This is a genomic window from Lacibacter sp. H375 (assembly GCF_037892425.1).
Lineage (GTDB): Bacteria > Bacteroidota > Bacteroidia > Chitinophagales > Chitinophagaceae > Lacibacter.
Window position 1 is genome coordinate 2825907 of record NZ_JBBKTT010000001.1, and the last position, 57125, is coordinate 2883031.

62 protein-coding genes and 1 tRNA gene (2 of these 63 cut by a window edge) are annotated in these 57125 nt (G+C 40.0%); 28 read left to right on the plus strand and 35 right to left on the minus strand.

The features are described 5' to 3' along the window. A protein-coding gene (locus tag WG954_RS12335) for a deoxynucleoside kinase (RefSeq protein ID WP_340436879.1) crosses the window boundary here: on the minus strand, nt 1-43 show its beginning. The gene continues 590 nt to the left of window position 1, outside the view; the window shows 43 of its 633 coding nt (coding positions 1-43); it begins with the start codon at nt 41-43; its stop codon lies beyond the left edge, outside the window. Nucleotides 44-108: 65 nt separating this feature from the next. Next, a complete protein-coding gene (gene folK, locus WG954_RS12340) occupies nt 109-597 on the minus strand; it encodes a 2-amino-4-hydroxy-6-hydroxymethyldihydropteridine diphosphokinase (protein WP_340436881.1) in 489 nt (162 codons plus the stop codon). A gap of 62 nt (nt 598-659) precedes the next feature. Between folK and WG954_RS12345 the strand changes: the two genes are divergently transcribed. Then, the gene (locus WG954_RS12345; protein ID WP_340436883.1) at nt 660-1766 is read left to right on the plus strand and encodes an ABC transporter permease; all 1107 of its coding nucleotides are present in this window, start codon (nt 660-662) and stop codon (nt 1764-1766) included. 83 nt (nt 1767-1849) lie between these two features. Further along, nucleotides 1850-2425 carry an SRPBCC family protein gene (locus WG954_RS12350; RefSeq protein WP_340436884.1) on the plus strand — a complete coding sequence of 192 codons (576 nt, stop codon included), beginning with the start codon at nt 1850-1852 and terminating at the stop codon, nt 2423-2425. Here WG954_RS12350 and WG954_RS12355 read toward each other — a convergent pair. Continuing rightward, nucleotides 2409-3611, minus strand: a complete 1203-nt coding sequence (locus WG954_RS12355) for an anhydro-N-acetylmuramic acid kinase (RefSeq protein ID WP_340436886.1) — start codon at nt 3609-3611, stop codon at nt 2409-2411. The two genes, WG954_RS12350 and WG954_RS12355, sit on opposite strands and share 17 nt — an antisense overlap. Before the next feature lie 156 nt (nt 3612-3767). Here WG954_RS12355 and WG954_RS12360 point away from each other — a divergent pair, with 156 nt between their 5' ends. From WG954_RS12360 to WG954_RS12390, 7 genes are all read left to right on the plus strand, one after another. Further along, nucleotides 3768-4514, plus strand: a complete 747-nt coding sequence (locus tag WG954_RS12360; protein ID WP_340436889.1) for a DeoR/GlpR family DNA-binding transcription regulator — start codon at nt 3768-3770, stop codon at nt 4512-4514. 114 nt (nt 4515-4628) lie between these two features. After that, nucleotides 4629-7583 carry a SusC/RagA family TonB-linked outer membrane protein gene (locus WG954_RS12365; protein WP_340436891.1) on the plus strand — a complete coding sequence of 985 codons (2955 nt, stop codon included), beginning with the start codon at nt 4629-4631 and terminating at the stop codon, nt 7581-7583. Between the two features lie 19 nt (nt 7584-7602). Next, the gene (locus WG954_RS12370) at nt 7603-8928 is read left to right on the plus strand and encodes a RagB/SusD family nutrient uptake outer membrane protein (RefSeq protein WP_340436892.1); all 1326 of its coding nucleotides are present in this window, start codon (nt 7603-7605) and stop codon (nt 8926-8928) included. 129 nt (nt 8929-9057) lie between these two features. Beyond that, on the plus strand, nt 9058-9627 hold the full coding sequence (locus tag WG954_RS12375; protein WP_324228772.1) for an RNA polymerase sigma factor: 570 nt from the start codon (nt 9058-9060) through the stop codon (nt 9625-9627). Further along, nucleotides 9608-11062, plus strand: coding sequence for an outer membrane beta-barrel protein (locus WG954_RS12380; RefSeq protein WP_340436896.1), 1455 nt, complete (start codon nt 9608-9610; stop codon nt 11060-11062). The genes WG954_RS12375 and WG954_RS12380 overlap by 20 nt, the downstream gene beginning before the upstream one ends. A gap of 68 nt (nt 11063-11130) precedes the next feature. Then, nucleotides 11131-12393, plus strand: a complete 1263-nt coding sequence (locus tag WG954_RS12385) for an LVIVD repeat-containing protein (protein ID WP_340436897.1) — start codon at nt 11131-11133, stop codon at nt 12391-12393. A gap of 4 nt (nt 12394-12397) precedes the next feature. Next, on the plus strand, nt 12398-12970 hold the full coding sequence (locus WG954_RS12390; RefSeq protein WP_340436898.1) for a hypothetical protein: 573 nt from the start codon (nt 12398-12400) through the stop codon (nt 12968-12970). A 72-nt stretch (nt 12971-13042) separates the two neighbouring features. Here the strand turns inward: WG954_RS12390 and queG are convergent, their stop codons facing one another. The 10 genes from queG to WG954_RS12440 form a co-directional block, all read right to left on the minus strand. Further along, nucleotides 13043-13975, minus strand: a complete 933-nt coding sequence (gene queG / locus WG954_RS12395; protein ID WP_340438916.1) for a tRNA epoxyqueuosine(34) reductase QueG — start codon at nt 13973-13975, stop codon at nt 13043-13045. Between the two features lie 53 nt (nt 13976-14028). Next, on the minus strand, nt 14029-14370 hold the full coding sequence (locus WG954_RS12400; RefSeq protein ID WP_340436899.1) for a hypothetical protein: 342 nt from the start codon (nt 14368-14370) through the stop codon (nt 14029-14031). Between the two features lie 39 nt (nt 14371-14409). Further along, a complete protein-coding gene (locus tag WG954_RS12405; protein WP_340436900.1) occupies nt 14410-15423 on the minus strand; it encodes a serine hydrolase domain-containing protein in 1014 nt (337 codons plus the stop codon). Between the two features lie 77 nt (nt 15424-15500). Continuing rightward, nucleotides 15501-15917, minus strand: a complete 417-nt coding sequence (locus WG954_RS12410; RefSeq protein ID WP_340436901.1) for a VOC family protein — start codon at nt 15915-15917, stop codon at nt 15501-15503. Between the two features lie 27 nt (nt 15918-15944). Next, entirely contained in the window at nt 15945-16355 is a 411-nt protein-coding gene (locus WG954_RS12415; RefSeq protein ID WP_340436902.1) for a VOC family protein, read from the minus strand. A gap of 3 nt (nt 16356-16358) precedes the next feature. Continuing rightward, nucleotides 16359-16802, minus strand: a complete 444-nt coding sequence (locus tag WG954_RS12420; RefSeq protein WP_340436903.1) for an SRPBCC family protein — start codon at nt 16800-16802, stop codon at nt 16359-16361. A gap of 17 nt (nt 16803-16819) precedes the next feature. Continuing rightward, on the minus strand, nt 16820-17197 hold the full coding sequence (locus WG954_RS12425) for a DUF1801 domain-containing protein (protein ID WP_340436904.1): 378 nt from the start codon (nt 17195-17197) through the stop codon (nt 16820-16822). An 8-nt stretch (nt 17198-17205) separates the two neighbouring features. After that, the gene (locus tag WG954_RS12430; protein WP_340436905.1) at nt 17206-17739 is read right to left on the minus strand and encodes an SRPBCC family protein; all 534 of its coding nucleotides are present in this window, start codon (nt 17737-17739) and stop codon (nt 17206-17208) included. Nucleotides 17740-17782: 43 nt separating this feature from the next. Continuing rightward, entirely contained in the window at nt 17783-17992 is a 210-nt protein-coding gene (locus WG954_RS12435) for a hypothetical protein (RefSeq protein ID WP_340436906.1), read from the minus strand. Between the two features lie 12 nt (nt 17993-18004). Continuing rightward, nucleotides 18005-18520, minus strand: coding sequence for a DinB family protein (locus tag WG954_RS12440; protein WP_340436907.1), 516 nt, complete (start codon nt 18518-18520; stop codon nt 18005-18007). 140 nt (nt 18521-18660) lie between these two features. Between WG954_RS12440 and WG954_RS12445 the strand changes: the two genes are divergently transcribed. The 4 genes from WG954_RS12445 (at nt 18661) to WG954_RS12460 (ending at nt 21509) form a co-directional block, all read left to right on the plus strand. Continuing rightward, nucleotides 18661-19644 (plus strand): GlxA family transcriptional regulator, encoded by a 984-nt coding sequence (locus WG954_RS12445; RefSeq protein WP_340436908.1) that lies wholly within the window; start codon nt 18661-18663, stop codon nt 19642-19644. Nucleotides 19645-19674: 30 nt separating this feature from the next. Further along, nucleotides 19675-20046, plus strand: a complete 372-nt coding sequence (locus WG954_RS12450) for an iron chaperone (protein ID WP_340436909.1) — start codon at nt 19675-19677, stop codon at nt 20044-20046. A 160-nt stretch (nt 20047-20206) separates the two neighbouring features. Then, nucleotides 20207-20893 carry a hypothetical protein gene (locus tag WG954_RS12455; protein WP_340436910.1) on the plus strand — a complete coding sequence of 229 codons (687 nt, stop codon included), beginning with the start codon at nt 20207-20209 and terminating at the stop codon, nt 20891-20893. Between the two features lie 82 nt (nt 20894-20975). After that, complete coding sequence (locus WG954_RS12460) at nt 20976-21509, plus strand: class I SAM-dependent methyltransferase (RefSeq protein WP_340436911.1); 534 nt, start codon at nt 20976-20978, stop codon at nt 21507-21509. A gap of 10 nt (nt 21510-21519) precedes the next feature. Here WG954_RS12460 and WG954_RS12465 read toward each other — a convergent pair whose 3' ends face one another. The 10 genes from WG954_RS12465 to WG954_RS12510 all read right to left on the minus strand — a co-directional run bounded on the left by WG954_RS12465 (nt 21520) and on the right by WG954_RS12510 (nt 32618). After that, the gene (locus WG954_RS12465) at nt 21520-23130 is read right to left on the minus strand and encodes an OmpA family protein (protein WP_340436912.1); all 1611 of its coding nucleotides are present in this window, start codon (nt 23128-23130) and stop codon (nt 21520-21522) included. A gap of 283 nt (nt 23131-23413) precedes the next feature. Further along, nucleotides 23414-23779 carry a hypothetical protein gene (locus WG954_RS12470; RefSeq protein WP_340436913.1) on the minus strand — a complete coding sequence of 122 codons (366 nt, stop codon included), beginning with the start codon at nt 23777-23779 and terminating at the stop codon, nt 23414-23416. A gap of 303 nt (nt 23780-24082) precedes the next feature. Then, nucleotides 24083-24499: a hypothetical protein gene (locus WG954_RS12475; protein ID WP_340436914.1), complete on the minus strand. Its 417-nt coding sequence runs from the start codon at nt 24497-24499 to the stop codon at nt 24083-24085. Between the two features lie 11 nt (nt 24500-24510). Beyond that, complete coding sequence (locus WG954_RS12480) at nt 24511-24864, minus strand: YciI family protein (protein ID WP_340436915.1); 354 nt, start codon at nt 24862-24864, stop codon at nt 24511-24513. 80 nt (nt 24865-24944) lie between these two features. After that, on the minus strand, nt 24945-25514 hold the full coding sequence (locus tag WG954_RS12485; RefSeq protein ID WP_340436917.1) for a Crp/Fnr family transcriptional regulator: 570 nt from the start codon (nt 25512-25514) through the stop codon (nt 24945-24947). Between the two features lie 234 nt (nt 25515-25748). Continuing rightward, the gene (locus WG954_RS12490) at nt 25749-27410 is read right to left on the minus strand and encodes an FAD-dependent oxidoreductase (RefSeq protein ID WP_340436918.1); all 1662 of its coding nucleotides are present in this window, start codon (nt 27408-27410) and stop codon (nt 25749-25751) included. A 112-nt stretch (nt 27411-27522) separates the two neighbouring features. Next, nucleotides 27523-28953 (minus strand): ATP-binding protein, encoded by a 1431-nt coding sequence (locus tag WG954_RS12495; protein WP_340436919.1) that lies wholly within the window; start codon nt 28951-28953, stop codon nt 27523-27525. 153 nt (nt 28954-29106) lie between these two features. Continuing rightward, entirely contained in the window at nt 29107-30369 is a 1263-nt protein-coding gene (locus WG954_RS12500; protein ID WP_340436920.1) for a glycoside hydrolase family 88/105 protein, read from the minus strand. A gap of 147 nt (nt 30370-30516) precedes the next feature. After that, nucleotides 30517-31920, minus strand: coding sequence for a hypothetical protein (locus WG954_RS12505; protein ID WP_340436921.1), 1404 nt, complete (start codon nt 31918-31920; stop codon nt 30517-30519). A gap of 191 nt (nt 31921-32111) precedes the next feature. Further along, nucleotides 32112-32618 carry a hypothetical protein gene (locus WG954_RS12510; protein WP_340436922.1) on the minus strand — a complete coding sequence of 169 codons (507 nt, stop codon included), beginning with the start codon at nt 32616-32618 and terminating at the stop codon, nt 32112-32114. Between the two features lie 306 nt (nt 32619-32924). Between WG954_RS12510 and WG954_RS12515 the strand changes: the two genes are divergently transcribed. Together WG954_RS12515 and WG954_RS12520 are read left to right on the plus strand one after the other, a co-directional pair. Next, nucleotides 32925-33938 carry an SMP-30/gluconolactonase/LRE family protein gene (locus WG954_RS12515; RefSeq protein ID WP_340436923.1) on the plus strand — a complete coding sequence of 338 codons (1014 nt, stop codon included), beginning with the start codon at nt 32925-32927 and terminating at the stop codon, nt 33936-33938. Between the two features lie 33 nt (nt 33939-33971). After that, entirely contained in the window at nt 33972-34307 is a 336-nt protein-coding gene (locus tag WG954_RS12520; RefSeq protein WP_340436924.1) for a hypothetical protein, read from the plus strand. Between the two features lie 109 nt (nt 34308-34416). On the opposite strand, the gene WG954_RS12525 is transcribed toward WG954_RS12520, so the two are convergent. Both WG954_RS12525 and WG954_RS12530 read right to left on the minus strand, forming a co-directional pair. Further along, nucleotides 34417-35142 carry a superoxide dismutase gene (locus tag WG954_RS12525; protein WP_340436925.1) on the minus strand — a complete coding sequence of 242 codons (726 nt, stop codon included), beginning with the start codon at nt 35140-35142 and terminating at the stop codon, nt 34417-34419. A 133-nt stretch (nt 35143-35275) separates the two neighbouring features. Continuing rightward, nucleotides 35276-36421: a serine hydrolase domain-containing protein gene (locus WG954_RS12530; RefSeq protein WP_340436927.1), complete on the minus strand. Its 1146-nt coding sequence runs from the start codon at nt 36419-36421 to the stop codon at nt 35276-35278. Between the two features lie 59 nt (nt 36422-36480). Here WG954_RS12530 and clpB point away from each other — a divergent pair, with 59 nt between their 5' ends. From clpB to WG954_RS12545, 3 genes are all read left to right on the plus strand, one after another. Further along, nucleotides 36481-39123: an ATP-dependent chaperone ClpB gene (clpB, locus tag WG954_RS12535; RefSeq protein WP_340436929.1), complete on the plus strand. Its 2643-nt coding sequence runs from the start codon at nt 36481-36483 to the stop codon at nt 39121-39123. Between the two features lie 49 nt (nt 39124-39172). Beyond that, nucleotides 39173-39754, plus strand: a complete 582-nt coding sequence (locus tag WG954_RS12540) for a DsbA family protein (RefSeq protein WP_340436930.1) — start codon at nt 39173-39175, stop codon at nt 39752-39754. A gap of 124 nt (nt 39755-39878) precedes the next feature. Next, nucleotides 39879-41102 carry a TCR/Tet family MFS transporter gene (locus tag WG954_RS12545; protein ID WP_340436931.1) on the plus strand — a complete coding sequence of 408 codons (1224 nt, stop codon included), beginning with the start codon at nt 39879-39881 and terminating at the stop codon, nt 41100-41102. Between the two features lie 51 nt (nt 41103-41153). Here WG954_RS12545 and WG954_RS12550 read toward each other — a convergent pair whose 3' ends face one another. Then, on the minus strand, nt 41154-41585 hold the full coding sequence (locus WG954_RS12550; RefSeq protein ID WP_340436932.1) for a DoxX family protein: 432 nt from the start codon (nt 41583-41585) through the stop codon (nt 41154-41156). Between the two features lie 209 nt (nt 41586-41794). Here WG954_RS12550 and pdhA point away from each other — a divergent pair, with 209 nt between their 5' ends. The 7 genes from pdhA to WG954_RS12585 all read left to right on the plus strand — a co-directional run bounded on the left by pdhA (nt 41795) and on the right by WG954_RS12585 (nt 47371). Then, nucleotides 41795-42787, plus strand: a complete 993-nt coding sequence (gene pdhA, locus WG954_RS12555; protein ID WP_340436933.1) for a pyruvate dehydrogenase (acetyl-transferring) E1 component subunit alpha — start codon at nt 41795-41797, stop codon at nt 42785-42787. A gap of 50 nt (nt 42788-42837) precedes the next feature. After that, entirely contained in the window at nt 42838-43527 is a 690-nt protein-coding gene (locus WG954_RS12560; RefSeq protein ID WP_340436934.1) for a tetratricopeptide repeat protein, read from the plus strand. Between the two features lie 20 nt (nt 43528-43547). Next, nucleotides 43548-44054, plus strand: coding sequence for a 6,7-dimethyl-8-ribityllumazine synthase (ribH, locus tag WG954_RS12565; protein WP_340436935.1), 507 nt, complete (start codon nt 43548-43550; stop codon nt 44052-44054). A 22-nt stretch (nt 44055-44076) separates the two neighbouring features. After that, entirely contained in the window at nt 44077-44796 is a 720-nt protein-coding gene (locus WG954_RS12570; protein WP_340436936.1) for a (Fe-S)-binding protein, read from the plus strand. Nucleotides 44797-44909: 113 nt separating this feature from the next. Further along, nucleotides 44910-45317: an EVE domain-containing protein gene (locus WG954_RS12575; protein ID WP_340436938.1), complete on the plus strand. Its 408-nt coding sequence runs from the start codon at nt 44910-44912 to the stop codon at nt 45315-45317. A 629-nt stretch (nt 45318-45946) separates the two neighbouring features. Beyond that, nucleotides 45947-46381, plus strand: coding sequence for a hypothetical protein (locus WG954_RS12580; RefSeq protein ID WP_340436939.1), 435 nt, complete (start codon nt 45947-45949; stop codon nt 46379-46381). An 81-nt stretch (nt 46382-46462) separates the two neighbouring features. After that, nucleotides 46463-47371, plus strand: a complete 909-nt coding sequence (locus WG954_RS12585; protein ID WP_340436940.1) for a DUF4349 domain-containing protein — start codon at nt 46463-46465, stop codon at nt 47369-47371. Between the two features lie 30 nt (nt 47372-47401). Here the strand turns inward: WG954_RS12585 and aat are convergent, their stop codons facing one another. Together aat and WG954_RS12595 are read right to left on the minus strand one after the other, a co-directional pair. After that, nucleotides 47402-48046: a leucyl/phenylalanyl-tRNA--protein transferase gene (gene aat / locus WG954_RS12590; protein ID WP_340436942.1), complete on the minus strand. Its 645-nt coding sequence runs from the start codon at nt 48044-48046 to the stop codon at nt 47402-47404. A 35-nt stretch (nt 48047-48081) separates the two neighbouring features. Continuing rightward, the gene (locus WG954_RS12595; RefSeq protein WP_182805768.1) at nt 48082-48375 is read right to left on the minus strand and encodes an ATP-dependent Clp protease adaptor ClpS; all 294 of its coding nucleotides are present in this window, start codon (nt 48373-48375) and stop codon (nt 48082-48084) included. A 108-nt stretch (nt 48376-48483) separates the two neighbouring features. Between WG954_RS12595 and WG954_RS12600 the strand changes: the two genes are divergently transcribed. Continuing rightward, the gene (locus tag WG954_RS12600; RefSeq protein ID WP_340436945.1) at nt 48484-50490 is read left to right on the plus strand and encodes a transporter-like protein; all 2007 of its coding nucleotides are present in this window, start codon (nt 48484-48486) and stop codon (nt 50488-50490) included. 67 nt (nt 50491-50557) lie between these two features. Next, nucleotides 50558-50632 (plus strand) — tRNA-Val (locus WG954_RS12605). A 71-nt stretch (nt 50633-50703) separates the two neighbouring features. Here WG954_RS12605 and WG954_RS12610 read toward each other — a convergent pair. The 3 genes from WG954_RS12610 to WG954_RS12620 all read right to left on the minus strand — a co-directional run bounded on the left by WG954_RS12610 (nt 50704) and on the right by WG954_RS12620 (nt 53016). Further along, entirely contained in the window at nt 50704-51813 is a 1110-nt protein-coding gene (locus WG954_RS12610) for a DUF2911 domain-containing protein (protein ID WP_340436946.1), read from the minus strand. Between the two features lie 189 nt (nt 51814-52002). Beyond that, on the minus strand, nt 52003-52236 hold the full coding sequence (locus tag WG954_RS12615) for a hypothetical protein (RefSeq protein ID WP_340436947.1): 234 nt from the start codon (nt 52234-52236) through the stop codon (nt 52003-52005). Nucleotides 52237-52263: 27 nt separating this feature from the next. Next, nucleotides 52264-53016, minus strand: coding sequence for an MBL fold metallo-hydrolase (locus WG954_RS12620; RefSeq protein WP_340436948.1), 753 nt, complete (start codon nt 53014-53016; stop codon nt 52264-52266). 248 nt (nt 53017-53264) lie between these two features. Here WG954_RS12620 and WG954_RS12625 point away from each other — a divergent pair, with 248 nt between their 5' ends. Next, nucleotides 53265-54302 carry a PAS domain-containing sensor histidine kinase gene (locus WG954_RS12625; RefSeq protein WP_340436949.1) on the plus strand — a complete coding sequence of 346 codons (1038 nt, stop codon included), beginning with the start codon at nt 53265-53267 and terminating at the stop codon, nt 54300-54302. On the opposite strand, the gene WG954_RS12630 is transcribed toward WG954_RS12625, so the two are convergent. From WG954_RS12630 to WG954_RS12645, 4 genes are all read right to left on the minus strand, one after another. Beyond that, the gene (locus tag WG954_RS12630) at nt 54299-55111 is read right to left on the minus strand and encodes a 3-keto-disaccharide hydrolase (protein WP_340436950.1); all 813 of its coding nucleotides are present in this window, start codon (nt 55109-55111) and stop codon (nt 54299-54301) included. The genes WG954_RS12625 and WG954_RS12630 overlap by 4 nt on opposite strands. A gap of 82 nt (nt 55112-55193) precedes the next feature. Next, nucleotides 55194-55784, minus strand: a complete 591-nt coding sequence (locus WG954_RS12635; RefSeq protein WP_340436951.1) for a hypothetical protein — start codon at nt 55782-55784, stop codon at nt 55194-55196. Nucleotides 55785-55801: 17 nt separating this feature from the next. After that, the gene (locus WG954_RS12640) at nt 55802-56692 is read right to left on the minus strand and encodes a 3-hydroxyacyl-CoA dehydrogenase family protein (RefSeq protein ID WP_340436952.1); all 891 of its coding nucleotides are present in this window, start codon (nt 56690-56692) and stop codon (nt 55802-55804) included. Between the two features lie 247 nt (nt 56693-56939). Then, nucleotides 56940-57125, minus strand: partial view of a carboxypeptidase-like regulatory domain-containing protein gene (locus tag WG954_RS12645; protein WP_324228730.1) — the end only. The gene runs 456 nt beyond the window's last position; only the last 186 of its 642 coding nucleotides appear in the window; the start codon falls outside the window, past its right edge; it ends in the stop codon at nt 56940-56942.

Consider the following 57125-nt stretch of genomic DNA (forward strand, 5'->3'; position numbering starts at 1 on the left):
CGGCACCAATATTCCCTTCTATTGTTACAAAATGATATTTCATCCGTCGGCAAATTAAAGCATGCGGGCAAATCGTGGAATGAACTTATACAGTTTGTGGAAAAGTACTTAACCAAGCTTCTTCACAGCCAGTTGATCGGCACATTCTTTCAGCAGAGTAGAAATAGTCCTTTTGTAAACGGGATGCACTTTACGGGGTGAAAGCTCAGCAAGTGGTATCAACACGAATCGTCTGTCCTGAATAGCAGGGTGGGGAAGGGTAACAATAGCCGAATGATAAATGAGATCATCATAAAACAAGATATCCAGATCGATAGTGCGTGGCCCATATTTTTCAGTACGGATACGCCCGAGTTCCTGCTCGATTTGCAACAGGGTTTTCATGAGTTCATCGGCAGATAGACTTGTTTGTAATACGATGACTTTGTTTAAGAAAGCTGCCTGTTTGGTTTGTCCCCATGCCGCTGTTTCGTAGATCGATGATTCTTTGCTGATGCTGCCGCAGCGCTCCTGCATCAATCTGATCGCTTTTTGCAAGTATTGTTTTCGTTGCCCCTGGTTGCTGCCCAATAAAATGTAAACCTTGTGTAGCGACATGCTGTAAAAATAGGGATGAAAAAGTTTTTCGGGCAACAGCATAAACAAATAGCTTTGCGCCCATGAGTCAACCTTACAGCCAGTGGAAAGCGATGCTGGCTATTTCCAGGGCAAGTTTCCGGGCTATTTTCCGCAGTCCATCGGCTGTGATCTTCAGTTTTGCTTTTCCGCTCATTTTTATATTGGTGTTTGGTTTTATTGGTGGTGGAAGTCCAACCGTTCGTATCGGTTTTACAAAAGGCACAGATACTTCGCAGAACAATGCAGTCTATCAACAACTGTTGAAATACAAAACCATTCGGGTGATGGAGAAAAACGAAGAAGAATTAAAAAGTGATCTGTCGAAAGGGCGCATTACTGCTATTCTCGATATGAAGCCAAACGGCACTGATACGTTCCCGTTATACAACATCAGTATTCAAACCTCCACTGCAAGTGTTGATCGTTTGGCGATTCTTCAATCAACCTTAAAAGATATTATTGTAGACCTTGATCGAAGAAAAGCGCCTAATGCACCAACTTATGCAAGCATTGATCTGCCCCCGCCAATGCCTGGACGCATTTATAAAACCATCGATTTTATTTTGCCCGGCCAACTAGGTTTTTCATTGTTGAGTGCCGGTGTGTTCGGTGTAGCATTTTTGTTTTTCAATCTGCGTCAGCAATTGGTATTGAAACGTTTTTTTGCTACACCCATTAAGCGTGGTTATATTTTATTTGGTGAAGGGATCAGCCGGGTTGCATTTCAATTGATCACTGCAATTGTGATTTTATTGATCGGGCGTTTTGTATTTGGTTTCACTTTAGTTCATGGTTGGGTAACATTTATTGAATTATTGTTGCTGAGTTTGGTTGGATTAATTGTGTTCATGGGCTTTGGTTTTATTGTAAGTGGGTTGGCAAAAAATGAAAGTACCATTCCTCCATTCGCCAACATGTTCACCTTGCCACAGTTTTTATTGGCAGGAACTTTTTTCTCAATCGATACATTTCCAAAATGGCTGCAACCAATTTGTAAGGTTTTGCCTTTAACCCACTTGAATGATGCAATGCGCAACATTGCTTTTGAAGGAAGTCATTTGGTTGATTGCGGAAAGCAACTTGGCATACTTGGTTTGTGGGGAGTAGGATTGTATGCAATCGCAATTAAAGTTTTTAAATGGGAATAAAACAGGATGTCTGATTTGTGATGTCGGATTTATGATAGGTTCAGTTACGATGAACTGTCAACTATTAACTATCAACTTTTCTTATGCGTTTAATAAAAATGTTTTTGTTTGTGCTGCTTGGATTGTTTGCTGTCATTACAATCATCGGGTTGTTTATTCCGTCGAGTGTAAAAATTTCACGTGGCATTATTGTAACTGCCGACAGCAGCAAAGTGTTCAAAGAATTAAGTGATGTAAAGAACTGGAACAAATGGTTGCCATGGATCACAGCCGATAGTGGAGCGATTGTTCAACTCTCAGCAGTTACTGATCAACCGGGTTCTTACTTCCGTTGGAAAGGTGTGAAAGTCAACAGTGCAGGAACTATGACCATTCAGTCAATCAAACAAAACGAAATTTTAGTATTGCATGAACTAAAGGATATGAACAAAGCCGAAGGCGGTTTTCGCATCCGCAGCACAGGTGCAAACAATAAGGTAACCGAAGTGCTCTGGTATATGGAATACAAATTGAAATGGTATCCCTGGGAGCGCTTCTTTGGCATCTTTACCGACCAGATCATTGGCTCAGCTTTCGATAAAGGATTGGAACAATTCAAAAATTATATTGAACTCACTGATGAAAATAATACATCAGCTTCCATCACCATGGGAAACTGATCTTCCCCATTGTTACAGATGGAATTCCTTTTAACTCATTGCTGAATTGCACATTGCCACCTGCAATACATTCGTTGGCGAGTATGGCAAACAACACCGCTTCTTTTGCATCAGGATTTATGCCCAGCTCACTTGTTAAATGAATAGGAACATTAGGTAGTAATCGTTTTATCTGCTCCATCAATAATGGATTGTGCATACCGCCACCACTTGCGTATAAATGAAAAGTATTATTCTGCGGCATTGTTTTGATGATAGCTTCAGCGATAGTTTGAGCCGAAAATGCATTCAATGTTGCCATTGTATCATACACGTTCAAATCAGTTGTGCCCGATTTTTCTTTTGCAGTTTGTAAATAATGCAGATTAAACAATTCAGGTCCCGTTGTTTTAGGAAATGATTGTTGAAAGAACGAATGATCTTTTAATGCGTTTAGTAATGATGCATTGATCGTTCCTTTTTTTGCAACTGCTGCATCTTCATCAAAATATTTACCCGGGAAATATTGCTGCATCAATGCATCCATTAATGTATTGCCCGTTCCGGTATCGGTACTGAAAATTTTATTAGCATCCATTGAACCGGGAAGAAAAGTAAAGTTGGCAATGCCACCCATGTTAAGCATAATGCGGTCTTCGCCTTTCTTCGAAAAAATAAAATAATCACCGTACACAGCAAGTGGTGCACCTTCGCCACCGGCAGCAATATGCTTCTGACGAAAATCACTGATAGTAATGATGCCTGTTTCAACAGCCATATGATCGCCATCGCCTATTTGCAAAGTAGCATTGCTGAATTTTTCCTGTTGATGCAAAGCCTTTGGTGCATGATACACCGTTTGTCCATGGCTTGCAATCAAATCAACTTCTTCTTTGTTGATATTGTTCTTTTGCAGAAAAGAATTGATCATCGCTGCCTGCTGTTGTGCAACCCAGGGATTAAGTAAGCATAATTTTTCAAAGTCAACCTCTTTTTTAGAAAAGACAGATTTGATCTCTGCTTTAAAATCAGGATCATAAGCAATGGTCTCAAACGCAGTCAATTCAATTTTGGTATCATGCCCTTCGCCTGAAATTGTGCAATAGGCAATATCCAAACCGTCAACTGAGGTGCCGCTCATTAAGCCAATAATGCGGCGTTGCTTTTTCTGCGCAATGGCAGTTAATTGTTGCATATTCCTGTTCATGGAATAAATATAAGAAATGCCCGAATTTGCACCCGGTTTGATTTTTTATGCTGTTTTGTGCCGTTCATGTAGAAAGAGCTTGCATTTTTTTGCGGGTTTTAAAAACTTTTGTACTTTTCCTTTCTCTTATTTCTAACGATTAACAGCCAAACCAACATGCTAAAGCAGGAAAGACAAGCTTTTATTGTACACCAGGTGAACCTGCACAACCGTGTGTTGTCATCTGACCTTAGTACGCAGATCAGTGTATCAGAAGATACCATCCGCCGTGATCTGCAGGAACTAGCTGACAAAGGCAAGATCATTAAAGTGCATGGCGGTGCGTTATCAAAATCATTCAGCAGCTCTATCAATTCCTCAAGTGTCTATAGTATTGATGCTAAAAAGACGATCGCTCAAAAAGCTGCATCACTTATTAAGGATGGGATGTTTGTGATGAGTACCGGTGGTACTACCATCATCGAAATGGCCAAAGCATTGCCGGAGAATTTGCGTGCAACATTTATAACGGGTAGCCTGCCCGCAGCATTGGAATACATTCATCACCCAAACATTGAAGTGATCTTTATTGGTGATAAATTATCGAAGAGTTCACAGATCTCCATTGGTGCAGAAGCCATTCTTAAGATCAGGCAATTTAAAGTGGATCTGTGTTTTCTCGGCATCAATGCACTTGATCTTGAACATGGTTTAACTGATAATGATTACGATGTAGTGCAAGTAAAGAAAGCCATGCGTGAATCAGCATCAAAAGTAGTTGCGTTATCCATCTCTGAAAAAATAAATACCGTTCAAAATATCCAGGTGTGCAAAGCAAATGAACTGGATATGTTAGTAACCGAATTATCACCTGACAGCAACATCTTCGACCCTTACAAAGAAGCCGGCATCAGCATTCTTTAATGCTCCACATTGATTATTCAAACTAAAAACTGCAAAATGAAACGAAACTTAAAAAAGCAAAAAAGCAGATGGGTTCAAGTGCCCTTATTTCTGCTCTTGTTAATGCTCTGTTCAATGGTACAGGCACAAGTAACAATTTCCGGTAAGGTAACCGCTTCGGGTAATGCAGCAGCATCCAACGTCTCGGTAGTGGTGCGTAATACAAATTTTGGTACATCAACCGATGCAACCGGAGCGTATAGTTTTTCTGCTACTCTGAAACCGGGTAAGTATGTATTGGAGTTCTCAGGTGTTGGATATAAAACAGCAACAAAAAATATATCCATTGAAAGTGGCACAAACAGTTACACAAGCGATATTGAGTTAGAGGATGACGTATTAGGTCTTGATGAAGTTGTTGTAACAGGTACAGGTGTTGCCACTAAGAAAAAACAATTGGGTAATGCTATTGCAACAGTATCGGGCAGAGAGTTAACAAGAGGTGGCGCAACATCTATTGATATGGGTTTGCAGGGAAAAGTTGCAGGTGCACAGGTTACACAAAACAGTGGAAACCCTGCCGGTGGTATTACTGTTCGTTTACGTGGACCAAGTACCATTGTTGGTTCTTCTGATCCTTTATATATTGTTGATGGAGTCATTGTCAATAACGATTCCCGGCAGTTGATCGATCTTGGTGGTTATGCACAAAACAGGTTGGTTGATATTAACCCTGCTGATATCGATCGTATTGAAATTATTAAAGGTGCAGCTGCAGCAGCTATCTATGGTTCAAGAGCTAATAACGGTGTAGTACAGATATTTACAAAGAAAGGTCGTGAAGGCAAACCCCAATTCAGTTTCTCTACACAGTTGCGCAGCAGTTCACTCCGTAAAAAAATGGAGTATAATCAGGTGCCATTCCGTTTTACAAATTTTGTAGCAAGCGATCTTACTACCGTTCCTGTACAGCGTTATGATTTCCAGGATAAAATTTTTCAAAATGCTATTGGCACAGAGAATGTGTTGTCAGTTTCGGGAGGCACTGTTAATACAAAATATTATGCGTCGGTTTCAAACCTTTATAACGAAGGCATTGTACGCAATACCAATTTTATGCGGAATGGTTTTCGTTTAAACCTTCAGCAAAAGCTGAATAAAACAATGACGCTTAATTTCAATACTGCTTATACATACAGCACCAGTAAGGAAATTCCCAATGGTGGTATCAATGAAGCATATGGTGCTTTGACCGGTTTTATTTTTGGCAATAACTATGTTAATCCGGATAAAGATCCTGCAACGGGTATTTATCCATCTGTAAATGCAACAGCTATTGTTGCACGTACAAACCCATTGGAAGCAATTGAGCGTTTCGATTTCCGCCAAAAGACAAGCCGTATTGTATCAAGTGCACAGTTAACCATTAAGCCGGTTACAGGATTGAATATTGAGTTTACTTCAGGGATCGATAACTACACGCAAACAGCAACTGCCTATATTCCTCCACGTAATACAACGCCTTCTTATAACGGTGGTTTTATACGTCGTGCAGATGCGACTGTTATGCAGTTGAATAATGATCTTACAGCTACCTATCAAAAAGAAATTGCAAATGAACTGCAGTCAACAACATCATTGGGTGGAACACTACAATACGATCGTACGTTGACTTTTTCTGCAAATGCAACACAGTTGGGTGCATTTGGTCAAACCATTAACAACGGAACCATTGCTGCTGGTGAGTTTAGAGGCGAGCGTGTAATTATGGGTGCTTTCCTGCAACAAACATTTGGATTTAAAAACAGATACTTTGTTACAGGCGCAGCACGTGTTGATGCATCGTCTGTGTATGGCATTGATAACCGTTGGCAGTTCTTCCCCAAAGTGAGCGGAACATATATTGTATCAAATGAAAAATTCTGGACTGATGGTCTGGCAAAAGCAGTAAGCAGTTTAAAACTGCGTGCAGCATATGGACAGAGTGGTAACTTAACTGCCATTGGTCAATACGACCGTTTTACAAATTTCTCACCAGTAGTTTATGGCGGGCAGGCTGGCTATATTGCCCCATCTACATTGGGTAATTTCACAGTGAAACCAGAACGCCAAACGGAAGTTGAAGTTGGTTTCGACCTTGGCTTGTTAAATGATGCCATCAGTGTTGAATTCAGCTATTTCAATAAAGATGTAAAAGATCTTATTCTCAACCGCACACTTGCTCCAACAACTGGTTATAACAATCGCTTTGTAAACATTGGTACCATGACCAACAAAGGATTTGAATTCCTTGTTCGTGCAGTTATTCTTAATAAGAATAAGTTGCGCTGGGTATCAAGCTTGTCTTATCTCAATAATAAGAATGTAGTAAATGGTGTGGAAGGTAACGGCGTATTGCCGTTTGCCGGTGGCTTTGGACAGGTTGCCGCAGTGAATGGTTATCCGTTAGGTGCATATTACAGTACCTTCTTTGCACGAAATCCTGATGGAACTTTGCTGCGTGATTTGAATGGATTGCCACAACGTGAAAGAGGAATACAATTGGCTAATGGTAACTACACAGTTCAACGTGGTGCAAATGGTCAACCAACCGGTACATTGCTGAGTAAGGTAATTGGTCAGCCAAATCCTAAACATGTCATTTCTAAAATTGACGAACTCGATTTCGGCAAATTTAATTTCCGTATGCAGTGGGATGCAATGTTGGGTTATGATGTATTCAACTTTACCAAGCGTGTAGGTGATCGTGATTTTTATGGCGGATTGAAAGGATACGAACCTGAGTTGCGTGGAGAAGTACCTAAAGGTACAAGCGCTGCTCTCTTCAGCATTTTTGAAAACTGGATCGAAGATGGATCGTTTGTAAAGCTTCGTGAAGTATCAGTAGCTTATAATATGAAGCCGAAGTTTTTAAAAGGCAACAGTATGCGTTTGAGTGTAATTGGACGTAACCTGCTTTCATTTGATAAATACAGCGGATGGGATCCGGAAGTAAATGCTGCAGGACAGGATAATGCGGTGCGTGGTTTCGATTTTGTGGAAGTACCGATCCCAAGAATGATCATGTTTGCAGTAAACATTAATTTCTAATTGAAAAAAATTTAATGATATGAAAAAGATATTCGTCTGTTCTGTATCCCTCATTGCATTTGCATTCAGCAGTTGCAAGATGGATATTGTAAATCCGAATGGTCCTACTGATGCGCAGGTTGTCTCTACACGTGAGGGATTGATCACTTACAGTATTGGTATGAAACAAAACTATGCTGCTTCTGCTTTTGAATCGCTGGCAATAACAACCGGTGGCACAACACGTGAAGTAAAAGGTATAGCCACATTTACGAACGTACTTGAAATTGAAGCAGGCGGTTCTGCATTGCCAACATTTAATGGAAATGTATTGGGTGTTTGGTTGCGTATGAATCGTGTAATGGGTATGGCGGATGATATTATTGAAAATGCGCCAACTGTTCTTGCAACAGATAACGCCATGCGTTCAGGTGTGGTAGCACATGCACATTTATTTAAAGCCATGGCGATTGGGGGATTGGCAACAGCGTTTGAACAAGTACCTGTTGCAACCAATAAAGCAGGTGGCGTAACATTTGTTACCCGTCAGAATGGTTTATTAAAAGCAATTGAGTTGCTCGAACAGGCTGCAGCATTAATTGCTGCAACTGCACCATCAGCCGAATTTAATACAAGAGTAGCGGGTGCAAATTTTAACCTGTTGAATTGTATCAATGCATACCTGGCAAGATATAACCTGATGGCAGGCCGTCATGCACAGGCAATTGCTGCTGCTAATCTTGTTCCATTAAATTCAGCTTCACAGTTTGCATATGATGGTGCACAAACTGTAAACCCTATTTTTAATCAATTACGTGTGGTAAACAGTTTTTCTCCACGTGATAATTTTGGTCTACCGGCAGGTATGTTCGATCCTGCTGATGGGCGCATTGCTTTTTATTTCCAGGGAGCACAAGTAACTAGCGGTCCTGATGTGTTGCGCACTATTCGTGGTTTTGCACAAACAAACAGCAGCCCTATTCCCGTTTATTTACCCGATGAAATGCGTTTGATCAAAGCTGAAGCTATTCTGCGTTCCGGCGGTACAGTAGCAGACGCAATTACAGAGATCAATGCCGTGCGTCAACAATCAACCGGTGATGTTTTTGGCGTGCATGCTAACCTACCGGCATATTCAGGTTCAACTACAGTAAATGATCTGCTAATCGAAGTTTACCGGCAGCGTTGTGCTGAGTTGTATTTAAGCGGACTGCGCTTAGAAGACAGTCGTCGCTTTGGCCGTACAGCTCCTCCTGCAAATGTAAATCCCGTTCCTGTAACATTTGAACGCAACAGGAATTTCTATCCTTATCCTGACCAGGAACGATTAAATAATCCAAATACACCCGCCGATCCGGCGATATAAATATTTTATCAGTAGTTATGTTTTAAGTGTAACAGCCCCGTTTTCTAACGGGGCTTCTTTTTGTAAAAAATTTTTAACAGAGGAGCAACGAATGGTGAAATAGCTTTGTCAACCCTTTACAAAACCTGAATGATCGATCAGCGGCAACTAATAAAAGACTGTTTGCGTGGCAATGCCATGGCTCAAAAGCAACTCTATGATGCTTTTGCTGAAACCATGCTTGGTATTTGTTACCGTTATACCAAATCCCTGGCCGATGCGGAAGATGTATTGCAGGAAGGTTTTGTAAAAGTGTTTCGTAACCTTCATACTTACCGAAGTGAAGGAGAATTGGGAGGCTGGATACGCACCATTATGGTGAACACTGCTTTGAACTATTTAAAAAAGAAAAAGGAATACCAATACGATATGTCGTTCCTGAGTGAGCCGTTACATCCTGTAAGTAATGATAACCCTGAAGTGTTACTACGAACCAAACAACTGGCTGAATTGATAAGACAACTCCCCACCGGTTATCAAACGATCTTTAACCTGCATGCAGTGGAAGGCTTCACACATGTAGAGATCGGAAAGATGCTCGGCATCAGCGAAGGCACCAGCCGCAGCCAGTATATGCGAGCAAGAAACCTGTTGATCACCTGGATTGAAAAATATAATTCCGAACCCCAAAAGCAAGTGTATGGCGGATCATCAATTTGAACAAAAGGTAAGCCAGCAGCTGTCCGACTTCAAACTGAAGCCATCGGCAGAAGTGTGGCAACAAGTGGAGATACAATTGGAAGAAGATAGAAAACGCAGGAGATGGTTTTTCTATTTACCCATTGCAGCACTTTTAATTGGAGGGTTGCTCTATGCTGTATGGCCTGCGGAAGAACCTGCGAAAGCTGATGTAGCTGTGCAGACAAACTCAGATAAATCAAATACAACATTAACCAGAGAAAATAATTCAATTGAATCGCCATTAACCAAAACCGAATCATCGACAACTGTAAACGAAACAACAGCTTCTAAAAAAGAGACTGAAGAAAAAATCTTAGGTCTGAAAAAGGAAACATCAACACCGGTTAAACAGAATACAATTGTAAAACCAGTGAATATTCAGAAGATAAAAACGGGAAACAGGCAAATAGTTGCAGTAACAACTCAAAAGCAAAAAAGTAAAGATGAAGTTGCTCTTGTTACTGATAAAGTAACAGTGCAAAAAGAAGCATCCGTTGATCAAACGATTGTTTCTGTTGAAACAAAACAACCTGAACAAAAAACAGATAGTCCTGCTGTTAACCTATCCGCAGTAATTAAAACAGATACAGCACAAACAACTGCATCAACTTCCACTGTTGATACAAATGCTGTTGCGCTTGCAGAACCCGCACCAACAATTACAAAAAAGAAATGGCAGTTGGGTTTACATGTAAGTACAGGAATAGCTGATATCAGGGGAAGTCTGTTCCCGGGATCAGGATTTAAATCTTTCTCTCTTTCCGATCGATTTTATTCTCCCACTGGAATTGGCAATGGTGGACAGGGTGGGGCTACACGAATTGTTCAATATGACTATGCCATAAAACCTGCTGCTCAATTAGGCGTTGGTGTTTTGTTACGCAAACCATTTAAGAAAAGACATTCGTTTGTAACAGGTCTGCAATATCAATACAGCAGCTACTCTGTTACACAACGCCAGCGTATCGATTCATTTTTGACGCCCACGAATATGTTCAGCAATATTTCAACAAAAGAAAAAACTGAACAATTTCGCATGCATACTTTGAATGTGCCGCTTGAACTGGAATTTAAAATTGCTGATATTAAAAAAGGTAAATTATTATTCAGTGCCGGTGTACATAACTGGTTTGTAGTATCCTCAACACAAACTGATACGCTGTCTGCATTTCGTTATGCAGCTGAAAGTTACCGCAGCACTGCTTATAATGGTAGCACAGTTATAAAAGAAACAAAAGCAACCACATATCAGCCACAACTATATATATCACCATCATTTGAATGGAGAGGTAAAAAAACAAGCTCACAGTTAGGATTGTACCTCGATTATGGATTGCGTCCGGCCTATAAGAGCACATCAAAGGATTACTGGTGGCAAACAGGTATCCGTTACCGTATCTTTTTTAATCGCTGAAAATAAATAGAAGCAACGCAACGGTTTTAAAACAGGCAGTGTCAACCTTCTAAACAAACTGCTGTAATATGAAACAAAGAAATTTCAAAACCTTTGCGTTACTGCTTGTAACTGTTTCTTTATTGCAAAGCTGTCTTAAAGACAAGTGCACACAAACCTATACGCTGCTTCGTCCGGTTTATAAAACCAAGCAGGAAGTATGGAGTGAAATAAAAAGTAAACCTGCGAAAGCAATCATTAATCCCGGTAAAATTTCACTCTTCGGCAATACTATTTTTCTCAATGAAATTGACAAAGGCATACATGTGATCGATAACAGTAATCCATCACAGCCAAAAAACATTGGCTTTATAGAAGTGCCCGGCAATATTGATCTTGCGATAAATGGAAACAGGTTGTATGCCGATCTCTTCAACGATCTTATTACAATTGATATCAGTAATCCTCAACAGGTAAAAGTTTTGAACATTAAAGAAAAAGTGTTTCCGCACCGTTTATTCAGCAATGGTTTTTCGGCTGATACAAATCTGGTGATCGTTGACTGGCTACGAAAAGATACAACGGTAACCGTAAGTTGCAGTAATGGACAAAGGCAAGGGCCTTTTCTGTGGGACAGAGGTTTTCTTGCGGTAGCACAAAACTTTTCTTCATCAGGTGCCGCTGCAGTTACAAAAGGGATAAATGGGTCCATGGCAAGATTTGCCTTGAAGAATGATTATCTCTACACCGTTTCAAACAACGATCTGAAAGTATTTGGTTTGCAAAATGCAGATCAACCGCAACACTTGAACACAGTAGCGGTAGGTTGGGGAATTGAAACCATCTATCCCTTCAAAGAACAATTATTTATTGGTTCGAACAATGGTATGTTCATCTTTAGTGTGCAAAATCCTGCAGTACCTCAAAAAACAGGAAGTTTTCAACATGCATTTGCCTGCGATCCTGTGATTGCTGATGATACACATGCTTATGTAACTCTGCGCAGCGGCACCACATGCCGTGGAGCAATTGCAAATCAACTTGACGTTATCAATATTACAAACCTGCAAGCACCTTCATTACTTAAAACCTATCCGCTGACAAATCCGCATGGTTTATCTAAAGATGGCAACCTGTTGTTTGTGTGCGATGGTAAAGATGGTTTGCGTATTTACAATGCAGCAAACCCGGGCAGTTTAAGCTTGGTGAAACATATTAAAGGATTTGAAGCCTATGATGTAATTGCCTGGAACGGTAACGCATTGGTTGTAACAAAAACAGCGTTGTTGCAATTTGATTACAGCAATCAAACAAATATCAGTCAACGTAGCAGTATCACTATTCAAAGATAATCGTATGAGGAGTACTCTTATTTCACTGTTTAGTTTAATGGTAAGCTGTTTGTTTGCACAAGAGAAAATGAAAACTGGAAATGAAAAGCCGTTAAAATTTCAAACGATCATCCAGGGAGGATTACTGGCCGGAAGCTCAGCAGAATCGTTTGCAATACAAACGATCAATGGATTTCGTTTTGGCAACTGGTATGCTGGTGTAGGAACGGGTCTTGATTTCTACATGCAGCGAGGTGTGCCTCTTTTTGCAGATGTGCGTTATCATTTTTCTAATCAACGCAAATCATTTTTTATTTATACCGATGCGGGCGCTCATGTTCCCTGGATCAAAAACAAAGATCAACGCAATATCATCTCGCAGAGTACAGGCTTGTACACCGATGCAGGTGTAGGATTTCGTTTGGCAACAAAAAAGGGAGATGGGTTTTTGTTTAGTGCAGGTTATTCTTACAAACATGTGCCTGAAAAACAACAGGGCTTCAGCTGGCAATCGTGGCCGCAACCCAATGGAGAAAACGTTCTGAATTATAATTATCGCTTCAACCGTGTAGTGGTGAAATTTGGATTGATGTTCTAAGCAACTTGTTCATTATTGTTGAATATGCAACCGGGATACACCTATCAAAGAGGCTTTGTGCCTCTTTCTTTTTTAAGCGGACTGAATGAATTTTAAGTTGCGTTGAATACCGGCAAACTTTGTTCGTTTGAGGGGAGAATTTTTAAATAATTGCTTAAATGTTTCTTCACTCATTTCTTCCCATTCTTTATTTGATAGATTTAATATTTCGGGAATAGGCGTAAATTTTTGTTCTGTTGTTGGTTTGCTGAAACGGTTCCATGGACAAACATCCTGGCAAACATCGCAACCAAACATCCAATTTTTGAATTTGCCTTTCATGTTTTCATCGATCAATGCATCTTTTAATTCGATGGTGAAGTAGGAGATGCATTTGCTGCCATCAATTACTTTGTCTGGAAGGATAGCATCCGTAGGGCAACTGTCAATACATTTTGTGCAGCTGCCGCAAAAATCTTTTGCAAAAGGCGAATCATATTCCAGTTCTAGATCGCAGATGAGAGTTGCAAGAAAAAAGAACGAACCACTTTGTTTACTGATGAGGTTTCCATTCTTGCCGATCCAACCCAAACCACTTCGTTGGGCCCAACTTCTTTCTAATACAGGTGCACTATCAACAAAACCCCTGCCGTTTACTTTACCAATGTTTGTATTGATCAATGCTAATAGTTCTTTCAGTTTGTTGCGGATCACTTCATGGTAATCATTTCCAAAAGCATACTTCGAAATCTTGGGAGCGTTTTCTTTTTGTGTAGCTGATGGAAAATAATTCATCATTAATGTGATCACACTCTTTGCCCCGGGTACAAGTTGTGTAGGATCAACACGCATGTCGAAATGATTTTCCATGTATTGCATGCTGCCATGCATGCCCTTGTTCAGCCAGGCTTCAAGTTTTTTTGCATCATCATCAAGCCGTTGGGCTTTGGCAATACCACAATAGCTGAAACCAAGCGATGCAGCTGTTTGTTTTATGAAGGCGGTATGTGCTGATGTGTTTAGCAGGGAAAATTGTTAAGGCTGTAAAAATACAGCCTGTGTTTGGAAGATGCTCTGCTTTATTTGTCTTCCACATGCAACCTGTGCATGATACGGTGAATAGCGGGCGCTAGTATAAGCCCGATGTTTGTAATAAAAACTACACCGCTGAAGAGCGCATAAAAAGAAGCAAACCATTTTCCGGCCGGTTGCGTAATAGTATCAACCGGTCCCATGCCGCTGAGGATCATCGATGCATTCAATAGCGCATCGAGCCAATCCATACCTGTAGTGTAGTGATAGCCTACGATGCCGATCAATAAACTGATAAATAAAACCACGAGTGCAAGCAAAAGGCTTCTGCCTATTCGTTGATAATACTTTTTCGTTGAAGCAAGAGGTTGCCTTTTATGTTCATACATGGGTAAACGTTTCTGTACTCAAATTAGAAAGAATGGTATTTATTTGCAAGTGCTTGTGATCTGTGCATCAATAGCTGCTTTCAGTTGATCATACAATTCACGTTTTAATCCATCCCTTTCCTTTTTGGCCAAGAGAATACAACTGTAGCCACGGCAATAGTCGATCCATACAAACGGGCTGTTTTGTGATACACAGTTCACAACTTTACCATCACTTGTTTCTCGCCATGTGCCGAGGCCATAACTAAAGCCATTCATAAAAGGCGGTGTGTATTTATTCAGCGCAGTGCCTGTTTGCAGTTTCATTATTTCTGCAATGGATGCTTCCGTTAAAATTTGTTTCCCATTAAACATGCCTTTATTCAATAACATGCTTAAGAAATTTGTGTATTCAACGGCTGACGATTTTGCACCATCAAACGGACTGATAGCAGATGTGTAATTACTAAAACTTGTGATGCGCATGTTCAGCGGACGAAATAATTTCTCCTGTATCAATCGGTCAAATTTTTTCTTTGTCACTACTTCCAATACACGTCCTGCAATGGAAGGGCCGATCTGATCATACTGAAACCAATTGCCGGGATTATTGGCGATAGCTCTTTTCTCAGCATAATAATTCACTTCTTCTTCAAGCGATGAAAAACTCTTTCGTTGAAATAATTTGCCTGCTCCTTGTTTATCTGTTTCAATACCTGTTGTGTGGCTGAGGCAATGACGGATGGTGATGTAACCCTTCATCCACTTTGGGAAAATGGGCAGGTATTTTCCAACGTTATCATCCAGTGAAATTTTTCCTTCCTGCACCATGATCATGACCATTGCTGCGGTAAGCCATTGACTGCTTTCGCCAATCGGTGCCTGTATGTTTGGCCTGAAATCGCCCAGCATTTTCTGGTACAATGCTTTGCCATCTTTGTAAATAATGAGAGCCTGGTCATCGCCCAACTGTTTCTGGTTGTTGAGCATGATCTGTTCTACTTCTGTAAAACTTTGAGCATTTGAGGTACTGAATAAAAAAGCGCTGAAAAGAAAAAGCAGCATTTGTTTCATCACTGAAATTTTATGCTGCTAAAGATAATTGGAAACAGGATGCAGCCAAGCATCCTGTTTAAGATTAACAAACTTTGTTATGGGTGAGGTTCTTCGTAATTGAACGACCAGTATTTGCCATACTTATCGATCAGCGAACCATAATAACCACCCCAGAACATTTTGGCTAATGGTTCCGTGACTATACCTCCTTGCTCAAGGTGTGCAAAGAAACGTTTCACTTCTTCTTCGCTGCTGCATTGCAGGCAAAGTTGTGAACCATTGCCATCGTTCAGTTTTTCCCGGTTCATATCCGAAGCCATGATTACGATCGATCCGCTGATCAATTGCGAATGCATAATTGCATCCTGCAGGTTGGGAGGTAACTGACTTGCCATGGGCGATTCGGCAACTGTTTGCATGGTTAGTTCGCCACCGAAGCAATCCTTATAAAAATTCATTGCTTCTTTACAATTGCCGTTAAAGATGAGATAAGGGTTTAGTATTGTTGGCATGATCCGAAATTTTTAATGATGATAATGTCAGGAAGGAATTTGCGACGCATCGGTGTACATTACTTCCCATTGATGTCCATCAGGGTCTGCAAAAGAATCGTAATACATCCATCCATGATCGGCCGACTCACGATAGCGACTGCCGCCATTAGAAAGTGCCGCCTTTATTATTTCATCAACTCTTTCCCTGCTTTCAACTTCTATGGCGATCAATACCTGTGTAGTGGTTCCGTCTGCAATAGAACGGTTCGTGAACGTAGAAAAGAATTCATGTGTAATAAGCATGGAATACATTGTTCCTTCGTTCAATACAAGACACACAGCTTTATCATCACTGAATTGCTCATTAAAGCTGAATCCTAAAGTTGCCCAGAATGCCTTTGTTACGGCAAGGTCCTTAACAGGCAAATTGATGTAGATCGATTTTATTGTTGCCATTGTTTAGTTGTTTGATTCAGCCAATGTTTTAATTGATTCAATAGCCTGGGGCCAGGTCTTTTCAAAATAATCTTTAAAGTCGGAAGTAATAGCCATGTCAACCTCAAGCTTTGTACCGCCATTGTTTTCTGTAAGCGTATAATTTTCTGTAGCTCCTTGCCACTGCTTTACTTTTTCACTTGTGGTATCTTCCACGCCATCTTTTAATTCGCCGAGATGTTCGAACGACATGTACTCGTTTGGTTTGTTTGCGGCTATTTTACTTACCATGCCACTTCCTTTGCCATCAGTAAATAAAACTTTACTACCTTCTTTCCAATCGGTTTCCACGGTGGAGCCTTCGCTGAAGACTGCTGTCCATGTTTCATATTTTCCTTTTGCCCAAAGAGTATCCCATACTTTTTCTTTTGGTGCGTTGATGTCTACTGAGAAATGAAGATGTTCCATAACATTTGTTTTAAGGTTTAATTAATTAACTGCACCGATTCGTTAATGATCCGTTGCAATTCTTTTTTATTTGCTTTTACAGCTTTCATGTCGGGCAGGTATAACATACGTCGGTCTTTGTAATCGCCTTCGAGTAATGCCGATTTTATTTTTACGATTGTAGGATGATGGAAAATGAGATGCACATGTTCAGTGGCACGGTGATTAAACGTTACAATATCTTCTTTGCTGTAATAACTGGGCGCATTCCATTTAATACGTTCATGAATGTTCTTGTTACTGTCTTTAATGATCTTACGAACAGCATCTATTTCGGCTTTCAACGGATGCTCCAGTGTATTCATCCAGTCGTTCACCAGTTCTTCATCAGTTGGTTTAATTTTCTTTGTAGCCATGGATGCGTTTATTTCTCCAGGTTTGTTTTCATGTTGTTTAGATTTGTTTCCATGTCTTTACCAAGGACCATGTTCATGAACAGGTTCATAAAATTCATGGGCCATTCGGATTTGCCAGAAAAAGTGGTGGTAACTTTTGTCTGGTTGTCGTTTACCGATGTAAATGTATTTGTAGCATAATTCGTGCCTTCAAATGGTTCTTTAAAACGCAATTCCACTTTCATGCTTTCGGCTTCCTTCAGTTCAATGATCTGCTGTTCACCCACACCCACATTCTTGTCTTCACTTTCCCAGGCCGATTGTGCGCCAACTGTGCCATCGGTACCGCTGTACACAATTTTGATGTTGGGATCTTTCATAACCCATACGCTGTATTGTTCCTGGTTTTTAATAAGTTTCACATAATCGAAAACCTGTTGCTTAGGTTTGTTGACGATGATTTCTTTAGATAAAGAAAATTCTTTGTCGATGAATAAGGCAAAGACGAGAATAATGACAATGATACCGAGAACAGCAAGGAGGATTCGTTTTAAAATTTTCATCTGTTTTCTTTTTTGTAGATATGGTTAATGGTTAAGAGTTTTATTAATCCAGCTCGCTGCAGTGAAACCCTTTTTCACGCACCAGCTGTTTCACTGTTTCCGTTTGCACATTTATTCCTTCGAGCCTCAATACTTTATCACAATCATGCAGGTCGATGGTGATACGGCAGTTGGGAAAGAACTGCGCCAGAAAATGGATGAGACATTCCTTTGCGTTAATATCAGTCACATTTGTTTTAAACAGTTCGATCATGTTGTTACTGTTTTACAAGTTTGCAGCGATCTCTTTTATCTGCCGCAAATGCCGTTGTGTATGATACAAAACAAAATGCAGGATCTCAAATTTGCTGATGTTGCCAAATGCCGGGTGATGGATCATTTCATCAAGGTCGTCTTCATACATCCGTTCCCTGATGCGTTGTATCGATTCCTGCAATTCTTTCAACAACAATTCAGGGTCGTAAATATTTTTTGTTGGTACGATAAAATCAGGGGATTGGTATTTTTTCTGAAAATCAAGAAAGATCTTCTTCAGTTCGTCGATCCGTTCACCTGGGTTACGGTCTACTGGGTTTCCCTTCAACGCCAGAGCTTTTGCCACTGAGTTATTGGAGAGCCTGATATGATCGGCCACCTGTGCAATACTCCATTTATCTGCTCCGGGCCTTTGATTAAAAAACGGCTCTTCAATTGCTTGCAGTAATTGCACCAGTGTGCCGGTAACCTGTTCAATATGATTGATGAGTGATGCTATTTGTACTGTGCCTGTTATCATATGCATGATTCTTGCACAAACCTAAAAACAGTTTTTTTTACATGAAGGGTGCAAATGCGGCTTTATCTGGGGTTGATTGCGACAAATGCATTCCTTACATTTGATAACTCTTAACCAAACGATCTGCTTTATTAAACGACCAATAGATGAAACACATTTCAATTTTAGTTCCGCTGGGGCACACCAGTTTGCCAAACATTGATGGTACACATCAGATATTAAACGAAGTAAATAATATTCGTGTAGCAATGGGAGAGGAGCCATTGTTCAGGATTCAACTGGTTGGGTTAGAAAAAAATATTGAGCAACGTAATGGCCTGTACACGATCCAACCCGATGTATTGATCTCTGATGTGAAACAAACTAATATCATCATTATCCCAGCAATGCATGGCGATCTTCCAAAAGCAATGGAAAGTAATGCTGCATTCCTTCCATGGATGGTGGAGCAATATCATAAAGGGTCAGAAATAGTGAGCTTTTGTATTGGCTCTTTCTTTTTAGCAGCTACCGGTTTGCTCAAAGGAAAGAAATGTGCCACACATTGGATCGCCGCAAATGATTTCCGCAGAATGTTTCCTGATGTAGAACTGGTTGATGATCGCATCATGACAGAAGAAGATGGTTTGTACACCAGTGGTGGTGCCTATTCTTTTTTAAACCTGTTGGCTTATATTATTGAAAAACATGCAGGCCGTGAAATTGCAGTGCGTATTGCCAAAACATTTATGATCGATATTGATCGTGAAAGTCAAAGTCCGTTCATTATTTTCAACGGACAAAAAGCGCATGAAGATGAATCGATCAAAAAAGCACAGGAATATATTGAACGCAACTACCAGGATCGTATAACGGTAGATCACCTGGCGGATATGTTGGCGCTTGGAAGACGTAACCTTGAACGTCGTTTCAAAAAAGCAACAGCTAATACTGTTGTTGAATATATTCAACGGGTGAAAATAGAGGCAGCAAAGAAACAATTGGAAAGCGGACGTAAGAATGTAAACGAGGTGATGTACGACACTGGTTATTCTGACGAAAAAGCATTCCGTACAGTATTTCGCAAGATCACGGGATTATCGCCACTGGCGTATCGGAATAAGTATAACAAAGAGATGGTGGCGGTGTAGATTTTTATTTAACAGTTTAATTTACTCAACATGAATTCGGCAAAACCTGAAACAATTCAAGAATACATTGCTGCCTTTCCTGCTGCTACACAGAAAATATTAAAGGAAGTTCATAACTGTATTAAGAAAGCTGCTCCCCAGGCAGAGGAAACAATTGGCTATGGCATTCCAACGTATAAACTTAATGGCAATCTTGTTCATTTCGGAGGGTACAAACAGCATGTTGGTTTTTATCCTGCACCCGCAGGTATAAAGGCATTTGAAAAAGAATTATCTGCGTACAAAAGTTCAAAAGGGGCAGTCCAGTTTCCGCTTGGTGAACCAATGCCTTTAACACTCATTACAAAAATTGTAAAGTTCAGGGTAAAACAAAATATGGAGAAACCTGTAAATAAAAAGTAAGGATGAATTGGTTTGTGCAATTCTATTGCGATGTGTCCTCTGTTGCAGCTTAAACAGTAAAAATTGGTTCTTGATTTTTCCACATACATAATGAGTTGGTATAAAAATTGTTATTGAGATAGAGTGCTTCTATTTTCAATTCATTTAAAAATTGTCATGTATGAAACCCGGATTCATTTGCATATTTGCTATTGCTTTGTTCTCAATGTTAGTGGGTTGTAAAAAAGAAAGTAATCAGTCGGGTGTAAATATGAAAATAAAAACCACCGGAGGTTCAAGGGCAGGTGGAAGAATTTCATCAGGAGAAATAGCGGGACGCACTACAGGTAGTATAACATGGACGAGTGGTTTTGCATCGGTAAATGAAATTGAATTTGAAGCAGAAAAGGAAGGAGATGAAAATGAAACCGAATTCAAATCAAAAGCAGCACAGCGTATTGATTTATTTTCACCACTTGAATCTCTTGGTTTTATAAATGTGCCGCCAGGCATGTATGAAGAAGTAGAATTTGAAGTTCATCTTGCCGCAACAAGTGCTGCCCCTGCCCTTGAATTAAGAGGAACTTATAATGCAACACCCATTGTGTTTCGAATCAATGATTCCTTTGAAGTAGAGGCAGAGTTTGAAGATTTTTCGATTCCACCTAATGCAGATATCAACGCTATTGTCAGTCTTAATCTTGATTTGCTTACAAGCGGAATTACTGATGCTGCTTTGAATGCGGCCACTTTAACAAATGGGGAGATTGTTATTTCTGCAAATTCAAATGTGGCATTGTATAATATCATACGAGCCAACTTTAATAAAATTGATGATGTTGAGGTAGATGATGACAATGATGATTAACTTATTCAGGTCTCTTAAGTAAAATGTGAGTATTCCCCGTTGTCCAGCGGGGAATTTTGTTTAAAAATTTGTTTTCAGAACTATGATCAACGACAAGACATATACCGCAATGCCCAAACGATTCATATGGGCTGTTGATATGCTCGATTTGCAACCGTGGCACCGTGTGTTGGAAATTGGATGTGGTGTTGGGTTGATGGCGGAAGTGATCTGCAACAAACTACAAGATGGAAAACTGGTTGCCATCGATAAATCTTCTTTCATGATCGAAAAAGCAAAGCTGAGAAATAAATCATTTATTGCAGGTGGAGTTGCCTCATTCGTAACTGCAGATTTCCTGAAAGCAGATCTGCAACGGTCAACATTCGATGTAATCACTGCTTTCAATCTTAATTTTTTCCGGAAAGATCCTGCTAAAGTATTGCAACGGGTGAAACAGTTTTTAAAACCTGGTGGTAAGCTGTTTATCTTTTTCCAGGATCCGTATGAAATAACCATCAGTGCAGCAGATCTTATAGCTGAAAAATTATCAGCCCATGGATTTACTGTGCTCGATACGAAACTAAAAGAACTTTCTCCAACATCAGCAATTTGTGTTGTAGCAGTGCCGGTATGATCGTGTAAGTTTAGTTTGATAATATTTTAAATTCTACTCTTCGGTTAAGCTGTCTTCCTTCATCTGTATCATTTGTTGCCACAGGTACTGTTTCGCCATAACCTTTAAAGCTCACCCGTTCAGGCGCAATACCCTTCGATAAAATATATTGCATCGCCGAGTTTGCACGGTTATGACTGAGTTTAATATTGTATTCATCAGAACCCTTGGCGTCAGTATGTGCTCCCAATTCAATGCTGATCGCCGGGTTATCATTAAGCATTTTCACCACACGGTTCAACTCGATAAAAGAAACAGGGCGGAGATCCCATTTATCAAAATCGAAGAACACATTGTTCAACCGAACGATCTGTCCGATCTCGATGGGAACAAGATAAAGGTCTTTGTGAATTTCTTTATAACCTGCACGGATCAATGAGTCAAGATTAAGGTTTTCTGATTGTGCAAAGAAATGATCGGCAGATGCACGGATAAGATAATTTTTATCATATGGCAATACGATCTGGAATGCACCATCACCGGGACTTGATAACCCATTACCTGCAATTACACCATCGGGTAATGTTTCATACACAAGACTTGCACTCAACGGTTGTTTTGTTTTTGCATTATACACATTGCCGCTTACCAACACAACGGGATCAGGTTTTTCGATCTCCAATAATTTCACTCTTACGATATCACTTTTACCCAGCGATTGAAAACTGCTTGTGAGATAAGCATATTCACCACCGGCATCTAAAGTAAAGAACGCATCAAAGTTAGCCGTGTTGATTGGTTCCCCGAGATTTACAGGCTCACTCCACTTTAACCATGTATCATCTAATCGTTTTGTTTTCCAGATATCCTGGTCGCCAATACCGCCGGGCCGGTCGCTGCTGAAATAAAGTGTAACAGCATCCGATGCGAGGTAAGGCGTCATTTGATTATAACCTGGCAGATTTATTTTTTTGCCGATACTTTTTGGTTCGCTCCATGTGCCATCTTCTTGAAGGAAACATGCATAAATTTTATTGATGCGGCTTTTGCTTTCTTCACTCATGTAGAGTAGCAACACCTGTCCATCACTAGACATACTTGCACCCGATTGAAACCCACGATCATACTTGTGATAGTTTTTTATTTTGAGCATATTGGGTTTGCTCCATCGTCCGTCTTTCTGCACTTCGCTCATGCTTACACCATTGCCGTAATAATCACCATCAACAAATGCATTGCGAAGAAGAATCCTGTTTTTATCAGGCGATATCCAATACACCGCATTGTAATGTGCAGTGTTAAAGGGAGGTCCTAAATGAATAGCATCCGTCCATTTGCCTGTTGCAGTATCACGGATCGAATACCAGATATCCTGCGAGTTGCGCACTTCATGTGCATGATTGTTTTCAGGATGACTTTCACAAATGAAAAATAAAAGATTTCCATCAGCAGAAATAGTAGGACGTAACTCAGGTAATTCAGAATTTACACGAAAGCCGAGATTCTCAATTTTAATGATGGTTGTTTCCGTGATGATCTTTTCTTTTTGCTCGATCATTTTGCCAACAGTATCAACAAGCGGCTGGGTAAAGCCAATAGAAACAAAAATGAAACAAAGAAGAGCGGATACAGATCGTTTCACGGGCAAGGGATTTGTTGCTAAACTACAGCAAACCCATCAGGTAAAGAATAGTAGAATAACGATTTGGGTATAGTAGATTATGAAATTTGTTGATAACAGAGAAGGCCTTTTATTGCGGGTGTGGGTTTAGGGCCTGGCGATGGTGGGCAATAGAATTATGTCAGCCAGTCCTAACACAAAAGCTAAATTGCTATACTGAACCTGAGCCTATGTTCGTCAGCCCCACGATTGCCAAACCCTTGTTGGCGTAGTGCTTAATCAAGCAATTCCTTCGGGTCTATTTTTATTTTGCGTCCAAAAATAAATACAATGATTTAATTAAATCGTTTTCTGTAATGGCTATATCGATTCCCGTTGCAACTGGTGTGGCTCCCTTTGGTCCAAGGTTCCAGGAAATAATTTGTGTTGTATGATTTATTTGCGATGGTTTGTTTAGTTCAAACTGAAATTCAATTGGCCATTCACTCTGCAATTTTGAAATAAGTTCATTTATTGCCTGATGTCCAACGATTGCATTTCCCGCATTGCTCTCATAAAACTGAATGTCTGGAGCATAAGTTTTCTTCATTGTTTCCAAACGCTTGTCCGAATCTCGATCGTTCCAAATTTCCAGTAAACTGTCCTCTAATAATTTCGCTGTTGTCGCCATTTTTTTTTGCTTAAATTACTTATTTGCTTTCAATATTTAGTTTATACTCACTCTGAATTCGGTCTTGGCTGTGTTGCCACTGCATTACCGCTAACGCTTTGGGGATTTCTTTAGGGCGGGTTTCGGAGCTCAAAACTGTGCGCCAGCACTGAATTTGAATTGAAGCCCCAAGCTCCAAGTTTGCATGTCACCCCGCCTGACGAAAAACCGGTGTTAGGCGTATATTCTTATTTTTCACCGTCCTAAATTATAAAAAGTCGGAACATAATATGTCCCGACTTGAAAAATTAGATTGCGAATTGCTTATCCGATTACTCTGTTGTCTTTAGCTACAAACTTTGCGAAGGCCAACAATGCACCTGTCACCATTATGTTTCTAAAAAAGTTTATCATTTCCAATTCCTTTTCTCTCATTAAGTCAGTGGTCATATTTTCTGTTCCTAATTCGTCTCCCATTGCTCTTGGCAAATGTACCAATACAGCCATTAAGATTGCATACAATGCCATGAATGAATAGGCTAACTTATCATATTTTCCTATTAATGCACTAACTATGAAAAGCAGGATACAAACCAAAGTAAAGTAATTCCAAAAGTATGGGAACGGCATATAATCTGGAACCAGTGAAGCCCCAACTTCTGGTTTGCCCAAATGCAAGCCCACATAAAGCAAAAACGAAAGCGGAAAAATATATTTTCCAAGAGTTAAAATTTTATCCATTGTTGTAAGTGTTAGTTTGTTGGAAAAGGAATGAGTGGCCTGATTTCAACCGAACTGTTTGGATATTTTAAAATAGGGCAAGTCTTGCTCCATTCTTGCACTTCTTCCAAATTGTCTGATTTGCAAATAAGAAATCCTGAAACTAAAACACTGTCTGTTTCTTTGTGAGGTCCAACAGTAATTTCATTATTGCTTACTATTGTTGCGTCATAGCGAATGGGTGCGGTATGAACTAATTTGCCTTGCATTGCAATATTGCCAATCCACGATTGCCACTTAGGCATATCTTCAGCCATATCTTGTGATGTTGCGAAGTAGCCATTTTCGGCACTTGCGTTGCGAAATAATAATAAATACTCTGTCATTGTTTTGAAATTTGAATTGTGAATGATGAGGTAAAATTCAACAATTAAATTTCCGTGAATGATGACAAAAGTCTACAATTTCAAAGCTGTGCTTTTAGTCGGCTAAAGACATCTTTATTGATGCCCAAGTAAGACGCTATAAGTTTACTTGATAGTCTTGTCATAAGAGTTGGTCGGTATTCCATTAACCACTTAATTCTGTCCAAAGCAGATAGGGCAACGAATGTGTTTATGCGATAAACGGAATTGGCGTAGGAAGCTTCAAGAATTTGTTTATACACTTTGTCAAACTGTGGAACTGTTTCCATCATTGTTTGAAATGATTCTCTGTCGATGAAAAAAAGGTCACACGGCTCAACAGTCCTAATATTTTCAGTCGCAGGTTTGCCACTCCCAAAACTTAAAAGTTCTGAACACCAATTATCTTCAATTACAATGTCACGTGTTGTTTCATTAAAGTCTTTGTCGTAAACATAGACTTGTAAACAGCCTTTGGCTACGAAGTAAACGTATTTACAAATGTCGCCTTGCTGTAAAAGCTGTTCGTTTCGTTTAGTCGTAATAAGCTTAAAATTAAAAAGAACCTTATCCAAATTATCAAGGTCATTTCCGAGTCGTGTAGTTATATGATTGCGTAAAATTTCTATCATTTATTCACCGTCGTTGATGTTTGTAGGGTCGCTTGTATCATTACCGCTAACACAAATATATAGGATATTAGATGTGCTGTGTTTAAAATTTAGAAATTGAAAGCCAGACATTTAGCGTTCTGCTTTTTGTAATTTTGTTAAGACAATCCGATTTGAAAATAAACGTCTGCTACATTCATTAAATCGTTTAATGGACTTAATGTATTTGCCAATTTCTTTTTTTACATTTTCCTCTTACATCTCCTGCAAATACTTTCTCACAAAACGAATAGCCATCGAGCCTTCACCTACAGCAGCTGAGATTCCTGTCATGGCACCAAAGCGTACATCACCTGAAGCAAAAATACCCGGTACACTTGTTTCAGAAAGAAAAGGTTCACGGTCTAATTTCCATAAGGAAGCAAATGATTTGTCTTTCATTAATTCACTGCCGCTGAGAATAAATCCTTTTTCATCTTTTAATACAAGGTCATCTAACCAACCCGTGCCGGGTCTTGTGCCGATATAAATGAACAATGCTTTTGCAGGAACAGTTTTCTCTTCGCCTGTAACAGCGTCTTTTAGTGTAATGGTTTCAAGAATGGTTGAGCCCGTACATGCAATTACGTCTGTATGCGGAATCACATGAATGTTCGGCGTGTTGCTGACATTTTCTACTAAATAATTTGCAGCCACCTGCGACAGTTTATCTTTCCGGATAAGAATGTTTACTTCTTTGGCGAACTTGCTCATATACATAGCTGCCTGGCAAGCTGAGTTGCCACCACCAACAATATAAATACTTTCATTACGGCATGCTTGTGCTTCAACTGCTGCTGCGCCATAATACACACCTGCACCTGTAAACGAATCCAATCCTTCCACTTCTAATTTTTTATAAGCCACACCTGTTGCAATGACGATTGCTTTACTATGTATCTGTGAACCATCCATCAACTCTGTGATCTTATAACCATCTTTTATCGTGATGGCTTTTACTTCCTGCGGTGTAAGAATTTCTGTTCCAAAACGAAGTGTTTGTGTAATGGCTCTTCTGCTTAACTCTGCTCCGGATAAACCTGTTGGAAAACCTAGATAATTTTCAATACGTGCACTGCTGCTTGCTTGTCCACCGGGATTACTACGTTCGATCAGCAATGTTTTTAATCCTTCGCATGAACCATACACGGATGCTGCAAGTCCTGCAGGTCCTGCACCAATGATGAGTACATCATACATTTCTTTGGTTGCTTTTTGTTGCAGGCCAACACGCTCAGCAAGTACAGGTAGAGTGGGGTCTGAAATGAATGATCCATCTTTTAAGATCACCAATGGCAGATCTGATCTTGACGCATTGGCACTGATCAGATATTTTTCTGCTTCTTCATCACTCTCCACATCCATCCAGATATAAGGAACCAAATTGCCGGAAAGAAATTCTTTGAGTTGATGACTTTTGGGCGACCATTGAAAACCGATGATCCTTGTTGCTTCATGATCGGGCTTGTATAACGCCTGCCATTCATCTAACAGATCATTTACTACAGGAAATAATTTTTCTTCAGGAGGATGCCAGGGCTTTAATAAATAGTAATCAAGCTTTACATTGTTGATAGCACGAATAGCTGCTTCAATATCGGAATAAGCAGTAAGCAATACTTTCTTCGCTTCAGGAAAAACTTCATTGGCCAATTCAAGAAAAGCAATGCCTTCCATTTCAGGCATACGTTGATCGGAAATAAATAAAGCAACTACTTCGTTTTTCAACTTCAACTCTTTGATGAGCTCCAATGCTTCCGTTGCTGATTCGGTTGCTGCAATTTTATAATCATCACGGTATTGATTCCGGATATCACGCTGAATAGCACGAAGCACCTGTACATCGTCGTCAATTAAAATGATATAAGGAAGTTTCATGTGTTTCTTTTTTGTTTGATTTTTGGCCACATGTTATTCGCCATAAAAATTAACATCGCTGTATGTTATAAATTGCTCGTTAATTTTTATGGCTCATTTCATCTGTTTTGGTTTATGGCTCCTGGTTATGTGATATGATTTGTTGCGACAATGGGATACAAACTTTAAAAACTGTTCTGCCCGTAGTTGATTCAACTTTAATATCGCCGTTATGACGTTTGATAATTCTGTTGACAATGTCTAACCCAATCCCTGTTCCTTCGCCAACTTTCTTCGTTGTGAAGAAAGGATCAAAAATGCGGGTGATGATTTCTTTGGGGATACCTTTTCCGTTATCAATAATGGCAACTGTTACGTCTTTTGTTGTACAGGTTGTTTCAATGGTTAGTATGCCGTTTTGATCCAACGCCGAAATGGCGTTGTCAATTAAGTTGGTCCACACCTGGTTTAGTTCGCCTACATAAGCAGGCACTACCGGCATATCGGCACAAAACTTTTTCACTACGTCAATATTCTTCCCACGCAATTTAAAACCCAGCAGCGTTAAAGTGTTTTCAATATCAATGTGAACATTGGTTGTTTGCAGATCGTTTGTACGATCCATGTGCACATGACTTTTTATAGATGCAACTAGTTTAGAAATACGGTCTGACGCATCGCCCAGATCTTTGATCATTTTTTGTGAGCTGATCAAATTTTCCAGCCATGGAGCCACACGTGTAAATGCTTCTGCCCCCGCATCGTTACGTATCTGTTCCAGTTCTTCCACCGTGAATCCATATTCAGCAAATGTTTCAGCTGCTTCCCGTTGTTTAATACCGCTGCTCTCCAGCCAATCTTCAATATCATCTTCTGCCTGCATGCGTTGCATGGTACTGCGTTTAGTTGTTTCTGCTGCAGCACTTTCTTTTTTCTCTACAATTGAATGAATGGTTTGAATATGCTCAGCTGTCATATTACATTCGAGCAGTTGTTTGGTGAGTATATAATTACGTGTAACACGTTTTGTTAATTCATCTGCAATACCACTGATAGCTGCTGCCGGATTATTTAATTCATGTGCTATGCCTGCTGCAAGATTGCCTAATGCATCAATTTTTTCATGTTGCAGTTGTGTAGTGGCAAATGCTTTGGCCCGTTCAGTCATATAACCAATGAGCCGTTGAATGAGTTCAGGGTTCAATACTTCCAGATCATGAAAATGATCTTTATGCAAACGCAGCATCTTTACTTCCCCTAATGCATAGGAATAACCTGGCATCGTTTTCATTCTGGAATAGGGGAGCAGGCCGCCTACACCTCCAGTCATGCTGCTGTTTTCAAATGTGAAATAATATACCTGCCTGCCGTTGATATACATGTAAAAAGTTACTTTGCCTTGCAATGCAATCCACATTACTTCGGCAGGGTCGCCATACTTAACAATCAGATCTCCATCCTGGTATTCGACATAGTTCGAACGATCGAGAATCCATTGGAGATGTTCGTCGGACAGGTTGTTAAAAGCAATCACGTTTCTAAGGTCTTCAATTGATGCTTGCATACTGCATTTACTTTGTGATAAATAATATTGAAGAATAATGGAAATGTAGTCAGGCGTTGGTCAAGGTCTGTTTGCTTAAATATACAACAGTATTTTGCAAACACAAACGCCACTGCATGGCAGTGGCGTCGTGTTTATTTCTTTTTGGTATTGCTATTTCTTTCTTATCAAAAAGAACTTACTGCTTCCCGGAGTAAATGCTGTTTCAAAAACAATCGATGCAGGTTTTTTTTGATGATTAGTAATTACTTCATACGGGATTTGTTCTCCCGTTACTGCATCTTCTACTATTACCTTTTTTGCTTTTACTTTTTTTATTTCAGCTGTCAACAACGACCACTCTACAGTAACCTTTTCTGTTTTAGTTGAGGAGGTAAGATTAACAGCTTCAACCATGGCAGTGTTCTTTTGTTGATCAATGGTCATGCGTAGCATTTCGCTGCCTGCTAACAGAAATGCACCAACACCATAAACATCGGTATCGTCATACGTGACTTTATCAGGTGCAGCTCCCTGTGCCTGCACAAAACCTAATTTGCCATTGGGGTGAACCGAAGTTGTAAGTGCATGCCATGCTTTTTTTACAACTGGCGAATATTTTTTATAAGGAAGAATGCCTTCGTTTACTCCCCAGCTTAATGCATAGCAGAAAAAACCTGTTCCACTGGTTTCTTTTACGGGATACGATACCGGATCTAATAAACTTGCATGCCAGCTTCCATCGGGCTGTTGAATAGCGGCCACCTTAGCCGACATGTCTTTAAACAACTGAATAAATTTTTCTCTATCCGGATGCTCTTTCGGCATTACTGACAACACTCTTACCAGACCACCCATTACCCAGCCATTGCCACGGCTCCAGAAAACTTTCGTTCCATTCTTTTCTTTTTTGTTGAAATAACGACTGTCTCTGTAATATAAATGCTCATCCTTATCGTATAAATATTCTGTAGACTTCCACCACAATTCAGATGAAGTATTCAAATACTTTGGATCGCCGGTTGCCTGTGTTAGATAAGCCAATGCAGGTGGGCCCATAAAGAGTGCATCACACCATGCCCATTCACGCAAATGAATACGGTCTTTCCATTCAAGACTTTCTGTATGCGGTATCATCGTCAGCGTATCGGCAAGGCTCTTAAAATCTTCAATGTACTTCGGGTCCTTGTAAATAGAGTAGAGCTGCGAATAAAGTTGTCCCACACAATAATCATCCGCAAAATGACGGTACTTGCCAATCTGCCATTTATTATCTTCTCCAACCTGTATCAGTTTTTTATAATAGGTTTCGTCATTCGCAAGTTTGCTCCAGGCCATCATACCTGCATACATGGCACCACTGGTCCAGTCTTTTTTCGGATTTTTCCAACCTTGTGTTTCAAGTGTTGTCCATTGCCAGTCAGCAACTTTTTTCATTTGATGGTGGATGCTGTCTGCACGTAAGTTCGATTGTTGAGCATTGGTTGCACAAACAAAAAAAAGTACAAGGAGTGATAACAATAATTGTTTTCGCATTTATTGATGAAATTCGTTTGAGTGATACTTGTTTATTTCGGTAATTGTTTATTCAGTAATAGCGTTGTTGTTGTAAACAACAGGTTTTTGTTGCTGCAACAAAAGAGTCATCCATGCCGATCCCATGCGTGAAGCAATGGCTTCTTCTTTACCGAGGTAACTGTTTTCTTTATCGTTGGCATACGTATGTCCGTCTGTAAATCGTTTTTGCTGCGCCAGTACTTTATTGATGTGCAGCTTCGCCCAATATTTTCCTTTGTTTTTTTTCGCAAGCTTATCCCAGCCATAAGAAAAAGCAGCAATATCAAGGTTGGCAAAATTATCATACACAGCAAGTCCCCAATCGGAACCTTCGGGGTAATAAACTTCGGCAGAGCCAACCTGGTACATGGTGCCGCCGGGAGATTTATAAGGTGGCGATGAAAACTTATGTGCTGTTACTGCGTAATAAATTTTATCAAGATTAAAACGTGCAGCTTCCGGTGTAACTTTTCCTGCCAGTGAAAATACAATGGGTGCATTGATCATGGAAGCAAGTGCATTGTATTGCGGATGAATGATACCATGGTTGATCACAACACCCGGCTCTTCGAGATTGTAACCTTTTACCCAACTGCTAACGGGGCGGCCGTGTATAATTCTATCGTTCTGCAGATCTGATGGCAGCGAAGTTGCAGCGATCATGTATTCAACAGCTTTCTGCAACCATTTATTTGAATGCGGATGATTGGGCAACATTACTGCAGCGAGGTAAAGCAATTCAGCATTCCATGCATCTTCTTCAATTTTAGAATCACCAACAAAAAGTATTTTTCCTGTACTGTCTTTATAGTAGAGTGGGGCAGTAGTAAGAAAACGATCTGCTTCTGCAATCGTCATTTGTATTACATAAGATCGATCTTCCGGAGTAAGGTCGTCCCATAAAAGCCAGGCTGTATAACTTGCATAATAAGCCCAATGAGCTGCCTGCCAATCGCCGCCCCAAACTTTGCGGCTGTTGTTTACTTTATGATCATAAGCAATAGCAGCTGTCATAGACACGGCTTTGTTTTTTGCTTCCTGTAACGACACGCCTGTTACAGTTGCATCATAAATACCTGTCTTTATTGATATAGCAATGCCAAATGCCATTGCTCCGGGAAAACGATACCTGTATTCATTCACCTTTGATTTGCTTTTCAAATCAAGGTAGCCGGTGGAATCTGCCTGATATTTTTTTGTTTGATGATACCAGGTAGTAAGCGCAAACTTATTCGCATTCAGTAAGGCTGCCTTTACGGTATTGGCTATTTTAGTACGTGGAGTTTTCTTTTTAAAACTGTTCCAGTGAATAGGGGCTACACTTGTTGCATCACCGTTTTTTTCAGCAACAGTTGTTGTTTGGCTATATGCATAGTTAATACATGTGGCAACGAATAAAATAAGTACTGCTGCTTTCAAATTGTAATTCATGTTTAGTTCAACTCAAACCATTTTTTAGAATATCCAGATTTGATCGAATGAAGCAACGAAATTACTATTGTTTACAGGGCGGTAATCAACAATGGCTTTTTTGAACAAACGGTTGCACCACTTTACAAAAATGCCCCGGCTGCTAAAGTCTTTCAACTTAGCAGCCGGGGCATCTAAATACTCTTAGTTTCTTATTTACTGTAAACTGCCTTTGTTGTAGACTCACCACGTGATGATGAGGTATTTGTAACAACAGAAAGCAAGCCTTCTTTTGTTAATGACCATGTTTCAGTTGATTTGATCTCCATACTCTCACCATTCCGTTCAAAGACCATTACACTGCTGATCGTAAAAGTTTGCTCATCAGCCGACCACTTACCAGTTGATTTACGTTTTGATCCGCCAAAACCTGCTGACTCTGTTTCCTTGCCATCATACGTCACAGTATACGTTGTGGTAACCGGGTCGCCACCATTAAAACCGGGTGTTGTTCGGCTGATGGTAATGTCGTTGTCTTTTTGTTCTGCTTTTAATGATCGTGCAACACGTCCTGCTGCATTGCCTAATTCACTTTTTGATTCATCTAATTTCCACTCGCCTGAGAAATTTGCCTTTTGAGGAATTGTAGTAAACGAGAAAAGTAGAAGGCAGGGGATCGTTAATGCATAAAAGATGTTGCTGAGAAATTTCTTTTTCATATAAATTGTTTTAAGACACTAAATGTAAAGAGAAACAGATATCGTTGTTGTTTGAGGAACAACCGTTCAAATAAATCTTAACCTCATTTCATCAAGACTAAAAGACGCTGTTGTTGTTTAAAATTCTTCAGCGGTATCTTTTGGTAGCTTTTACTTTTAAACTTAGATAGCTTTCGAATTAATGCAGCATTCTGCATGGTTGTTATCTATATTTTAAATCTAAAATTGTTTGCTGGTATGAAAAAGAAAATGATTTTTTCTCTGGCTGTGCTATGTGCCACAGGGCTGTTGTCCTGTTCAAAAAACATGCTTCATTCCGAAAACGATACCCTCAATGAATCAGCACCTGAAAGGTCATCTGTTAGTCTGCGTCCTTCGGGCAGCAATTTTTTCGATCCCACTGGTCTTGTTTCAGCAAGTCAGCATGGAGTGTTAGACACTGTTCAAAAAGGATTTCGATTTACAGAAGGGCCCGCTGTTGACAAAGACGGAAATGTATTTTTTACTGATCAGCCCAATGATAAAATTTATAAGTGGACTGCATCAACCGGACAGATTACTACATTTTTAACCGGCACCGGTCGTTCTAATGGAATGGCGTTTGATAGAGATGGCTATCTTATTGCCTGCGCAGATATGCATGGAGAACTTTGGAAGATTGCTCCCGATGGTTCGCATACTGTATTGGTGAATAATTACAATGGCAAATTATTAAACGGCCCCAATGATGTTTGGATCAATCCTAAAAATGGCGGTATCTATATTACTGATCCTATATTTCCAAGAGATTATTGGGATGCGTCTGATCCACGCAAACAAGGTTGGGAGCCAACACACTCTGAACAGGCTGCAACCGGTAAAGGCGGCCATGTATATTATTTAGCACCGGGTGCAAGTACACTTGTAAGAGTTACTACAATGGCCGGATGGAATGCTGATATATGGCCAAACGGAATTACAGGAACTCCTGATGGTAAAAAATTGTATGTGAACAATTGGACTTATGATGGTACAGGACAAATCAAAGCTTTTACTATTAATACAGATGGTACACTTTCCAATATGCAGACGTTGGTTAGCAATCTGAATTTCTGTGATGGTATGTCTCTTGATGAAAAAGGAAATATTTATGTTAGCGGCGGACCTGGATTAAACGCTTATGATAAAAATGGGAATAAAGTGCTGACAATTCCCGGTGGTGGTGGCACCAATAATGTTTTTGCAGGGTCAAACAATAAAATATTATTTATGACAAGCCCCGACAGAATTACTTCAATAAAGATGAATGTGAAAGGTGTAGAAAAATTCTACACTTATTAAACCGGTAAATTTTTAATCATTAAAACAAATTACATGAAATACATTTTTAGTTTATTATTCATCCTTGGATGTTACACAGCTTTTGCTCAAAATCCTATAGATGGTAAATGGAAAGGAACCCGTGAAACACCGAACGGTACTTTTGAAGTTGAATACACATTTAAAGTTGAAGGAAAAGTAGTGACAGGTACCTGGAAAACTCAATTCGGTGAGGTAAAATTAGAAGATGGTAAAATTGATGGGAAAAAGTTCTCTTATAGTATTTCCTTCAACGACACGAAGATGGCCAGTACTGCTGAACTGATCAATGAAAATGAAATATTGGTTAAGAATGAAAGAGGAGAAATGAAGCTTACAAGAGTTAAATAGTTCCGGATTGTTTTTTTGCATCCCAGGTAGTATTTGAAAAGTGTTTACCTGGGATTTTTTTATTTCCTCTGCCTGCTGCTAATGGCGAGCCCATGTAACCAGCTTTGCTTTACTTCGTCAGTTTAATAGCATCATCAAGGCGTTGTGCTGAGTTGTCCCAATTGATAATGTTGAACAATGCGTCAACGAAATCGCCACGTTTGTTTTTATACTTTAAATAGTATGAGTGTTCCCATACGTCAATTACAAGCAGAGGAATTACTCCCCATTGTGTCAATTTTTCGTGATTTTCACATTGCAAAATGGTCAGCTTATCGGTGTAAGGTTGATAGCCTAAAATACCCCATCCGTTTCCATCGACGTTTTTTGATGTTATTGCTAAATAAGATTTCAACTTATCATAGCTGCCAAAATCTTTCTCAATTCTTTTCAGTAAGTCACCTTTTGGGCTTGTCGATTTGTTGGCAAGATTTGTCCAGAATATTGAATGCAATATATGTGAAGATAAGTGGTAGGATAGTTTCTTCGTCCAATAGTCAGATGTTTCATAGTTGTTAGAATCCATTGCCTCTTTTATTTTAGCTAAATCTGTATTGGCAGCTTTTGTAGCACCACCGTGATGAAACGTATAATGTAAATGCAGCGTTTCGCTGTCCATATAGGGCTCTAAGTAGTTCTCAGCATATGGAAGCGGTTGTTGAACAAAGTTTCCGTTAGCGTCTACTAATTTATCAATATTGTTGTTTGTCAGGTTTTGGCTAAACGCATTGTCAGAAACAAAAATTGATGCGGCAGTTGTCAAGCCTCCAAATTTTAAAAAATCTTTTCTTTCCATATTTTAAATAGTTTTAAAGTGCCTATCATACAGCAGGCCACACTAGTTTATATATCCTAGCTAGACAACTTGTGAGAGTGATTGCAAATCAAAGTTTTGATTTTTCGAATTTTATGGTTTTGCATTTCTCCCTCTACCTCATCACATTGTCCACCAACCCCTTCAACTCTTTATACTTTTCATGTCTTCCTTTGTTCTTCAGATTGTACACAAATAAAAACGCACAATACTTTTTATCATTATCGATCCAGGGGAAACTTCCAAACAATCCCGGACTGCTTACAGCAACGCCACGTTTCGATACAGGCATGGCATCTTTCTTTTCGCTTACCGCTAATGGTGCATCCATGATCCATTCACCAAAACCATAACCCCAGTTCATTGTTTCATCTGGTGTGTAAGCCAGTTCTACATCACGGCCTAAGCGGTTCTTCTGCATTTCATTCACCAAAGCTTTGCTGATGATGCGTTTGCCTTTAAATTCACCTTCATTTAACAGCATGATCAAAAAATTCATGTAATCTTCTGTTGTGCTGAAGGCTCCGCCTGCTGCAAGTGGCACACCGTTCTTTCCAAAATCTGTATTCTTCATTTCAAGCGGATCAGCAATACGTTCTTTAAAAGCAGTTTCAAAATCCTTCTCACTTACTTTTTCAATAATGCCTGCAATAATTTGTAAACCTGTATTGCTGTAATGAAAATATTTTCCCGGTGTGCCTTCCATCGGCAGCATAGCGATCTGTTCAATGGATTGAAACATGCTGGTTACATTCTTCATGCCGTTGAGCATATCACGTAATCCGCCACTCTTAATTCCTGTTGTATGATTCAGGCATTGCCATACTTTGATACCACCTTTGCCATACTTCGTCATCACGGGTAAAAATTTTCCAACTGAGTCGGTTAGCCGAACTTTGTTTTCATCAATATAGGTCATCAGTAATGCAGCTGTAAACCATTTACTACTGCTGGCAACACGTTCACGTGTAGTGGTTGTATAATCCTGCAACACTTCTTCCACATCCTTGCCTTGTACTTTTGCTTTGATCTTTCCACGGTTCTGCTGGCCCTTTGTTAAATTGTTAAAGTTCTGCGTGTACACAAATTTCCCGTCCTTATAAACCATTAACACTGCTCTGCCGCCGAGATCGGTTAAATTCTTATTTACCCATTCATCTACCTTACTGAAATCCTGTTGGGCAAATCCCAACTGAAAGAATAACAGGAAAACGATGCTGGCACTGACTTTGGGGCGGATATTCAAGTGGTTAAATGACATTCTTACTGAATTTTTTAATTGGATTATGTTTTGAGCACAATGTTTAAACTATTCGAAATATGAATTTAGGAAACTTCACTATAAAAGCAGCCGAAGCTGTGCAACAGGCACAGCAATTGGCGTTTAATGCACAGAACACAAATATCGAGACGGAGCATATCTTAAAAGCGTTGCTCGATCAGCAGGATAGTCCTGTTGAATACCTGTTGAAGAAAAATAATGTTACACTAAACCTTGTAGAAACAAAGCTCGATGAGGCCATCAATCGTTTACCAAAAACAAGTGGAGAGCCAGCACAGTCCATTGGCCGTGAAGCAAACAACGTAGTGTTGCGTGCAGGTGCTTCGCTCAAAAGTTTTGGTGATGAGTTTGTAACACCTGAGCATTTATTGTTGGCAATTGTACAAGGCAACGATTCTACAGCCAAGCTGTTGAAAGATGCGGGTTTAACTGAAAAGGGATTGATCACGGCAATTAAAGAGTTGCGTAAAGGTGATACGGTAAAAAGCCAAACACAGGAAACACAGTTCAATGCACTCAACAAGTATGCAAAGAACTTAATTGAAATGGCAAGACAAGGCAAACTTGATCCTGTAATTGGTCGTGATGAAGAGATACGCCGCACATTACACATCTTAACACGCCGCAGTAAAAACAATCCCATTCTTGTTGGTGAACCCGGTGTTGGTAAAACAGCTATTGCAGAAGGATTGGCGATGCGTATTGTAAACGGCGATGTGCCGGAAAATCTAAAATCGAAAGTTATTTATGCGTTGGATATGGGGCAACTTATTGCCGGTGCAAAATATAAAGGTGAGTTTGAAGAACGTTTGAAAAGTGTGGTGAAGGAAGTAACAACCAGCGATGGTGAAATTATTCTGTTCATTGATGAAATTCATACGCTTGTTGGTGCAGGCGGCGGAGAGGGTGCAATGGATGCAGCTAACATTCTCAAGCCTGCACTGGCAAGAGGTGAACTCCGTGCCATTGGTGCAACCACCTTAAATGAGTATCAGAAATTCTTTGAAAAAGATAAAGCACTAGAACGTCGTTTCCAGAAAGTGATGATCGATGAACCAAGCTTGGAAGATGCAGTTTCGATTTTACGTGGTTTGAAAGACCGTTATGAAACACATCACCATGTGCGTATTAAAGATGAAGCAATTATTGCAGCAGTTGAATTAAGCGTTCGCTACATCACCGATCGTTTCCTGCCAGATAAAGCAATTGATCTTATTGATGAAAGTGCAGCCAAGCTTCGTTTGGAAATGAACAGTATGCCCGAAGAGTTAGATAAACTTGAACGGCAGATACGTCAATTGGAAATTGAACGTGAAGCGATCAAACGTGAAAGCGATGAATTCAAATTGAAAGAACTCAACACGGAGATCGCAAATCTTTCTGTTGACCGGGATACGCTGAAAGCAAAATGGAAGGAAGAAAAAGAACTGGTAGAGAAAGTGCAAAATGCAAAAGCGGAAATCGAAAATCTCAAGTTGCAAGCCGAACGTGCAGAGCGTGAAGGTAACTACGGGCTCGTTGCAGAGATCCGATATGGTAAAGTGAAGGAACAGGAACAAATCATTAGCGATTTCAGCAAAAAGCTTGCAGCAAGCAGTGAAAAACGTTTGTTGAAGGAAGAAGTAGATGCAGAAGATATTGCAGAGAATGTTGCAAAGATGACGGGTATTCCTGTTGCCAAGATGTTGCAGAGCGAGCGTGAAAAATTATTGCACCTGGAAGATGAACTGCACAACCGTGTAATCGGTCAGGACGAAGCCATTACTGCTGTTGCGGATGCTATTCGCAGAAGCAGGGCAGGGTTGAGTGATCCAAAAAAACCGATCGGTTCATTCATTTTTCTGGGTACAACCGGCGTGGGTAAAACCGAACTCGCAAAAGCATTGGCCGAATACCTGTTTGATGATGAGGGAATGATGACGAGGATCGACATGAGTGAATACCAGGAAAAGCATACTGTTTCAAGATTGGTGGGTGCGCCTCCAGGATATGTGGGTTATGACGAAGGTGGTCAATTGACCGAAGCAGTTCGACGCAAACCCTACAGTGTGGTATTACTCGACGAGATCGAAAAAGCTCATCCTGATGTATGGAATGTGTTGTTACAGGTACTCGACGATGGTCGCCTGACAGATAATAAGGGCAGGGTTGTGAACTTTAAGAACACAATCATCATCATGACCAGCAATATTGGTAGTCATCTTATCAGCGAAGCTTATGAAGGCGTAAGCACTGAAAATGAAATAGATAAGGCGGCAGAGCGGGCAAAATTGGAAGTTATGACGTTGCTTAGACAAACCATTCGGCCTGAATTCTTGAATCGTGTGGATGAAATCATTATGTTTGCACCATTACTTCGAAAGGAAATCAAATCCATTATTCGCATTCAGCTGAACAATCTCAAGCAACTCGTTGCCCAAAGCGGAATACAGCTGGAATTTTCTGACTACACCCTTGAATTCCTTGCCGAACATGGTTTCGATCCCCAGTTTGGTGCAAGACCCTTAAAGCGATTGATCCAGAAGGAGATCGTAAATGGGCTAAGCCGAAAGATTTTATCAGGCGATATCGAAAAAAGCCGCAAAGTACTTGTGGATGTGTTTGATGGCGTAGTTGTTTTCAGAAATGAGAACGATGAAACATCATCAACAAAGGAAAAGAACAAAGCGGCGACTACTTGAGATTAACAGTTGATAGGTTATTTGATCATTAAATAAAAAAGGAAAGGTTATGGCACACAAAGCAGTAGAAATAGAAATTATCCCACCGAAAGATATATGGGTTGGCAATAAACAGGCGCCGGTTAAATTAGTGATGTATGGCGATTATGAAAGCGAAGCCTGTGCAAAAGCAAACGAAGTAATAAACCAGTTAATGGGCAAATACGAAGATAAATTACAGTTTAACTTCCGTCATTTTCCGTTGACACGTATTCACCAGCGTGCACAAAAAGCAGCAGAAGCTTCAATTGGTGCAGCGCAGGAAGGCGAGGGTAAGTTTTGGGATATGCATAATATCCTCTTTGCCCACCGTCGTCAGCTGGGTACCATTAGCCTGAAGGGATATGCAAAAGAAGCCGGCGTAACAGATAAAAACTTTTTAACCAAGCTGGTTGATTCAGTTTATGGCTGGAGTGTTCGTGCCGATCTTCTTGAAGGTGCTGATAAGGGTATCAGAGACGTGCCGTTCTTCTACATCAATGGTGAAGTGTACAATGGCCCGGTGAATGTAAATGCATTCAGCAAGGTGATTGATTTGCTGGCAAGCGCTAAAAAGCCTGCAGCAAAAGCTGCAACGAAAAAAAGAGCATAAATAAGCCGGTTAACTTATACCAAGGCAATGGAGAAATCCATTGCCTTTTTTATTTTCAACATCCGTCAAAAAATCTTAGCTATATCTCAGGCAAAAAATCATCTTTGCACCTCAATTTTAATCTATGGCTTCCGGCAAATCCGCTGCAATTGGTTTCATCTTTATCACCTTGTTGATCGATGTTATCGGCTTTGGAATCATTATTCCAGTAATGCCAAAACTTATTGAAGAGTTAGGGCATGCAAATATTAGCCAGGCATCAAAGATCGGCGGCTGGTTGTTGTTTGCGTTTGCCATTACACAGTTTTTGTTTTCTCCATTAATGGGTAATCTAAGTGACCGTTTTGGACGTCGCCCCATTATTCTTGCCTCGTTATTTGGTTTTGCTATTGATTATTTATTTCTGGCATTTGCACCTACTATCGGGTGGTTATTTGTAGGTCGTGTTGTTGCTGGTATTACAGGCGCAAGTTTTACTGCAGCTTCTGCATATATCGCTGATATCAGCTTGCCTGAAGAAAGGGCAAAGAATTTTGGAATGATAGGTGCAGCCTTTGGTTTAGGCTTTATAATTGGTCCGGCTTTAGGTGGTTTGTTGGGCGACTTTGGCCCACGAGTGCCATTTATGGTTGCAGCGGGATTGTGCTTATTGAATTTTTTGTACGGATTGTTTGTTTTGCCTGAATCATTAACACCTGAAAACAGAAGGCCATTTGAATGGGTGAGGGCTATCCCCGGCGTAACACTTATAAAACTAAGAAAGTATCCTTCAATTGGTGGACTGGTAATTGCTTTATTCCTTGTCTATCTCGGTAGTCATGCTGTTCATAGTAACTGGAGCTTTTTTACTATCGAAAGGTTTAAGTGGGACTCAAAAATGATTGGCATTTCATTGGCCGTAGTGGGTTTATTGGTTGGCGCCGTGCAGGCTGGTTTAACAAGAGTTATTAATCCTCGCATTGGCAATGAAAAAAGCATTTATGCAGGATTGTTGCTGTATGCAGTTGGTATGTTCCTGTTTGCACTGGCATCGCAAAGCTGGATGATGTTTGCTTTCTTAGTACCGTATTGCCTCGGAGGCATTTGCGGACCGGCATTACAATCAATCATGGCAGGACTTGTGCCTTCAAACGAACAGGGTGAATTACAAGGGTCACTCTCTGCCCTTATGAGCTTTAGCTCAATCTTAGGCCCGGTAATGATGACAAACATATTTGCTGCATTTACAAAGACAGGTACTGCGGTGTATTTCCCCGGAGCACCTTTTGTATTGGGTTCAGTATTTATGCTTGCAAGTGCCGGCGTTGCGTATTATTCACTCCATCATAAAAAGGCTTTGAAGGCATAGAATTGACATGACAGATATGAAACTGTCGTTGATCCTGGCCTGGAAAGTATTTTATTTTCGATTACGCCTGAAATAATGATCATCCAGTGAAAGCGGCCCGCCTCCTTCTGCAAAGAAGAAACAAAGCAATACAAGAATGATTAACGAAAGACCAAACTCAGAGGACTGACCGGCAAACACTCCTTGTCTTGTATTAACAAAGAACACTGCACCCACGAGAATAGGAATTTGTACAAGCACCGCCCATCGGGTAAACAATCCAGCAACGATAAATGCACCTCCCAGCAGATGGAACCACGGAATGGCCGTACTTAACCAACCTTGCGAAGAGAGATTGCTTCTCAGCAAAATATCCTGCAACGAAATATTATTACTGATGAAAGAAATGCCTTTTAAAATAAGGCTGAAACCCAGTGCAACACGCAGTATCACCAACCACTTGGGGTGATGGGTGATGCTCCATTGCTGAAGTTGATGTAACATACCCATAACATAAGATTGAATGAAAAGAACTGAAACTCTACATCTATAAGTTACGCAATTATAAGGATGATGCCAAAAGAAAGAGCAGTTCAGGGCAGGTTGGTTTTAAAGCCTTCAAACTGAGGGTTTTTGAGAAATCCACAATCTAAAATCGCCCATCTGAAATTAACCCTGTCCCCTTATCTTTGCCACTCTAAAAAAATTAAGACGTGGCCACTAAATTCACGAAAGAAACTTATCTCTACTGGTATGAGTTAATGCTGCTCCTTCGCCGTTTCGAAGAAAAAGCCGGACAATTATATGGTATGCAAAAGATCCGAGGTTTCTGCCACCTCTACATTGGCCAGGAAGCCATAGCTGCCGGATGCATGACGGCAACCAAACCTGAAGACAAAATGATCACAGCTTATCGTGATCATGGTTTAGCAATTGCAAAGGGTGTAAGTGCAAAAAGCTGTATGGCTGAATTGTACGGTAAAGCTACCGGTTGTTCAAAAGGCAAGGGTGGTAGTATGCACTTCTTTGGTGTGGATGTTGGTTTTTATGGTGGACATGGTATTGTGGGTGCACAAATTGGTACCGGTGCCGGATTGGCTTTTGCTGAAAAGTATAAAGGAACTGATGCTGTATGTCTTACCTTCTTTGGTGATGGTGCTGCACGTCAAGGTATGCTTCACGAAACATTCAATCTTGCAATGTTGTGGAAATTGCCGGTGATTTTCATCTGCGAAAACAACAACTACGCAATGGGTACATCTGTAACACGTACAAGTAATGTAGTTGATATCTATAAGTTGGCAGATGCATATGAAATGCCTGCTGATAGTGTTGATGGTATGGATCCTGAAGCTGTACACGAAGCAGTAGCCCGTGCGGTGAAACGTGGAAGAAGTGGTGAAGGTCCAACTTTACTCGAGATCAAAACCTACCGTTACAAAGGCCACTCAATGAGTGATCCTCAGAAATACCGTTCAAAGGACGAAGTAGAAGAATACAAACAACGTGATCCAATTGAAACTTCTAAAAAGAAATTGCTGGAAGTGTTTGGTGTAAGTGAAGCAGAAATTGAAGTGATCAACGAACGTGTACGTTTAGAAGTTGAAGAGTGTGTGAAGTTCTCTGAAGAAAGTCCATACCCTGATGCAGATGAATTACTGAAAGATGTGTACGTTGATCAAAACTATCCGTTCATTGTTGACTAATGAAACGTGATTGAAAATAGTGAACGTTTATAACAAGAATCCATATTAAAATGTCTGAAACAAAAAAAACAACAGCACAGGAATTGAACGAAGTGCATGCCATCAAACAAGCGAAAGATTTCTGGGGTCGGTTCTCAAAACCCATTACCTATATTGGTGGATTGGTGATCTTGCTTGCAGGTGGTTACCTGGTGTATAAGAATTTCTTTATTGGCCCGAAAGAAACAAAGGGTAATGAAGCAATCAGTCGTGCACAACAATATTTTGCACAGGATTCATTGGATCTGGCTTTGAATGGTGATGGTTCAGCAGCAGGTTTCCTGAAGATCGCTAAAACTTACAGCGGTACAAAAGCAGCAAATCTTGCTCACTACTATGCAGGTGCTATCTATCTCCGCAAAGAAGATTATAACAATGCCATCAAACATCTTGAAGATTTTTCAACTGATGCTACACAGGTACAAAGTGCAGCATGGCGCATGTTGGGCGATGCATACATGAGTACAGATAAAAAAGAGAAAGGCGCTTCTTACTACGAGAAAGCAGGTACACTTAATGATAAAGATGAATACACTTCATCTGAAAATCTTTATCGTGCTGCAATGGCTTATGAAGTAGCAGGAAAAAAAGAAAAAGCAACAGAGCTGTTAAAGGCATTGAAAGAAAAATATCCAAAGTCAACCGCAGCAGGACAAGCTGAAAAATATCTTGCCCGACTTGGTGTTGTTGGTAATGAATAAACAGGTTAACCAATCATATTATGGCAGAGGTTAGCAATAGTAACTTATACCAGTTAAATGCAGGCACTCACGATTTTTCGGGTGCCTGTGTTGTGTTAGTACGTACTGAGTGGAATGCTGCAGTGATCGATGAACTCGAAAAAGGCTGCAGAAAAATTCTCGACGAATTTGGCGTGAATGAAATAGTAACCGTAACAGTGCCCGGCGCTGTTGAAATTGGATTTGCGGTTAAGGCTTACTGGGAAAGTAAATCGAGGCATATCAAAACAAGACCACATGCATTTGTTACATTTGGTTGTATTGTGCGTGGTGATACACCTCATTTCGATTATGTATGCAAAGCCGTTACTGATTCCGTAACACAACTGAATCTTATGCTGGATGTGCCGGTGATCTTTGGTGTGCTCACTGTTGAAAATCAACAGCAGGCCATTGAGCGTATTGGCGGTAAACATGGACATAAAGGTGAAGAAGCAGCCATTACTGCGTTAAAAATGATCTTACTCAATACCTCATTAAAAAAATAAGCGCTCAACACATTGTTGGCTTATGACTATACAACTGTTTATACCTTGTTTTGTTGATCAGCTTTATCCGGACACAGCCTTTAACATGGTGAAGGTGCTCGAGAAGTTTGGTTGTAATGTTAAGTACAACGCTAATCAAACCTGTTGTGGTCAGCCCGCTTTTAATGCAGGTTTCCAGAATGAGTGTAAAGATGTAGCATCAAAATTCATTAAAGATTTTTCCGGAAGCGAATACATTGTTACACCAAGTGCATCTTGCGCTGGCTTTGTTCGAAATTACTACGGCAAAATATTCGATAACTCATCGATGCATAACGAAGTAAGGGATATGGGGAAGCGTCTGTACGAATTCAGCGAGTTTCTTACTGATGTGCTGAAGGTTGAAGATGTGGGTGCTAGGCTCGAAGGCAAAGCAACCTATCATGATAGTTGTGCAGCGTTACGTGAATGTAAGATCAAAGATGGCCCACGTAAGTTGTTGCAAAACGTCCAGGGCTTAGAGCTTGTTGAAATGAATGATGTGGAAACATGCTGTGGTTTCGGCGGCACCTTTGCAGTAAAGTTTGAACCCATCTCTATTGCAATGGCCGATCAGAAAGTGAACAATGCAATAGCCACCGGTGCTCAATACATGATCTCTACTGACATCAGTTGTTTGATGCACCTCGAAGGTTATATCAAACAAAAGGGGCACAATCTCCGAACATTGCACCTTGCTGATGTGTTAGCAAATGGATGGTGATGCAATTTGAAGATCGGTGATTTGAAGATTTGAAAATTTAAGTTTCACCGACTACATGAGTTGCGTAGATTTCATAATTTCAAATTCTTAATCTTCTAATTTTCAAATTACCTATGGCTCATTGGTTAATCAAATCAGAACCGTTTAAATACAGTTGGGATCAGTTTGTAAAAGACAAACAAACTTTTTGGGATGGCGTGCGCAACTATGCGGCACGTAATAATCTCCGTGATATGAAGAAGGGAGATGAAGTGTTTTTTTATCATAGTAATGAAGGCTTAGAGATAGTGGGTATTGCAAAAGTGGTGAAGGAAGCTTACCAGGACCCAACAACAGAGGAAGATGCATGGGTAGTGGTTGATTTTAAACCCGTGCGTAAACTGAAAAAGCCGGTCACACTTGCACAAATGAAAACAGATAAACGTTTAGCAAATATGGATCTGTTACGTTTGGGTCGTTTGAGCGTAGGCAAAGTAACAGATGCAGAGTGGGATGTGGTGTTGGAGTTGGCGGGGGAGTGAGCTAAGAGTTTAAAGAATTAAAAAGAGTAAAGGAGATGCGAAATCAAATTCTCGACACTGCAAAAGTTTTACCCTTACTTTTCTGCGTTTATCTTAATGTTAGTTCGTGGATTCAGCTTAGAAGCATGGGACCTGAATACAGCTTAGCGAATATTCACTACGTCAGCCTTGTTTTTTTATATGTATCTATTGTCTTGTATTTTATCAAACGAAGGATATTTTTGTTTGTAAGTATTATAACAATTGTTCTTTTGTTATTTGATGTATTGTCTATTATGCCAATTCAGTATGCAACCCGGACTGAATTTACCCTAAACTCCTGGTCAATAGAAATAAGATATGTTCAGCCGTATTTTTGGGTTCTTGCTTTTCATGTTGGTTTAAATTTCAAAGGCTATCGGTCCATGTTTGTTGATTTGAAAAGAATCAATAAGTCGGAAGATACTCTCTCTTGATTTTCTTTAACAAATTTTGAAGGTTACATTTTACAGTTAGCGGTATCAATCCTTACTATACTATGAATGATACATCAGCAGTTGAATGATTTGCACGCCGGCAAATGAATTCAGCAAGTACTTCGCTGCTACTGCATCTTGCTTCTCATTTCAAACAATCAAAAACATTTCAAAATGAAAAAGATCATTTTGGCTGTCATTCTACTGGCAGCCGTTGGCGGAGCTGTGTACTTATTTACGCAACGTAACCGAAACATTGAACCTCTCCCTGAAACTTCTTACAAAGAAACGATCATCGGTGATTGGAAAATTGATTCTATTGCTTCAAAAGATTCAAACAGTATTGGTTTGTTATTGTTGTCGCTTGATTCAAATTTGACAAACTACACGTTTCGCTTTGCTGCAGATGGCGGTATTACACAGTTACTGAACGATAGTATTGTGCCGCAGAAAAGTAAGTATGAATGGAAAGACAGTTCGCAGCTTGTCATACTCGAAGGCGATTCAGTAACTGATAAAGAGTTGATGCATGTAGTTTCACTTACACCTGAGCAACTTAATTTAATGAGTGCCGATAGTGCAGTGATCTATTTTAAGAAAAAGAAATAAACGATCAAGACCGGCTGATGATTTTTAATCAGCCGGTTTATGTATTTAGAACTATTCTGCATCTGAAATAAAAATACTTTTATGAGTAAACTAATCTTTGCAGGAATATCATTCCTGCTCCTGGCAACATCATGCAAGCATGAGAATGAAAAAGTAAAAGTTCACGATGTGACTCTTGCTAATATTGAAACTGAACGCAGTCTAATGACTGATACCGCTGTTGGGGTCTTTGAACAATCACCCGCAATTCCAGGCCAGGAAAAACCAAAACAACCAACAAAACAACCTTCGCAATTACCCGAAAGCCGACCCGATTGGAATAAGAAGATCATTAAAACGGCAACATTAAATGTTGAGGTAAAAGAATATGCAAAGTTCAACCAGGTAGTGCATCTGTCAGCTGAAAAGTTTGGCGGTTATATTGCTGATGAACAGCAAACAGAAACGGAGTATAAAATTGAAAACACAATTACTATTAAAGTGCCTGTTGATCAGTTTCAATCTGCTGTTAATTTTCTTACGAGTGGTGATGGAAAGATCAACGAAAAGAAAATATCTTCTGAAGATGTAACAACACAGGTAGTTGATACTAAATCAAGACTGGAAGCAAAGAAACAAGTGAGGGTACGTTATCTCGATCTGTTGAAGCAGGCAAAGAATATGGAAGAGATATTGCAGGTACAAACTGAGATCAACGATATACAGGAAGAGATTGAAAGTGCCACTGGCAGAATCAACTATTTATCGAATGCTTCGGCAATGAGTACGATTAATCTTACCTATTATCAGGTTGTCAATGCCTCAGCAAAAGAAACAGAAACCGTAAGCATTTGGGAGAAAACTAAATATGCTTTTCTCAGCGGTTGGAATCGATTGGTCGAAGTGCTGATCGGGTTGCTTAACATCTGGCCATTGGCATTGATCGTGGGTATTGTTGTCTGGACAGTTAAGCGTTCAGTCTTTAAAAAAGCGAAATCGCATCAAGCATGATTTGAAGCGAACATGTGAGTGAACTTGTACTCAAATGTTCGCTTTCACAATTTTCATAAAATCGACTCTTGGAATCATCCGTGCACCTAAACTTTCAAGATGTGGTGTGTAGATCTGGCAATCGATCAGTACAATGCCTTCTTTCTGTAATTGCTGAACAAAAGAGATGAATGCATACTTACTTGCATTCGGAACTTTGCTGAACATGCTTTCACCAAAAAAAATATTACCAAGCCGAATACCATACAAGCCGCCAACCAATTCATTGTTCTGCCAGGCTTCAGCACTAACGGCTTTGCCCAGCTGGTGCAAATGAGTATAAGCCTGTTCAATTTCTGTGGTAATCCATGTGCCTTCTTTCAGCTTTCTTGTTTGCGCACAGAGATGAATAACGTCGGCAAATGCTTTGTTGGTAGTAACTGTAAACGCATTGCGTTTAAATAACTGTCTCATGCTTTTACTGATGTATAATTCATCAGGAAATAAAACACATCGGGGATCAGGGCACCACCACAGAGGCGGTTCGTCGTCGTTATACCAAGGGAAAATGCCACTGCGGTAGGCAAGCAGCAAACGTTCAGTGCTTAAATCGCCACCAATAGCAACTAAACCATCAGCTGCTGCTTTTTCAACAGGTGGGAACCAAAGCTTGTCAGTTAAAACCGTAAGTGGCATGTGTAAAATAAAGGTATCGGAATGTAAACAGCAAATCAGGCAATTACTTCAACAGTGGCACCAATGCCACGTTCAGTAATTGCATCGCATAAAGGTTTCAGATCGTCGTATGATCCGTTCTTCACTGCATATTTTCCTTTGCTGTGTATAAGCCAGGCACATTGCTCTGCCTGCTCCGGTGCGTGATCGCAAATGTCAATTAATGTTTCAATCACCCATTCAAATGTATTCACCTCATCATTCCACATAATAAGATGACAGGGCTCTTCCAGATCAGTAAGAACATCTGTTTCAATTAACTCTTTTGTATGTGTGGATAAGTTTGGCATCTGCTGCAAAATTAACCATAGAAAAGAAAAAAACAATTTCTTCATTTTAGGAAAGCAACTTTAGTGGTATAATACTTGTCATTGTTGAGTCGAAGTGCCGGAAATCAAATGAAATTCAGACTACTGCCTAAAAAGAAAGCCGAAGAACCAGCCGAACAGGGGCAGGCCATTGTGCTTTCCATTAACAGTAACAATCGTGGGCTCGATTTTCTGGCTGAAATCTTCCAAAAGATACGTCCGGCTGATGTAACTGATAAGGAAGCAGCTGAGTTGAAATTCAAAGCATTCTTGTTTCAACTGCAGGAAGACCGGTCATTACTTTTTTCTTTAAGGAAAGCCCTGTTATCTCAATTTGCTAATAGTGATCTTACCACTGCACTTACTGAAAGTGGTTTGCTGAGTTCAAGAGGATTTATCCAGGAACTTGGTTCAAAGCTCAAGCACAAAATTATTCCGGCTTTACTGGAGCCTGCTGATTTTCTTTTTGTGATCGAACGTCTCTTTTACAAAAAGAATGATTATGTATGGATCGAAAAGATCGATACTGATTTATGGAAATCTTTTTTCGGCAGGATTGGGATTGAAGTGAATCTGAACGAGCCTGCATTGAATAATCAGTTGCTGCAATCAATGCAAACCCTATCGTACAGGTTGGCCATGATGGGGCTTGAAAAAGAAATTACCCGATTGCATGATGCCAGAAACGATGCCGTGTTCCCTTTCCTTGAGCAAAACCGTTTGGTGAATATGTTGCTGGAGAGAAAGAAAAATACACACAACATACAGGATGAAAAAGTTATTGCAGCAGGTATTTATGAAGCCCTGCATAACTGTTTACAAAGTGTAAGATATATTAAAGAGCAACGTAAGAGTGTTGGTACAAGTTTAGCGGAAACATTTTTGCTCACCCGTATGGAGCAGCATGTGGAACGCATTCTTTTAATTCTAGATGCAGTTGATAATGACAAACGTTTCGATATAGAGCGATTCATTACCTATTTCATTACCGTAGTGCGCAACCAAAACAGGAAAAACAGTATAAGTGAATTCCTGTCGCAGAATGTTGGGTTATTGGCCTACCAGATATCGGAACATGGTGGAAGGAGAGGAGAAACGTTCATCACCAAAACAAGAAAAGAATTTAATCTTCTTTTTCTTAGCGCAATGGGTGGCGGTTTTATTATTTCGTTTATTGCGATTTTCAAAAACCTATTGGGCAAAGTAACACTCGCACCCTTCTGGCAAGGTGTGGCCTATAGTACGAATTACAGTATCGGTTTTTTATTAATTCAATCCACAGGTTCAACATTGGCTACCAAGCAACCTGCATTCACTGCATCAGCTGTTGCAAGTTCCCTCGATAGTTCAAAGTTGAAAGGACGGCCTGATCTTGATAATCTTGCAGTAACTGTGTCGCAGGTATCAAGAAGTCAGTTGGCATCTTTTGCAGGTAACCTGCTTGTTGTTTTCCCGATGACCTATTTATTGGCGATGTTGTTTTTCGAAATCACAGGTTCTAAGATCGCTGCAGGCGAACAAGCATTGGCATTGCTGCAGGCACAACATCCTTTTCAAACACTGGCATTGTTATTTGCCTGTTTCACGGGCTTCTTTTTATTCCTGAGTGGATTGATTGCAGGTTGGGTAGAAAATTATGTAGTGTATGCACAACTGCCGCAACGAATAAGGCTGCATCCGGTATTGCATCATTCACTTGGTAAGAAGCAATTGAACTGGCTGGTGAATCTTGTTCAGAACAAACTGGGATCAATAGCGGGTAGTGTTTCGCTGGGTTTTTTCCTGGGCATGGCGGCGTTTATTGGAAAGATGTTCGGTATTCCCTTCGATATCAGACATATCACCATTTCTGCAGGTAATACAGCTATTGGCTTCTTTGGATTGGAAGGGCCGATTGATTATCGTTATCTCGGCACCATTCTGCTTGGCGTAAGCTTAATTGGTTTTCTGAACTTTTTTGTAAGCTTCGGTTTTGCATTTTTTGTGGCGGTAAAGTCAAGAGGCATTAAGTTGAGAGACTATCCTGAGTTTCTTGGAATATTGTGGCGCTATCTGCTAAAACGCCCTTTGGATTTCTTTATGCCGCTAAAAAAATAATCTTCAAATATTTTTTTAGATTTTTTTGTCTGAATAAGTCATCCCCTTATCTTTGCACTCCCCAAACGGGAGCATAGCTCAGTTGGTTCAGAGCATCTGCCTTACAAGCAGAGGGTCCGCGGTTCGAGCCCGTGTGCTCCCACAGAAAAAACCTCCGAAATTTCGGAGGTTTTTTTATGCGTATACCTAATGATTGGTGGATATAGATTCTCATCAATTCACATCCTTTCCTTCTTTCAGTTTATTGATCATCGTCTGCACATTATTTTTATTAGGTTGATCAGGTGCTAATGGCAAAGCCAGGTTTGCATACTTCAATGCATTTTTGAAATCAGCGTTAGCAGAATAACCTCTCACCAAACCCATCAATGTAGTAAACTGGTTAGGATTCTTATCATGATTTTGTTTGAACACTTCCAATGCTTCTTTTGATTTCTTCAACTGCAATAATTGACGGCCGTATTGATGCAAATCCTGCATGTTGCCAAAGGTCATTGCCTGTTTCATCACAGCGGTGGCATCATTTGCACGACCAAGCTTTTCCAATAGCTGAGCTTTTACTGCCCATGCTCCAAATACACGATCACCCCCAAAGCCACGGCTTGTTGCGGAGTCGGCCCATAGTAATGCTTCTTCTAAATTCGTATTGCGTTGCAAACACCAGCTTGCTGCCTGGTTCCAGCTTTGCCAGATAAATCCTTTCTCGGTACGTAACTCACGTCTGAAAGATGCGATCTGCTCTTTTACATAATCTGTTTCAATACGAAAAGGGAACATGAGTTTTTCCCATTGTAAGGCAACGGTAGCACCAGTTTCACTCTCATTCATGAATTCATATTTCAACCATTCAACTGATTTGTCAAGTGCAACTGCTTTTACCGGAACACGTAATGCATCTTCCTTGGCATCATAATAATAATGCCCCCATGAAGTAGAGTTGTTCGATAAGATCAAGGTTGATCCGTTTGGATCATACGAAAGAAATAAACCATACCTGCCGGCCTTCACTGGTTTGCCTTCCACTGTAACATCGGTGCTGAATTCGATGGTTGTATTTTCATTGGCACCTGCACGCCATGGAGCAGATTTGCTGCTGCCAAAACCGGGATCGGTAAAACCAACGGGAACAAGTTCGCCCCATACTTTTCCTTCACGACCCTTCACTGCCGGACGATCATAACGAATGGTTACATCAGTTAAACCAATACGTTCACTTACCGATGCTTTTTTATTGCCGCCACTTGGAGCAACAGTCAACGGAATTTGAGCAAAGGAAGAAAGGCAGAGTGCGCTGCTGAATAACAGTAAACATAATTTTTTCATGAATGATAAGTTTTAAGCTTGTAATCTAATGAAGGGGTAAGTTATACTTCAGTTGATTATGATTAATGAAGATAGCAATGGATAGGCGGAGTATTTTCTTTGTTTACAAGATCCGGGAACGGCAGTTTATTACAATTCTTTGAAGTGCCGACCGTTGCTAAAATAGGGGGGGATGCTATTTTGGGTTCGTTATGTTTTGTCAATAGATCGGTCCTGATAACCCCAGTGTTCATTATCCTTAAGGTCCTTGCCATTATAGTGCCCATAACGGAGTATGCTGTATGCAAGCGTTAGCACAAGGAAAGGAGAAAGGAAAAACATGATCATTGTTACATTCGGCAAAATGTTCAGTTGCAGCATTACAACATATGCAACCAGATAACTTGTAGCAAGTGCAGCCAATGTATAAGGACGCTTCAACATGTCTGTTTGTTTAGTTGTACGTAATCGTCATGCAGGTTTTGCTGAAACCTGTTTATATCGTATCAACAATTGTTCCAGTTGGTTGGGAATATTTTTTTGCACTAAACCACCATGATAACAGATCATCTGATCAATTTCAAGTTGGTTTAGTTTTCTTACAGATCGCACTGCTTCATCAAGATCTAAAGTGAACTGCGGGTTGGCAATTTCTAATCTGCCGTTTTCAGTTACTATTGCATCTGCGGCAATCAATGTTTTGTTTTGCGGGATGTAGAGTGAAATATGGCCAGGCATATGTCCGGGAGTATGTATAACCTCAATGCCGCTGAGCCAATCAATTTCACGATCTAATGCTAAAAAATGATCAACAGGAACAGCTTGCAAAGTTTTGAGTAATTCAATAAACTGCAAAGCGCCCGGTTTATATTCTTCCGCTATTGTATCAAGCATCTGTTCTGCCTGTACCAATCGTAACGATTTATGCTTGCCACTAATATAAGGTGCTTCAAGAGCAGAACTATAGACAGGTATTGATGGATATTTATTTTTCAATTCTGCCAAAGCCCCCATGTGATCAATATCATGATGGGTGATAATAATGCCGGTTAATTGATTTAATGAAAGCTGATGTTTTAAAAGGGCTTTCTCCAGCAACGGTAAAAAGCCGGCATAACCACAATCAACCAACACAAGTTGTTGATCAGTTTGCAGTACAACGGGGTATAAAACATTTATTTCTCCGTCGAATGGGAAATCTATTTCAAGAATGTGGCATTGCATCAATTCAACTTGGGCTAACGTGAATTGCAAAGGTCAGAAATATTTATTTTTTTCGTTACATTGTTTAACGATCACTAAGTTTATGCGTGTGCATGAAGGGATGTAAGGCATAGGTATACAAATGCATAAGAGGTTGATTTAATATTTGGTTATTCCAGTGTTAAACCGGCAAATTTTCAAATTATACTTATCACAAAAAATAGATTGTACTACATTTCGTATTTGCAGATTTATGTATTTTCATTGAGATGATCTCCCAAAGTTCCACTGAGTTTGAACTCTCACCTTTTTTTGAACTCACTCCCGACCTGGTGTGTATTGCCCGGAAAGATGGTTATTTTCAGCAGGTAAACCCTGCAGTTATTAAAAAACTTGGCTATACTGTTGAAGAGTTATACGCTCAGCCAATCAGTAATTTCATTCATCCAGAAGACAGGTTATTTACGCAGCAGCACCGCAATGAACTCATCGCCGGTAAACCGCTTGTAAATTTTCAAAACAGGTACGTTTCAAAAGAGGGTACAATTATCTGGCTCGACTGGACTTCTGTTTTTCTGCCAGGGAAAGAAGTAGTGTTTGCCATTGCCAAGGATGTAACTGAACGAAAACTGGCTGAACTTGCAGTGGAAGAAAAATACAAACGCTTTAAAGGATTAGCCAATCATTTTAAAGGTAGTATTGAACGTGATAGGAAATATCTTTCTGTTGAACTGCATGAAGAACTGGCGCAGTTACTGGCCGTATTGAAGATTGACATTGACTGGATAAAAGCGAAAGAAACGGAGCTCCCTGATGCAGTTGCTAAACGACTTGAGCATGCTGCTGTAATTACTGAAATGTTGATAAAAACTATTCAACGGATTTCGTTTACCATCAGCCCCGGTATGTTAAATGATCTTGGTTTGGTTGAAACATTGAGATGGCATTGTAATGAGTTTTCGATGCTCAGTTCAATCGATTGTCAACTTGAGGGCGGTTGTAACGATGACGCACTAAGCAGGGAAGTGCAGCTTGATATTTTCCGTATTTGCCAGGAAGCTTTGCACAATGTGCTTTATCATTCTGAAGCACGAAACGCAACAGTAAGCATTACAGAAACTGACATTGAGCTTTCTTTTGTTATTACTGATGACGGAAAAGGATTTGATGTTACAAGTTTACAGCATAGCAATGGTTTAACCGTTATAAAAGAACGTGCCGCTTCCATTAATGCCGATGTCACTGTTGCAAGCACGCCCGGTGAAGGAACAGAAGTGAGTGTGAAGATGAAAAAAATAGCAGCTTAGTACTTTTTATATTCCTTCGAAAGATCCCTGATACGGATATTCCTGAAATCAATTGGTTGTCCTTCGCTTTGCAAGGCAATGAAACCACTGCTCAATAACTTTCCATCCTGTTTTATTTTTGGATCATAACGTGCAACTACGCCGCCGCCAATTTGTGGTTTTGAATATTGCAATACCGTATCGCCATTGATGATATGTGTGATTAACGAATCGCCCAACACAATTAACTCTGCACTTACCCATTGTTCACCATCATATGTTTTTGAAGTTGAATTGATGCAATGCGATGGAACAATTGTACCCTTTTGCACAACCTCAGTTCCTGGTGAACACATATTGCCTGTTGATCTTGGCTTGCCATCACTCAATCCGCCGAGGAATTGCATTTCAACAGAGATCGGCCAATCCTGCTCCTTTGGCATAGTGCGTGGATCTTGTGAATGAAACATCACGCCACTGTTACGCAAAGTATAGGAAGGTGCTGTTTTGAACCATTCGCCTACGAAACGATATTCCAGTTTGAGATGATAGTAAGAGTAGGGCGTATTGTAATAAAGATGACCAAACTGCTCATTGAAATTATCGTATTGGTCATAACGAACTTTGATCATGTTATCTTCCACACGAAAAGTATTGCCGAAGTTAACACCCACATCATGATGATGGATCTTAACGGTCCAGTCGTTCATGTTCTTGCCGTTGAAGAGTGGTTTCCATTCATCAGTTGATTGGGTTTTGTTGCTGCTGCTGCAACTGTTGATAATGAATGATGAGAGAAGAACGATAATGATTGAAGATGGATGACGCATTGTTATTATAGGAATGTGTTTCGAAGATAAGGCATGTTTAGATTACAACTGTTCTCTCCCTTAGATTGAACAATCGGTTGTTCTATCTCTTAAAAGAAGATTTTTTCCATGCGCTCATCATCATCATTCCTTTTTCTTCATCAACAAACATCATATTTATAGTTAGTTCCTTGTTGCCGAACGGCCTGCTGTACATGTAGATCCGAATGACCATGTTATTGGGCAAACTGATGCTAATCCTGAACTTTTGGAAAGTAAGACCATCAATCAATTCTTCTGTTGATGCAGTGTCAATTGTTGCATTTGGTATTTGCTCCTTAAAGGTGGTATAAAGCACTTCGTTTACGCTTCGGAAATAAGCAGGATAATCTGGGTCACTAATCGAATCATACGGTTGTTGATTTGCTTCTAAATAATTACGGTCGTCGTATTTTACCACAAAAATTGTGGTGGCTTGACTCTCAATTTTTTCGCCATAGGTTTTTTCGATTGCGGCCGCACCTTTTTCTTCAAGCTTATTCCATTCTTCGTTTGATACCGTCTTCGTTCCTTCCGGGATCACAATTTTCCATTTCAGTGGTTTGAAAAAATATTCTTTACCGGGCTCTGCCTGCGCATACAAACTGAGGGTTGTAAAAAATACAGCAACTGTTACCAATATATTTTTGATCATTTAAAAAGAATCAGCTTTTATTTTTTAAAACTATTACTCACCACCAATTCCTTACTTCCTCCTGCATAACTATAAAATCCCTCACCACTCTTTACACCTAACTTACCTGCAGTAACCATATTCACCAATAATGGACAAGGCGCATATTTGGGGTTTCCGAATCCATCCTGCAACACACGCAAAATAGCAAGACAAACATCCAGCCCAATAAAATCTGCCAACTGCAATGGACCCATCGGGTGAGCCATACCTAATTTCATAACGGTATCAATTTCCTCCACGCCTGCAACCCCTTCATGCAAACTGCAAATAGCTTCGTTGATCATGGGCATTAAAATACGGTTGGCAATAAAACCCGGGTAATCGTTTACCACGCATGGCACTTTGCCAAGTTGTTTACTCAACTCTACGATGGTATCTGTTACTTCTTTCTTTGTTGCATAGCCATTAATGATCTCTACCAGTTTCATCACCGGTACAGGATTCATAAAATGCATACCGATCACCATGCCCGGTCGTTTGGTTACCGCAGCAATTATTGTAATGGAAATAGACGAAGTGTTTGTTGCAAGAATACATCCTGCCGGAGCTGCTTTATCGATCTCTTCAAAAATATCGAGTTTCAACTCTACATTTTCTGTTGCTGCTTCAACAATGAGTTCGGCATTGGCTACACCTTTCAACAGATCATGTGTAGTGCTGATATTTTTTAAGGTGCTTTGTTTTTGATCTTCGGTAAGTGTTCCTTTAGCGATCTGTCGGTCGAGATTTTTACCAATGCTTTCGATAGCCTTTGTGAGTTGACCTGGATTTACATCAATGAGAGTTACGCTAAAACCTGTTTGGGCAAATATGTGTGCAATTCCATTTCCCATGGTTCCTGCACCAACGACAGCAATCTGTTTCATTTCTATGCTTTTTTATTGGGCACAATATAGGAAAAGACAATTGTTGAATGTATGACTTGTATTAGAAAAAATGCTGATAGAAGACAAAGGCAAGTTGCCAGCAATGCACAAAGGCTAAAAGTAACATAAAGGAAAAAGTTCAATAATGAAATGAATGTACAAGCGAGCGTGGCAACAAAAGCTACATTGTTGTAAGAAAGCTCACTACAAAAAAATAACTCTGTGTCTTTGTAACTCTGTTGTAAACCTAATTTTTCTTCTTAAAATCTCCCCGTTTCCATGCCTGTATAAATTCATTCCAGGCAACTGGGTTAAAGATGTTCTGCGGACGGAACTGTCCATTGTAGTATTGCGTTTGTGCGTATTGATTCTGCACATACCTCGAGTTCTCACTTCCATCTCTCGGTAACGATTGTTGCAGTATTCTTGATTG

Excerpts from the sequence above, each read along its gene's own strand:
- WG954_RS12365 (WP_340436891.1), top strand. The coding sequence starts at position 4,629 with ATGGTACAGGCACAAGTAACAATTTCCGGTAAGGTAACCGCTTCGGGT.
- WG954_RS12475 (WP_340436914.1), bottom strand. The coding sequence starts at position 24,499 with ATGGATAAAATTTTAACTCTTGGAAAATATATTTTTCCGCTTTCGTTT.
- WG954_RS12425 (WP_340436904.1), bottom strand. The coding sequence starts at position 17,197 with ATGGCTACAAAGAAAATTAAACCAACTGATGAAGAACTGGTGAACGAC.
- folK (WP_340436881.1), bottom strand. The coding sequence starts at position 597 with ATGTCGCTACACAAGGTTTACATTTTATTGGGCAGCAACCAGGGGCAA.
- WG954_RS12550 (WP_340436932.1), bottom strand. The coding sequence starts at position 41,585 with ATGTTACATCAACTTCAGCAATGGAGCATCACCCATCACCCCAAGTGG.
- WG954_RS12505 (WP_340436921.1), bottom strand. The coding sequence starts at position 31,920 with ATGAATTACAATTTGAAAGCAGCAGTACTTATTTTATTCGTTGCCACA.
- WG954_RS12400 (WP_340436899.1), bottom strand. The coding sequence starts at position 14,370 with ATGTATGAACATAAAAGGCAACCTCTTGCTTCAACGAAAAAGTATTAT.
- WG954_RS12625 (WP_340436949.1), top strand. The coding sequence starts at position 53,265 with ATGATCTCCCAAAGTTCCACTGAGTTTGAACTCTCACCTTTTTTTGAA.
- WG954_RS12490 (WP_340436918.1), bottom strand. The coding sequence starts at position 27,410 with ATGAAACTTCCTTATATCATTTTAATTGACGACGATGTACAGGTGCTT.
- WG954_RS12345 (WP_340436883.1), top strand. The coding sequence starts at position 660 with ATGAGTCAACCTTACAGCCAGTGGAAAGCGATGCTGGCTATTTCCAGG.
- WG954_RS12600 (WP_340436945.1), top strand. The coding sequence starts at position 48,484 with ATGAAATTCAGACTACTGCCTAAAAAGAAAGCCGAAGAACCAGCCGAA.
- WG954_RS12350 (WP_340436884.1), top strand. The coding sequence starts at position 1,850 with ATGCGTTTAATAAAAATGTTTTTGTTTGTGCTGCTTGGATTGTTTGCT.
- WG954_RS12635 (WP_340436951.1), bottom strand. The coding sequence starts at position 55,784 with ATGATCAAAAATATATTGGTAACAGTTGCTGTATTTTTTACAACCCTC.
- WG954_RS12480 (WP_340436915.1), bottom strand. The coding sequence starts at position 24,864 with ATGACAGAGTATTTATTATTATTTCGCAACGCAAGTGCCGAAAATGGC.
- WG954_RS12515 (WP_340436923.1), top strand. The coding sequence starts at position 32,925 with ATGCTTCATTCCGAAAACGATACCCTCAATGAATCAGCACCTGAAAGG.
- WG954_RS12375 (WP_324228772.1), top strand. The coding sequence starts at position 9,058 with ATGATCGATCAGCGGCAACTAATAAAAGACTGTTTGCGTGGCAATGCC.
- WG954_RS12545 (WP_340436931.1), top strand. The coding sequence starts at position 39,879 with ATGGCTTCCGGCAAATCCGCTGCAATTGGTTTCATCTTTATCACCTTG.
- WG954_RS12525 (WP_340436925.1), bottom strand. The coding sequence starts at position 35,142 with ATGGAAAGAAAAGATTTTTTAAAATTTGGAGGCTTGACAACTGCCGCA.
- WG954_RS12405 (WP_340436900.1), bottom strand. The coding sequence starts at position 15,423 with ATGAAACAAATGCTGCTTTTTCTTTTCAGCGCTTTTTTATTCAGTACC.
- WG954_RS12435 (WP_340436906.1), bottom strand. The coding sequence starts at position 17,992 with ATGATCGAACTGTTTAAAACAAATGTGACTGATATTAACGCAAAGGAA.
- WG954_RS12595 (WP_182805768.1), bottom strand. The coding sequence starts at position 48,375 with ATGCCAAACTTATCCACACATACAAAAGAGTTAATTGAAACAGATGTT.
- WG954_RS12485 (WP_340436917.1), bottom strand. The coding sequence starts at position 25,514 with ATGATAGAAATTTTACGCAATCATATAACTACACGACTCGGAAATGAC.
- WG954_RS12585 (WP_340436940.1), top strand. The coding sequence starts at position 46,463 with ATGAGTAAACTAATCTTTGCAGGAATATCATTCCTGCTCCTGGCAACA.
- WG954_RS12470 (WP_340436913.1), bottom strand. The coding sequence starts at position 23,779 with ATGGCGACAACAGCGAAATTATTAGAGGACAGTTTACTGGAAATTTGG.
- WG954_RS12540 (WP_340436930.1), top strand. The coding sequence starts at position 39,173 with ATGGCACACAAAGCAGTAGAAATAGAAATTATCCCACCGAAAGATATA.
- WG954_RS12570 (WP_340436936.1), top strand. The coding sequence starts at position 44,077 with ATGACTATACAACTGTTTATACCTTGTTTTGTTGATCAGCTTTATCCG.
- WG954_RS12495 (WP_340436919.1), bottom strand. The coding sequence starts at position 28,953 with ATGCAAGCATCAATTGAAGACCTTAGAAACGTGATTGCTTTTAACAAC.
- WG954_RS12640 (WP_340436952.1), bottom strand. The coding sequence starts at position 56,692 with ATGAAACAGATTGCTGTCGTTGGTGCAGGAACCATGGGAAATGGAATT.
- WG954_RS12360 (WP_340436889.1), top strand. The coding sequence starts at position 3,768 with ATGCTAAAGCAGGAAAGACAAGCTTTTATTGTACACCAGGTGAACCTG.
- WG954_RS12385 (WP_340436897.1), top strand. The coding sequence starts at position 11,131 with ATGAAACAAAGAAATTTCAAAACCTTTGCGTTACTGCTTGTAACTGTT.
- WG954_RS12440 (WP_340436907.1), bottom strand. The coding sequence starts at position 18,520 with ATGCATATGATAACAGGCACAGTACAAATAGCATCACTCATCAATCAT.
- WG954_RS12450 (WP_340436909.1), top strand. The coding sequence starts at position 19,675 with ATGAATTCGGCAAAACCTGAAACAATTCAAGAATACATTGCTGCCTTT.
- ribH (WP_340436935.1), top strand. The coding sequence starts at position 43,548 with ATGGCAGAGGTTAGCAATAGTAACTTATACCAGTTAAATGCAGGCACT.
- aat (WP_340436942.1), bottom strand. The coding sequence starts at position 48,046 with ATGCCACTTACGGTTTTAACTGACAAGCTTTGGTTCCCACCTGTTGAA.
- WG954_RS12355 (WP_340436886.1), bottom strand. The coding sequence starts at position 3,611 with ATGAACAGGAATATGCAACAATTAACTGCCATTGCGCAGAAAAAGCAA.
- WG954_RS12410 (WP_340436901.1), bottom strand. The coding sequence starts at position 15,917 with ATGCCAACAATACTAAACCCTTATCTCATCTTTAACGGCAATTGTAAA.
- WG954_RS12580 (WP_340436939.1), top strand. The coding sequence starts at position 45,947 with ATGAAAAAGATCATTTTGGCTGTCATTCTACTGGCAGCCGTTGGCGGA.
- WG954_RS12445 (WP_340436908.1), top strand. The coding sequence starts at position 18,661 with ATGAAACACATTTCAATTTTAGTTCCGCTGGGGCACACCAGTTTGCCA.
- WG954_RS12510 (WP_340436922.1), bottom strand. The coding sequence starts at position 32,618 with ATGAAAAAGAAATTTCTCAGCAACATCTTTTATGCATTAACGATCCCC.
- WG954_RS12500 (WP_340436920.1), bottom strand. The coding sequence starts at position 30,369 with ATGAAAAAAGTTGCTGACTGGCAATGGACAACACTTGAAACACAAGGT.
- WG954_RS12560 (WP_340436934.1), top strand. The coding sequence starts at position 42,838 with ATGTCTGAAACAAAAAAAACAACAGCACAGGAATTGAACGAAGTGCAT.
- WG954_RS12460 (WP_340436911.1), top strand. The coding sequence starts at position 20,976 with ATGATCAACGACAAGACATATACCGCAATGCCCAAACGATTCATATGG.
- WG954_RS12575 (WP_340436938.1), top strand. The coding sequence starts at position 44,910 with ATGGCTCATTGGTTAATCAAATCAGAACCGTTTAAATACAGTTGGGAT.
- WG954_RS12620 (WP_340436948.1), bottom strand. The coding sequence starts at position 53,016 with ATGCAATGCCACATTCTTGAAATAGATTTCCCATTCGACGGAGAAATA.
- WG954_RS12520 (WP_340436924.1), top strand. The coding sequence starts at position 33,972 with ATGAAATACATTTTTAGTTTATTATTCATCCTTGGATGTTACACAGCT.
- WG954_RS12430 (WP_340436905.1), bottom strand. The coding sequence starts at position 17,739 with ATGAAAATTTTAAAACGAATCCTCCTTGCTGTTCTCGGTATCATTGTC.
- WG954_RS12420 (WP_340436903.1), bottom strand. The coding sequence starts at position 16,802 with ATGGAACATCTTCATTTCTCAGTAGACATCAACGCACCAAAAGAAAAA.
- WG954_RS12615 (WP_340436947.1), bottom strand. The coding sequence starts at position 52,236 with ATGTTGAAGCGTCCTTATACATTGGCTGCACTTGCTACAAGTTATCTG.
- clpB (WP_340436929.1), top strand. The coding sequence starts at position 36,481 with ATGAATTTAGGAAACTTCACTATAAAAGCAGCCGAAGCTGTGCAACAG.
- WG954_RS12530 (WP_340436927.1), bottom strand. The coding sequence starts at position 36,421 with ATGTCATTTAACCACTTGAATATCCGCCCCAAAGTCAGTGCCAGCATC.
- WG954_RS12630 (WP_340436950.1), bottom strand. The coding sequence starts at position 55,111 with ATGCGTCATCCATCTTCAATCATTATCGTTCTTCTCTCATCATTCATT.
- WG954_RS12370 (WP_340436892.1), top strand. The coding sequence starts at position 7,603 with ATGAAAAAGATATTCGTCTGTTCTGTATCCCTCATTGCATTTGCATTC.
- WG954_RS12610 (WP_340436946.1), bottom strand. The coding sequence starts at position 51,813 with ATGAAAAAATTATGTTTACTGTTATTCAGCAGCGCACTCTGCCTTTCT.
- WG954_RS12390 (WP_340436898.1), top strand. The coding sequence starts at position 12,398 with ATGAGGAGTACTCTTATTTCACTGTTTAGTTTAATGGTAAGCTGTTTG.
- WG954_RS12380 (WP_340436896.1), top strand. The coding sequence starts at position 9,608 with ATGGCGGATCATCAATTTGAACAAAAGGTAAGCCAGCAGCTGTCCGAC.
- WG954_RS12455 (WP_340436910.1), top strand. The coding sequence starts at position 20,207 with ATGAAACCCGGATTCATTTGCATATTTGCTATTGCTTTGTTCTCAATG.
- WG954_RS12415 (WP_340436902.1), bottom strand. The coding sequence starts at position 16,355 with ATGGCAACAATAAAATCGATCTACATCAATTTGCCTGTTAAGGACCTT.